The following is a 57,671-nucleotide window of genomic DNA, read 5'->3' on the forward strand; positions in this document are numbered from 1 at the left end:
TAAAAGAAATCGGAATAATTTCATCCATGTCGATATGGTTTTCCAGTAGAGACAGAAACGCAGGCTTGTCATTATCAAATTTATCTTGGCAATCTTGAAAAATATCTGCCAAAGAAAGCTGTTTGTATGGTATCATAGATATCAGAATAACTCCTTTCTGGGTAGTGGTTTATAGTTTCTAGGCAACTCTATTATACCATATCCAGTGAGGAGTTATTTGTTTTTAGTAACAGAAAAATGCCGTATTTATGAGGGTTGTGGCGTTTCGCAAACGCCTATCGTTATACATAATAGAGAGGATAACGATTCTGAATTACCAATGATGAGAAAGGAGGATTTTGTGTACAGTGATTTTCTATTAATCGGGAAAATGAAAAAGGGCGATGATGCGGCATTTGATATATTTGTCCGTAGGTATTATCGGGAAATATTAACCTATTGTTATTATCATTGTTTTGATATAACCTATGCAGAGGACTTAACACAGGAAACCTTTGTACGCTTTCTCGCAAAATTATCCGACTATCATTACAAGGGAAAAACATTGAATTATCTATACACAATAGCAGGAAATTTGTGTAAAGATTATCTGAAAAAAGTGAAAGAAATACCAATGGAAGAAATAAACTCTGTGGAAAAAGGAAAGCAGGAAGAATATCAGACTGAAAATGTGCTGAACAGAATTTTCATCGAAACGGCGCTCAAACAGTTACCAGGCGAATTAAACGAGATACTTACACTTTATTACTTTCAGGAGCTGAAGCTGACGGAGATCGCTGGTGTATTGCAGATAGGGCTTCCGCTTGTGAAGTATCGTCTGGGGCGGGCAAAAAAACAATTAAAAGAAGTGTTGAGAAAGGAGGAGAACGATGAACTGGGAAGAAAAAATAAAGATGTATAAGGAAGTGGCACAGGTCAAGCCGCATGAGGAAAAAATACAGGAAACAATCTTGAAAGCTAAGAATGCTTTTTGGGCGGCAGAACAGGAAAAGATACTGTCTTACCGTGAATTTTTATGGACACAGTTGAAAGTGATAAAAAAAAGATGGTGGATTCTTCAAGTTCTGATTTTATTCGCACTGTGGATTGCTTTGGTTTCTGTGGATGACGGAGCTTATATACAAAGAAGTATGGGCGTGGTGGCCACGCTGTTTGTAATTCTGGTGATTCCTGAACTGTGGAAAAACAGGTCCTGCAGTTGCCTGGAGATAGAAGCCGCTTCCTACTATTCGCTCAAGCAGGTATATGCAGCACGTATGCTGCTGTTTGGAACAACAGACCTTTTTTTCATCACTTTGTTTTTAGGAACAGCTTCCGCAGGATTGCATTTTGAGTTCCTGGAATTATTGATACAATTTCTTTTTCCACTTTGCGTAACAGCCTGTATCTGTTTTGGGATACTGTGCAGTAAGTATTTTTTCAGTGAAACGGTTGCGATTATCTTATGCATTCTGTGGAGTGTTGTGTGGCTGTTTATTGTTTTAAATGAAAGCATTTATCCAGTGATTGCTGCTCCAGTCTGGTTTGCTTTATTAGGTATTGCAATACTCTATTTAACTTTTACAGTATACCGTATTTTAAAGAGTTGCGATCATTATTTGGAGGTGTCGTTTGATGAAGTTAGAGCTAAATGATTTAACAAAGAAATTTGGAGGTTGTACTGCCGTAAACCATATGAATCTTACTATGACAAATGGCGTGTATGGTCTTTTAGGTGTAAATGGGGCAGGAAAAACAACTTTGATGCGAATGTTATGTACATTGTTGAAACCCACAAGTGGAACAATACGATGTAACGGAAAAGACATTTTTGAAATGGACAGCGAATACCGCGGATTGTTAGGCTATCTGCCGCAGGAGTTTGGATTTTATCCTGAATTTAACGTGCAGGATTATCTCCTTTATGTTGCGGCATTAAAAGGTATCCGCCCGGCTGTTGCAAAGAAAAGAGTCAAAGAACTGATTGCCAGGGTTGGTCTTTCCAAGGCGGAACATAAAAAGATGAAAAAATTGTCTGGTGGAATGAAGCGCAGGGTGGGGATTGCACAGGCGATGCTGAATAATCCTAAAATTCTGATACTGGACGAGCCAACCGCAGGGCTTGACCCAAATGAAAGAATCCGTTTCCGTAATCTGATCAGCGAATTATCAGCAGAAAGACTGGTACTGTTATCTACGCATATTGTGTCTGATATTGAGTATATCGCCAATGAGATCTGGCTGATGAAAGACGGACAACTGATGTACAAAGGAACTGCTGACGAACTGATAGACGCTATGCCTGAGGCAGTATGGGAATGTTTTGTTGAAAAGAATATGGTATCAGGCTTTATGAAAAAGTATAAAATTTCCAACATGAAAGCAGAGCCGAATGGAGTTTTGCTGCGAATCATTTCCCATGAAAAGCCATTTCTCAATGCAGAACGTGTAGAAGCGTCCTTGGAGGACGTATTCTTATACTATTTTGGAGAAAAGGCAGGTGACGAAGATGCTGCGATTTGAAATAAAAAAGGTGTTTTCTAAAACGAAAAACAGAATCACAATCATTGTTTTGTTTGTAATACTGATTGCGACCAGTATTCTGACGATTAACAGGGTAGAATATGTGGATGAAAACGGGAATCATTCTGTAGGGATTTCAGCGGCGAAGAACCTTAGAGAAGTCCGAAATGAATGGGCGGGTTATCTGACCGAAGATGTATTCAGAGAAGTCCTTGAGGAAAACAATATGATTAACAATTCGGAAGAAGCGTTATCAGACTATATAGAAGAACAGGACAAGGCTTATGCAAAAAAACAGGGAATTTCTGGAATTGTTGATGTGATAAACAGTGCATTCAGTTCATACAGGGATTACAATTCTTATGCGGCTGACAGCGTATCCGCCGACGAAGTAAAAAATCTTTACGAAAACAGGATTTCTACATTAAAGGAATGGATTGATTCAGGCGAAGAAACCTATACAGAAAAGGAGAAAGACTTTTTGATTAGGCAATATGAAAATCTTGAAACGCCTTTTTATTATGAATATGCAGACGGATGGTCGGCATTATTGCAGAATATATCTACTTTTCTTCTGATTTTAGCATTGGTGATAGGCTTTCTTGTATCTGGTATCTTTTCCGATGAATTTCAGACGAAAGCGGATTCTATTTTCTTCTCCACCAGATTAGGAAGAAACAAAGGAATTTTATCAAAAGTGGGTGCGGGATTTTGTATTACTTCTGGATTTTATGTGATATTTGTACTTTTGTACACCTTTATTGTACTCTTTGTGTTAGGTGCCGCGGATGGCGCAAATTGTCCAATCCAATTAGATTTATGGAGAAGTGTTTATAATATTACGTTTTTACAAGCGTATCTTTTTATTATCTTCGGCGGGTACATTGGGACAGTATTTGCGTCCACACTTGCAATGCTGGTATCGGCGCTTACACGTTCTACACCAACCGCAATCGTTATGCCGTTTATTGTGCTATGTGCATTTCCATTTTTAAGCAGAATCATTACATTACCAGAAATATGTTCCTTTTTTCCTGACCAGTTATTAGAGATATATTTAGATATTAAGGAATCTGGACTTGTGGAGATAGGTGGAAAAGTAATGACCACAGTGATGGTTATCATTCCGGTGTATGCAGCGGTATGCCTGATTCTTCAGCCTGTTTTGTACAAGGCCTATAAGAAAACGGAGATAAAATAAAAGAAGCGATGCATTATATAGCTGGCTGGCCCAAAATGCTCATAAGTATGGAAAGCCAGGCATGTACAGGAACGCGTCGAACGACTCATAGAGGGTATGAAGCAGGCACAGGGTACAGAAACAGCTAACAGCTGAATTGTGAATGAGAAAATGTTTAAATTATGAACACTATGTAAAAATTTGTTTTAGGGCTTGAATTTGATTATAATTTCTGTTAAAGTGAAAATAACGGTTTGAAACGCTCCCGTATACAAGGCTATCTTGTATACGGGAGTTTTTTATATTTCATAAGAAATTACTCCTGTGAAATATAAAGCCCTTCCGGCTGGATGCGCACTGCGGCGTAGGTTGTAGATGCCGCGATGCGGCCGCCGCAGGCGCGTATTTCGTAAGCGAAACTTTAGTTCATATGAGTAATATTTAAAAGGTGTTTTGATACTGCTATCCTTTCAGGTTTTGACGGCAGTTCAGGACGCCTTTTATTCGATTCAGGAGGAAGAAAATGAGTAACAAAAATATTTTCAGGGAATTTTTAAAATATGTGTCCTTAAATATACTGGGACAGATTGCGTATTCCTGCTACACATTGGCGGACACTTTTTTTATATCTGCCGACTTGGGAACAAATGGCCTGGCGGCACTTAATCTTGCATTTCCTGTTTTCTGTCTTATTAACGGTACAGGACTTATGATTGGCATGGGCGGCGGAACAAATTATTCTTTACTGAAAAGCAGGAAAGAACATGGTCAGGCAAATAATGTATTTACAAATGCAGTATATCTTGTGATAGGATTTTCGATACTTTTTGTTTTAACAGGGGCATTTCTATCGGGCAGGATTGTACGAATATTGGGGGCGGATGAAACTATATTCCCTATGACAAATACCTATCTGCGGGTTATGCTGCTTTTTTCTCCCGCATTTTTGATAAATAATCTTTTACAGTGCTTTGTAAGGAATGATGGAAAGCCCTCGCTTTCAATGGCAGCCATGATTGCAGGCAGCCTTTCAAATGTTGTTTTGGACTATATTTTTATTTTCCCGCTTAAAATGGGGATTTTCGGTGCAATTTTGGCAACAGGCATGGCACCGGTCGTCAGTATTATTGTTTTATCTCCGTATCTCATTCGGCGAAATAATCAGTTCCACTTGACAAAATGTACCCCTGCCGTTAAAAGAATGGCTATTGTTGCATCAAGCGGCATACCGTCGTTTGTTACGGAAGCGTCTTCGGGGGTTGTAATGCTTGTATTTAACTTTATTATTCTTCGGTTAGAAGGAAATGTAGGCGTGGCAGCATACGGCGTAGTGGCAGCGATCTCCCTTGTTGTTGTCGCTATGTATACGGGGCTGTCACAGGGTATTCAGCCAATTATCAGCCGAAATTATGGTCAAAAAAACGTATATAATGTAAAGGCCCTTCTGCGGTATGCCTTAATTACCATGCTTCTTTTGTCGGGCATTATTTATACCATTATTTTTTCCTGTGCTTCACCAATAGTCAATGTTTTCAATAATGAGCAGAATCTGAGTTTACAAAGTATGGCGATGAAAGGATTGAAATTATACTTTACCGCCTGTCCATTTTTGGGCTTCAACATTTTGATTTCTACTTATTTGATTTCAATTGAACGCCCACACCCTGCCCAGATTATTTCGCTGTTTCGGGGATTTTGCATTATAATACCAGTCGCTTTCTTATTCTCTGCAATTATGGGAATGACGGGTGTATGGTGTGCATTTCCTATTACAGAACTGATTGTTATGATTATAGGGGCTGTATACTATATAGTTACAAAAAAAAGAGAAATGCGATGAAAATTCAAACGACTGATATTACAAATATTATTTTGCATATGTTAAAAATTTATTTCAGATAATTTATAGGCTATGTCTATTAATACCGTAAGTAGGATAAGCCCGCCAAATAAAAAACTGATGTTCGGCGGGCTGTATTGCCGTGCGCTGACTGCCCTCTGACTTCGTTTTGAAGTTTGGAGGGATTTTTTTATTTTCTAATGGAATTTTACAGGTGGAAAACATACTGGATAAGGCGCTCAGATAAATAGATATTAGAAAAATATACAATAATGGTTGACAGACCATATTATATAGAATATAATATAGAAAAGTAAATAATATTGATGGGATAGTAATATTAACGGTTTCATAATATTAACAACTTCATAATATTATAAAAAGGAGTGATAATATGGTATTTAACACCGGAGCAGCACTGCTGGATGCGATTGTGCTTGCGGTTGTGTCACGGGAGAAGGAAGGTACTTATGGTTATAAGATAACCCAGGATGTACGGCGTGTTATTGAAGTATCAGAGTCCACATTGTACCCTGTACTCAGACGACTGCAGAAGGATGAATGCCTGGAAGTATATGACAGGCAATTTGACGGCAGAAACAGGCGATACTATAAAGTAACAGAAAAAGGAATGGCTCAGCTGAATTTATACCGGGTGGAGTGGAAGAATTATTCCAGCAAGATTAACGAGATATTTGAGGGAGGTGTTACGGCATGAATCGAAAAGAATTTATGGAAAAACTTGAGAGATTACTCACCGGCATTCCTGTAGATGAGCGGGAAGAAGCGCTGCAGTATTATACCGATTATTTTGAGGATGCCGGAGTGGAGCACGAAGCGGAAGTGATCAGTGAGCTGGGCAGCCCGGAAAAGGTTGCGGCTACGATCAAGGCCGATTTAAAAGGCGGAAGCAGCGACAATGGCGAGTTTACAGAGAATGGTTACAGTGATTCCAGATTTGAAAAGAGAGAGAATCCTGCAACAAGAGAGAGTACTTATAAAAAGGCAGAAGGCGGCTACAGCTATCGCAGTACTACGGAGAACGATTCTTATGGAAGTTCTTCCTACTCAGATTATGAGGACGGCAGTGAGAAGCCAAGGACCAGTAAGACACTCAAGATTATATTGGTGATTCTGATCGGCCTGGTAGTGATACCGTTTGCATTCCCTGTACTGATCGGGATCGTGGCTTTGATTATTGGAATTGTTTGTGCAGCATTTGGGCTGTTTGCAGGTCTTGTTGTGGGTTCCGTTGCACTCATGCTTGCAGGCGTTGCGATTTTTGTATTTGGCCTGTTCAAACTGCTGGTTGCATTGCCTACGGCACTTTTAACATGTGGTTCCGGTTTGATTATCTTTGTACTGGGACTCATTGCTACCGTAGCAACTGTAAGACTTTGCATGGTTATTTACCCGGCTATGTGCAGAATAATTGTAAATATCTGCCGCTGGCCATTTCACAGAAGGGTGGTGTCCTAAATTATGAGAAGAGGGTGGAAGATATTCTGGATCGTATGTGCGTCAATCGCCGGAATCGGACTGGTGCTGTGTGTTACCGGCGCCGGAATGGGAGCGACTCTTTCTGGAATCGGAGAGGTATATGCCGCAGACCACTGGTATCTCTGGGATGACTGGCATACTAGGAATGATTCCGGATATGAATATAATGATATTGAAGATCTGGATAAAATAGCGGCTGCAGAAGAGAATTATACCCAGGGAAGTGATGAGTATGTTTCTAATTTTAAAGAAATACAGTCAATCGATATAGAAGCAACCTACGTGGAGATTGACATCAGAACCTACAACGGGGATTCCGTAACAGTTGATACAAGCCAACTGAACAGCCGTTTGAGAGACGATCTTGAATTTGGTGTAGAGGACCATGAGCTCTGGATAGATACAGGAGATCACAGTATATGGAAACAGATTGGAAGACACGATTCCGGATCTATTGTGATTCAGATTCCGGAAAATACCGGTCTTACAGAGGCAGCATTTGATATCGGAGCAGGCCTGCTGAAGATAGAAAACATTAAGGCTGGAGAATTGGATATCAATGTAGGAGCAGGCCAGGCCGTGATAAAAGATTTTGAAGCGGGTGACCTGGATGTGGAATGCGGAGCCGGCCAGGCAACACTTCGCGGAAAAGTAAATGAGTCTGCGGATATTCACTGTGGAGTAGGTGAACTCAAAATGTCTCTGAGTGGAAATCAGGATAATTACGACTATGAACTGAAATGTGGAATCGGCGAACTCACAGTAGGAGACTACAGTTACGCTGGTCTTGGAAGTGAACGTAACCTGGATAATGGAACTGGAAGATTAATGAAGATCGACTGCGGAATCGGAAGAGTCGAGGTTAAATTCAACGGCGAATCTTAAAATCTGGTGAAACCCGCGGCCTGCATGCCGGAAACTGGTAATAGAATAAAGAAAAATTAGGAGGAATCATTATGGCACAGAAAAAATTATACCGTTCAAGAAGCAACCGTATGATCTGCGGAGTCTGCGGAGGAGTCGGAGAATACTTTAATATAGACGCAACTCTGGTACGCCTTCTTTTAGTACTTTTAGGCTGCACGGGCAGCGGGATTGTGGCATACTTCATAGCTGCAATCATAATTCCTGACGAGCAGTAGTGCGAGATATTTAAAGGGGGACGCTAAGAAACCAGGAAGCCTGCCCCCTGCCGGGAGCATATATGCTACCGGCAGGGGGCAGGCTTCCCGGTTTCTTAACTGGTGCATCCGGGCAGTAGGAAAATCCCATCTACGGGAGCGGCTGCGAACCGTGGCGGCGGATTAATTCGGTTGGTGGTACGTAAAAATTATAGTAATGGCTATGTTCTGCAAATATGAATTTTATTATGAACTGGGGACCTATTAAATAGTGAGAGTGTTTATTGCCTTTTAGAAAAAAACAAAGTATACTTATAACAAATAATAATATAATTTGCATTTGGAGAGGTGACATGAATAAAAATAACAACATATATACAATTGCCAAAGAGGCTGGGGTTTCACCTGCCACGGTTTCGCGTGTACTGAATAAAAGTGTTCCCGTAAGTGAGGAAAAAAGAAAAAGAGTAGAAGCTGTTATAAATAAATATGATTACAGGCCCAATGCTTTGGCACGGGGGTTGATAAAAACCAGAACTTACACAATCGGAATCATCGTATCTGATTTAACGAATCCATATTATTCTATGCTGACGACAAGCTGTGAAAAAGCGATTGATAATCTGGGATATGTCCCTATGACATGCTCTACGAATAACAGGCACGAGCTTGAAGTAAAGTATCTCCAAAAAATGTATGATATGCGCATGGATGCCATAATCCTTATGGGTGGTAAAAGTGATGAGATGGAGACCGATCCGGATTATGCCGTGCTGGTGGACAGAATTTCCAATACAATACCTATAGTAACAACGGGCAAGGTAGAAGGTGCAAGATGCTATTCGATAAGCATTGATGAGGGAAAAGCCACGGATTTACTCATGGAATACTTAGTGAATCTGGGCCATGAGAAGATTGCAATGGTTGGGGGATTTCAAAAGTATAAGTCAACATATGATAAGAGGATATGTTATAAAAGCGCCGTAAAAAGATATGGTTTAAAATATTGCGAAGATTATGTGATAGAGTGCGATTATACAATAGAAGCGGGTTACAGTGAAATAAAAAAGCTTATTAAGAAAAAGGAGGTAGACTTTCCGACAGCAATTATTGCTATTAATGACTTCGCCGCTGCCGGGATGATACAAGCTCTGAATGAGCTTTCAATCAATATACCCAAGGATGCATCCATTGTAAGTTATGATAATACGTATATAGCAGATATATTAATACCCAAGGTGACCGGAATATCTTACAGCTATACAGAATATGGCTGCGCTATAGTGTCATCTGCTGTCAATGTACTGGAAGGAGAATCCGTAGAAGGGAAAAAGCTTCTGCAGCCCAAGTTAGTAGAAAAATGCTCAGCAGGCCCGGTGTCTGTCAAATGAAAATAAAAATAGGTTTAGAATATATATATGTTTTTAGGTCTTGATTCTGCTTGGAATATGTAGAATCAAGACCTTTTTTATTGGCTGAGTATGTTTAGATAATGAAATGGTTTGGTGAAAATGCACAAAAAACAGCTTGAAAGTTTTATATTAGGATGTCGGCATATTAAAGAAATGATATTGACACGGCAGTAATAATCATTTATTATAACTTGTGAAAGGGATTTCATAAATGGAATGCATTTTGTTTTTGAAAGTTGATGAATGGTAAATAAACATAAAAAACAATATGAATAGTGGATGAAAAAAGAAAAAAAGGGAAGAAAAATTTAAAATACAATAAAAAATTACGAGAAAGTGCCCTGCACTATAGCAAAATGCTGAATTTTATGAAAGCGATTTCAAACAAATAACCAGTAGGAGGAATATGTATGAAAAAAAAGGTGATTAGTGCCGTACTGTGTTTAGTTATGGTTATGTCAATGACAGCTTGCGGCCAAGGAAAAACGAAGACGGATGAAGATGGAGCTAAAACAGCAGGTACGGGTTCAGGCAGTGAAAAGATTAGTTTCTGGTATATGGGGGACGGGAATACGGATATTGAGCCTCTAATCAATGAGTTTACAGAAGAAACTGGGATCGAGGTTGAAATTATCAGTGTGCCCTGGAGATCTTTAAGCGAGAAATTAGCGACTGCTATATCATCGCAGAGCGGGCCCGATGTGATGTAGACAGCAGTGTCAAGAACGGCTGAGTTAGTAAATGCAGATGCAATTATTGATATGACGGAGTATGTGAATTCAGTTGATAATTTCGCGGTCGACAATTTCTTTGAGGCATCATATGATTCTTTAAAAATAGAAGATAAATATTATGGAGTGCCATGGTTTGCAGATGTATATGTGCCATTTTACAGAACGGATTTATTTGAGGAGGCAGGCTATGAGGAATTTCCGAAAACCTGGGACGAGTTTTATGATGCCTGCTCAAAGATTACAGAAGAGACAGGAAAGTATAGTTTTGAAATATTAGGGGCAAGTGATTATAACTTCTTATTTACATTTGCATATCAGAGTGGATCGGAAATTATAACAGAAGATAGAAAAGCAGTCTTTAATGAACCGGAGTTTGTGGATGCGGTTACATATTTAAGTTCGTTTTATGATGCAGGTTTAGCCGATAGAGATAATGATGGGATCGATCGCTGGATTAAACTAGCCAATGGGGACGTTTCCGCAGTACTTGGGGCAACGTGGGTCATAACACCATTGGATGAGATTCCTGAGGCAGAGGGAAAATGGGGAATGTCAGTCTGGCCGGAAGGACCAGCGACTAATGATTCTGTTTATGCGGGATCCAACTTAGTGATACCTACATGGACAAAAAATGAAGATGCCGCGGTTAAACTGATAGAATTTTTGACAAGTGCAGAGAGTGAAGTGAAGTATTATGAACAGACAAAGGCACTGCCGGCAAGTATAGCTGCCTGGGAAGATGAAAAGATTAAGTCAAATGAGCAGTATACAGTATTTAATGAACAGCTTTCGAATGCCAAGCAATTTCCTATGGTTCCCGAAATCGAGGAAATCGGGATTTTAGCTGCGCAGGAGTTTGAAAGAATTTCTGTTGGTAAAGAAGATCCTCAAACCGTAATGGATGATCTCAATGAAAAGGCACAGGCAATATTGGATCGAAATAAATAGCAGATAAAGATACGGGGATTATGTAAGCACATAAAATGAAAGGAAGCATTATGAAAAGAAAGATAGTTCCATATTTATTTTTGGCTCCGGCACTTGTTGTTCTGACAGTTTGCTGTATAATACCTATTTTCATGGCTTTTGGTATCAGTTTAACCAATATGGATATGAAGGGATTGGCTGACTTGAATAGTGTGCAATTTATCGGACTAAGTAACTTTAGAGAACTGTCTAAAGATACAGTTTTTATTCAGTCGATTAAAAATACACTATACTATGTTGTAATTGGAGTTCCGCTTGTTGTCTTAGTTTCGCTTATGCTGGCGCTGTTAATAAATTCGGGTGGAGAACGGAAGGCGTTTTCTGTTTTAAGGGCGGTTTTCTATTCACCATCTATAACCACTATGGTAGCAATAGCAATTGTCTGGTTATATTTATATAATCCTTCCATAGGATTACTAAATCATATAATTGGCCTGTTTGGAATGGAACCTGTAAAGTGGCTTACAGATCCGGAAATGTCTAAAAACTCGCTTTTGATTCTTTCTATATGGAAGAATATGGGTATTAATATGTTGATTTTCCTGGCGGCATTACAATCTATACCAAAAGAGTTATATGAAGCGGCGGCGATCGATGGAGCAGATGGGAAAAATAAGCTTTTTAGAATTACACTTCCTAATTTGAAATTCTCATTTTTCTTTGTAATCGTGACAACGCTCATTGGGTGGTTCCAATACTTTGAGGAACCATATGTAATGACGGACGGAGGGCCCTTAAACAGTACAATTTCAATGGCACAGTTTGTATACCAGTCGGGCTTTTACAGCAGCAGGTTTGCATATGCAGCAGCGGCGTCCATCGTTTTGTTTGTACTTATCTTTGTCGTTACGTTATTTCAGCAAATGATTCAGGCAAGGAGGGACTAGGCAGGATATGCAAAAGAGTAGAAAAAAAAGAACTGTTTTTATCATAGCATTGCTATCAGTGATTGGAGTTATCTGGGTACTGCCATTTATATGGATGATTCTGTCTTCATTTAAAACAACCTTAGAAATTACAAGTACTGATTTTTCGATCTGGCCGAAGAATTTTACATTAGATAATTTTCATAAGTTGTTTTACGGCATGAAGTTTGGATTATATCTGAAAAACAATATAATAGTCACAGCGCTTACGATGTTAAGCGTTCTGTTCAATGCAATGGCCGGTTATGCCTTTGCAAAGTTTAAATTTAAATTTAAGGCGCCGTTATTCGCTTTGGTTTTGGCAACTATGATGATGCCGACCCAAGTTACAATGATTCCATTATACCTGCTTTTAAGTAAGGTGAATTTGACGAATACATTTTTAGGGATTGTGCTGCCCTCACTGGCGACTGGATTTGGAATCTTTCTTTTCCGGCAGTTTATCAATAATATTTCGAATGACTTTATTGAGGCGGCGCGCCTGGATGGAGCAAATGAATTATATTTATTTTTCAGGGTGATATTGCCGCTTTCGAAACCGATCTTGTCGGTTCAGGTAATACTGACATTTGTGACTGGCTGGAATACATTTTTGTGGTCTTTAATTATGTCAAACGGTGAGGACCATTATACATTATCGGTGGGCCTGACACTAATGCAGGATCAATTTCAGCTCGATTATGGCCTGATGATGGCAGGAGCAACGATAATGCTGATTCCGGTTATCATTGTTTATATAGTATTCCAGAAAAGAATCATTAAGGGCATTAGCATATCAAGTTATAAGTAGTTCTGGAGCGGTCCCGGAAATTGAATAAGAAGAATACTGAGCATTCGGTAAGCACAGAAATTGAGGCTCTATCCGATTTCCGGGATGGCTCTAATCACTTTAGGAGGAAATATGAGGCATAGTGAGTTTAAAGCAAAAAAGATTCCAGTATTTTCACTGGGAGCACAGCTGCATAATTCGTCAGGCTATTTAATTGGAGATCCTGAAAATAATAATAAGTATCTGGAAGATCAGGAGATCGCATTAAAAAGTATTAAAGCAATTGGCGCAAACACTGTGGCGATCCCAATAGGATGGGAGATATTTGAGCCGCAGGAAGGCGAGTTTCATGAAGCATATATAAAAAACTGTATCATGTTTGCAAGGAAAAACAACTTGCATGCTGTACTGTTATGGTTTGGTACGTGGAAAAATGGGCAGATGGAATATACACCCAATTGGGTGAAAAGCAATACAAAAAAATATCACAGGGTAATTTGTAAAGACGAAACTAAAACAACCGTTTTATCTCCGCATTGCCAGAATAATCTTGACGCAGATAAGAAGGCGTTCTGCAGGATGATTTCAATTGTGAAAGAGTTTGATGGAGAAGAAAACACAGTTATCGCTATTCAGGTTGAAAATGAGCCGGGATATTATGCTGCCACCAGAAGAGATTTCGGCAGGGCTGGTGAAGAAGACTTTAAAGCAGCGGTACCCTCGGAAATCCTGACCGAAGTGAAAAAGAATCCAAAAACATATCTGTATAAATGCTGGGAACAATCCGGAAAAAAAGAAGGCGCAGACTGGTGTGATACATTTGGCAATGCAGGGGCAGAAGCATGTACGGCGTGGGCGATTGCAAAATATATAAATCAAATAGCGGCTGCGGGTAAAAAGATATATGATATTTTCATGTATACAAATGCCTGGACCGATAAAAATGGAGAACGGGGGAGAAGTATAGGCGGTATTGACTATCCATGCGGGGGCCCGGTTTCTAAGGTTTTACCGATTTACTACAGCACTGCTTATGAACTCGATGCCATAGCTCCGGATATCTACGAAGAAGAACCCGATATGTTCAGGAAGACGCAGGATGTATATGCAGGGGATACTCTAAATTGGCCTCTTTTTGTATCGGAGTCGCATATGGGGAATCTGAATTCTGCGATGATATTTCGTGCAATTGGCAGGCACCACTGCATTGGATATCACGTATTTGGAGTTGAAAGCTGCCTTGACCAAAATGGGGAACTTATACCTCAGGCGGCGGCAATGAGGGATACCGCTGTTATTATCAATCACTCTCAGGATCTTATATTAGAAGGGTATAAACAGGGAAACCTGCATACTTTTTATCAAAGAATCGGTCAGGAATCGGATCTGTTAAATCTGGATCATTGGGATATTAAGATATCCTACTGTGGTGTAGACTCCTCCTATGTTGGATGGGTAGCCACTGATTACAGACATGAAAAAGAAGGCATTCAAAATAGGCCGATCAGCAGCCTGGAGGATATTCCGGGCCGTGGTCTTTTGCTTCAAAAAGCGGACAACGAGTTTTATCTTGCTGGAAGCGGGGTGCGCCTGTTTTTCCAGAGGCCGCTGCCCATTGACGGATCAATCCCCATTAATGAGGTTAATTTAATGCATCTTGCTCATAACACAGGATTTTTGACGGTAGAAGAAGGATATTTTGAAGATGGCCAATACAAAGTAAATAGAAAGCGCTCAGGAGACGAACTCAGACATGGCATATGGACAGAGGCTGATTGCGGCGTTATTCATATTGTATTATCCAATGAATAAAGAGAAAGGATACATGCTAATGTTATAGAGCGTGTTTTACTATGGGAAAATTTGAAATCAGAGAAGATTTTTATATAGACAATCAAAAAGTAAAAATAATATCAGGCGGAGTACACTATTTCCGCATTATGGCAGAATATTGGAAAGACTGCCTGTTAAAATTGAAGGCGTTTGGATGCAACACAGTAGAAACTTATATTCCATGGAATCTTCATGAGAAAGAAAAAGGTGAATTTTGTTTTGAAGGTAATTTAGATATTACAAAATTTGTTCATATTGCTAAAGACCTGGGACTTTATGTGATTCTGCGCCCGTCTCCTTATATATGTGCGGAGTGGGAATTTGGCGGACTGCCTTACTGGCTGTTGAAAGAAGATGGGATGCGTTTACGCTGCAGTTACAAGCCATTTTTAAAACATGTTGAAGAGTATTATCATAGATTGTTTGAGGTCATTGCACCGCTTCAGTATACAAAAGGCGGTCCGGTCATTATGATGCAGGTTGAAAATGAGTACGGTTATTATGGGAACGATACATTATATCTTAAAACTCTGCAGGATTTTATGGTATCATATGGCTGTGAGGTTCCATTAGTTACATCCGATGGACCATGGGGAGATGCATTTGATTGCGGGAAGCTTGAAGGAGTACTGCAGACCGGAAATTTTGGATCTAAAAGCAGGCAGCAATTGCAGATAATGCGCGATAAAATAGGAAATAAGCCTCTGATGTGCATGGAATTCTGGGTCGGCTGGTTCGACAGCTGGGGGCAGACAGAACATAAACAGGAAGATCCCAATAAAAATGCAGAGAACTTGGATGAAATTCTGGAATCAGGGCATGTAAATATATATATGTTCATGGGGGGAACTAACTTTGGCTTTATGAACGGCTCAAATTATTATGATGTTTTGACACCGGATGTAACGTCATACGATTATGATGCACTTCTGACAGAAGCTGGTGACCTGACACCTAAATATGAATTGCTGAAGAATGTGGTTTCTAAATATACGGAGATCCCTTCCGTTCCCATAGAAGACAGAAAAAGACCATTCTCTTATGGTACCTTAGATGTTAGGAAAAAAGCAGGACTCTTCATGAATCTGGATAATTTGTCAGAAAAAAAAGAGATGAGAAGTCCAAAATCTATGGAAAAGCTCGGTCAGGGGTATGGTTACATACTATACAAAACGAAGCTTAAACAACCCGTCAGCATAAAAAATATCAGGCTGTACGGAGCCAATGACCGGGCAAGTATTTTTGTCGATGGTGAACCATTAGCAATTCTGTATGACAGAGAATTGCTGGCGGAGAAAGCATTTGACAAAGAAGTGACAGCAAATCATGAAATATCAATTCTCGTTGAAAATATGGGGCGGGTGAACTATGGGCCTACCTTAGAAAACCAGCGGAAAGGAATTGATAAAAGTGTGGTTATAAATGGCCACAATCACTACTATTGGGAGGCATACTGTTTACCACTTTCTGATATTAATAATATTAACTTTACAAATACATGGAAAGAACATACACCAGGCTTTTATGAATTTTCGTTTCACGTAACAGAATTAAGAGATACCTATGTGGATTGTGAAGGCTGGGGTAAGGGCTGCATTTTTATCAACGGATTTAATCTTGGCAGGTTCTGGGAAGTCGGGCCGCAGAAGAGACTCTATTTACCAGCGCCGTTACTGCAAAAAGGAGAAAATAAAATTCTTGTATTTGAAACAGAGGGACGGGTTCATAAAAACATAACGCTTTGTGATGCACCTGATTTAGGATAGTCTTAGACAAATGTACTGAAAATAAGGAGAAAATGAATCGTATGAAGCTGAATTTTGGAGCAGTACCATTTAGTTATGCAGGATCTTATATGGCATTTTCGTATCCTCAGGATAAAGCCAGGGGGTATGAAAAAAATCTGACACTTAGAACTCTTTTTGGAATGTTTGATGACCAGCAAAACTTTCCTATCTATCTCCGGGATCCGGAGGGAAATATACTTGATGGAGACGTAACCGCCTGTGAAACAGAATTATCCCTGAGCCATGGAAAGTACTATTTGAAAATATGTTTTCAGAATGCGGATACCATTATATTCAGGGCGAATACTCAGGTAGTAATTACAAAACGCCGATTGTCTGGTTCGGAACGTGTTATGGTACATGACTATGGGATGTGCGAGATAGCAGGGGACGAAGAGTCTTTGGCACTGGAAATCAGCAAAGGCAGTTTTACAGATCATTCGGTTCTTAATGAAAAAGAAAATCCGATTTTAAAGGTTTTGCTGAAACCGGCGGGGGATCGGCTGGAAGGACAACTCACTTTGACAGGCCTGAACTATAAACGGCCTCCCCAATGCTCCTATGAAGAGGCGTTATGTGAAACCGTGAAAAGCTACAAGGCAGCTACAGAAACAATTTCAACAACTTGTAAGAAATATCAGGAGGCAATGGCAGAAGCCGCATATATTAACTGGCATGCCATTGTCAATCCCAATGGATATATAAAGTATCCGGTTATGCTGATGACAAAAAATGTGATGAATCAGGTATGGAGCTGGGATTATGCGATTAATGCGCTTGCTATGGCTGATAAGAACCCGGAATTAGCATACCAGCAATTCCTGGCAATGATCGAGTGTCAGGATCCGCATGGAACTTATCCTGATTGCTTTCAGGCCAGAACCATGATCAGGAGTTATGTAAAACCACCCATACAGGGGTTTATCTTACAGAAAATGTTTGAGATTAAGATGCCGGGAAATGATATTCTAAAAAGATTGTACCAAAGTGTAACACAATTAACCAACTGGTGGATTGATTTTCGCGGCAGGAAAGATGGAATTCCCGAATATAATCACGGGAATGATTCGGGGTGGGATAATAGTACGGTTTTTCGCTGCGGCTATCCGGTGAAGTCACCCGATTTATGCGCCTGGTTAGTAGAGCAGATGTACTTTCTTTCGCGGACAGCCAGGCTCCTGGGTCTTATAGAAGAGAGCGAAGACTGGGCCAAAAGAGGAGAAGCATTACTGGCCAAAATGCTTGAATATTTTGTAGTAGATCATACCTTCGCCGCATATAAAGAGCCTGAACACAAAGTAGTTGAAAATAATTCATTGCTTTTATATATTCCGCTGATATTAGGTGAGCGGCTGCCAGAGGACTTACGTAAAAATATGCTGGACAAACTACTTACAAGTGGAAAGTTTATTACAGATTACGGCATCGCATCAGAGCCGGTTGACAGTGAATATTTCATTGAAGATGGCTACTGGCGCGGAGCGATATGGCCCCCGACAGCTTTTATTATGACTGAGCTGCTAATGAAAAATGGCAAAACAGAAGAAGCCCTAAAAAATGCTGAAAGTTTCTGCGATTTGTGTGCTGAGCGTGGATTCTATGAAAATTACAGCGCAATAGATGGACGCGGGCTTAGAGATTCCGGGTTTACATGGACGGCCAGTGTGTTTATGATTTTACTCAGGGACTATTTAGAAAAGTAATACTTTTTGGGTTGATTGATTGGACTGTTTGATAGAATAATTTCATACTCTTGTGTGGACACCGCCATTTGCTTAGACAGTTAACACAATTTCTGCCAGTGATCTTTTCCGGATCACTGGCAGTTTTTATGTCCTTAGAATATGTATCAGTTAATATGGGATATCAACGGGCTTTTTGGCCTTGGCATTTTCTTATAAATTTTCTCCATAAACGATCTGTGAATTCTACATGTGAATTCCACAGAGCTATGTATATACTAGAATTAATATTTTTATCCTGAAAGATAAAAAATATCTGGCCTGATCTTTGTGCCGGAGGAAAAGTTGAGAGGAGAAAAGTTATGAAAAAGAAAAGTATACCCCCGATTTCTTTTGGCGTGGATTATTACCCCGAGCATTGGCCGAAGGAGCGCTGGGCCGAAGATATCAGACTGATGAAGGAGATGGGAATCCAGGCGGTGCGCATGGGAGAGTTTGCATGGAGCCGTTTTGAGCCGGAGCCAGGAGCATACCGGTTCGGATGGCTGGACGAAATCATAGAAATGCTGAAAAGTGCGGGAATCTATACTATATTGGGCACCCCCACTGCGGCGCCACCCGCATGGCTGATCAGGGAGGACCAGGAAATACTTCCCATGGACTCCCATGGGGAGCGCAAGGGATTTGGTGGACGCCACCATGACTGTATGAGCAACCATCACTACCGGAGCGCGATCAGGATACTCGTGGAAAAAATGGCGGGGCATTACGCCGGTGAGCCGTGGGTGATCGGCTGGCAGATCGATAATGAGCTTGGCAACAGCCATGAGGATCTGTGTATGTGCCCGAGCTGTGAGAGAAGTTTCCAGCGCTGGCTGAAAGAAAAATACCATACTGTTTCAAATCTGAATGCCGCATGGGGAACCGTATTCTGGAGCCAGGAATACAACGACTTTTCGCAGATTCCCGCGCCAAGAACGGTGCCGACTATGCACAGTCCTTCCCTGGAGCTGGACTGGAAACGATTTACATCCGACCTGGTGAACGATTTTCTGAACATGCAGGCAGATATTATCCGGGAAATTTCTCCTGATAAGCTGATTACACATAATCTGATGGGATTTTATGATAAAACCGACTATTTTAAAATGGCACAAAACCTGGATGTTGCGGGCAACGACCAGTATCCCACGGGATATTATTTCGAACAGCCGGGGCAGCCTGCCTGGGAAGTGGCGGCCTGCTATGATTTTATACGAAGCGTCAAAAAACAGCCCTTCTGGATGCTGGAAATGCAGGCCGGGGCTACGGGAGGCAAACTGATCGGCAGAACGCCCAGACCGGGGCAGCTGAATCTCTGGACCTCGCAGAGCGTGGCGCATGGGGCGGATGCAATTGTTTATTTCAGGTGGAGGAACTGTCTTTACGGAACCGAACAATACTGGCATGGGATTCTCCCGCACAGCGGAATCCCCGGAAGGACTTACCGGGAACTGCAGGAAACTATCCGCACCCTGAAACCGGTCATGGAAGAAATGAAGGGCAGCATGCCGGTGAAACAGGCGGCTGTGCTCTTTTCCTATGAACAGGACTGGGCGCTCCAGGTACAGCCCCATCACCCGGACTATTCATATCTATACCAGGTACAGCAGTTTTACAGGTGGTGTTATGAGGCCGGAATTGCAGTTGATTTCCTCCGGGACGGCGAGCCCATGGAAATGTATCCACTGGTATTTGCGCCATTGCAGTTCCTCTCCTCAAAGGAACAGGCGGGCAGGCTGGAGCGCTATGTGGAAGCAGGCGGGAATCTGGTCATGTCAGTGCGTTCGGGCGTGAAGGACCAAAATAATGCGTGCCTTCCGGATGTGCTGCCGGGACCATTCAAAAAGGTTCTGGGCATCACGATTCCAGAGTACGACTGTATGTGGGCAGAAGAGGCCGGGCTGGTAAAAGCAGACCAGGCGGATTATGAAAAGGAAGACGGGAAAGGAATGGAAAAGGCTCCGATTGGAAAAGGCACGATCTGGTGCGACTGTATCTGCCCGGATGGCGCAGAACCGGTTCTAATGTACGAAACAGGGATGTACAAAGGAAAGGCAGCAGCCACCGTTCATACATATGGCAGGGGAAAGGCCTGGTATATTGGCTGTGTGCCCGATGAGAAGGCCGGACAGTGGATGATGAAGCGGATCTGCCGGGAATGTGGTTTTACTCCCCAAAAGAACTGGGGCGGGCCGGTTGAATATGCGGTAAGGCAAAATGAGGAGGAAGCAGTTTTATTTGTCATGAATCATTCCGCCCAGGAACAGACCGCGGATATACCAGCGGAATGGGGGACACAGGGACAGTATCGTATGGCCCCCTATGAAGTAAAAATATGGAAAAGGAAGAGGGAAAATGAGTAAAAACAGGCTGGAGCAGGTATTGCATGGGGAAGAAGGAAACACAATTTATCCGTTTTTCTGGATGCATGGAGAGAAACACGAGATTTTAAAGGAAGAACTGGATAAAATCTATGACTGCCAGATACGGGGCATCTGTATCGAAGCCAGGCCTCATCCGGACTTCGGAGGCCCGTCCTGGTGGGAGGATATGGATTTTATCATGGAATATGCAAAAGGACATGACATGAAGGTATGGCTTCTGGATGACGACCATTTTCCCACGGGACATGCAAACGGTGCATTCGAAGACGGACAGAACGAACTGGCGAATCTGTTTCTTACCTGCTGGTCCACGGATGTTTTAGGCCCTGCCGGTCAGGCTTCGCTTCCCGTGGGAGCGGTGGTGAAAGAGAGGGAGGAGCTGATCGGGGCGGTGCTGGTGCCCCGAACGGACCCTGGAAGCACGGAACTGAATCTGGCCGGATGCCTTGACGTGACAGATAAGATTACGGACGGATGGCTTAGGATTGATGTTCCAAAAGGACTTTACCGGGTAATTTTATTCTATACAACCCACGAAGGGGACGGAAAACTGGATTATTTTAATATTTTGGACTCGACATCCGTAAGAGTCCTTATAGAGCAGGTATATGAGCCGCATTACCGGCATTATGGGCAGGAGTTTGGAAAGACTTTTGAAGGATTCTTTTCGGATGAACCGGAATTCGGCAATCTCCCGGGGTATGACTTCCAGGCAAGACTTGGAGAGAGGATGAAATTCATTCCGTGGAGCCGGGAGCTTTCGGAGAAGCTTCAGAAAATATGGGGCGGGGAGTTTGTCGAAAATCTTCCTGCTCTCTGGTATCTGTGCGGTGAGAGGACAGATATCATACGGTATGAGTATATGGATGCAGTTACAAAACAGTTAAAAACATCCTTTTCAGACCAGATTCATGCCTGGTGCAGTGAGAGGGGTGTCCTGCATGTGGGGCACATCATAGAGGATGATAATTCCCATGGGCGTCTGGGGTGCAGTACCGGACATTACTTCAGGACCATGTCTTCTTTTGATATGGCGGGAATTGATGTCGTGCTGCTGCAGGTGATGCCTGGGATGGATCAGGAAACCCATCAGTGGGTGGCCTCCGACCGGGACGGGGAGTTCTTCCATTACGGGCTTGGAAAGCTGGGAAGTTCTATGGCACATATTAATCCTCTTCATAAAGGCAGGGCAATGTGTGAGATCTTTGGCGCATACGGCTGGCAGGAGGGGGTATCCCTGATGAAATGGCTGGCTGATCATATGCTGGTCCGGGGGATTAACTATTTTGTACCTCATGCATTTTCACCGGAAAAATACCCGGATCCGGACTGCCCCCCGCATTTCTATGCGAGCGGAAAACATATGCAGTATCCGTATTTTCAGAAACTGATGGGATATATTAACCGTATGGGACATCTGCTAAGTGCAGGACATTATCCCGCGCGTGCGGCGGTTCTGTATCATGCAGACGCAGAATGGACCGGGCAGGAAGCGCAGCTGTTTCAGAAACCGCTGCGGAGTCTGATGGAGCATCAGATCGATGCGGACGTAATACCATGCGATGTATTTTCTGAGACAGGAGGATATGGGACGGAATATGGGAAAACACTAAAAGTCGGTTCCCAGGAATATGAATGCCTGGTGATCCCGGCCTTGAGTTTTCTGCCCGAAGAGACGTTAAAGGGACTGGAAAAATGGATGCATCTGGGCGGAAAAGTGCTGTGTATTGACCGGATGCCTGCAGCGGATGAAGCATTCACAAGCCAGGCGGAGAAAATTTCTCTGGCAGAGCTTCCCAAAAGAATTCTGGAATTGACCCATCCCCTTTTAAATGTACAGGGCGGAGACGGGAAGCTTAGAACGTATACTTATGAAAATGATTACGGGACAGCTGTATTCTGCTTTAATGAAGATGTGGTAAAAAGACAGGATTTTACAGTTTGCTGGAATAAAGATGAGCCGGTTTGTGTGGTACGGTATGATGGACTTGAAAATAAATGTTATGGGTACGGTCAGAATGCAGAGGATAAAATCTCCGTAAGCCTGGAGCCTGGAGAATCAACAGTCTGTCTTTTCCTGCAGGAAAACATTGCAGCAGATACTCCGGCGTTATGGGAAGAAGTGAAAAAAATAAATGGGTCATGGGAAATCTATGCAGCAGACAGCAGGGGGAGAGAACCGGTCCTGATAAAAAAAGGCGATACAAAGGTGCTTGCAGATCTGAATCCATGGCTGGCGGCTAACAAGTTTAACGGGCAGATCATCTATCGCACCGCTATCTCCTCAGAGATGGCCATGCACAGTAAAATAACGATACCTCAGCCGGCGGATGTATGTGAGATCCGGCTCAATGGACAAACGGTGGAAAAGCTGATCGGTCCCCCCTATGCGGCGGAAATCGACCTTGCAGAAGGGGAAAATGTCCTGGAACTCCATTTTCCGGTTACTCCGGTTTATGAAAGTGGGGATGCGTGGTCCGCTTTGACAATGCTGAAACCATTTGGACTGCAGGAAGAACCGGTTCTGTCTGTAAAAAGGCGAGAAAGGAAGGCGCTATGAGAAATAAAAATCAGACCTTATGGTATACGCATCCTGCAAAGGATTTTACCCAGGCATTACCGCTCGGCAACGGACATCTTGGGGCTATGGTATATGGAGGATTTCCGCGGGAGCGCATCTCATTGAATCTGGATACTCTTTGGTCCGGTCATCCCGGGCACTGGCACGGGAAGCAGAAGATACCGCAGGGGACGATGGAGAGGGTTCGAAGCCTTATAGATGCCGGTGCGTATTGGGAGGCACAGAAACAGATACAGAAACATATGCTGGGATGCAATAACGAATCTTACCTGTCGGCAGGGAGTCTGGAGCTTCAGTTTGATACAGAGGCAGATTATGAGGGATGTGAGAGACGTTTATCTCTGGAAGAAGCCATAACCCGGACGGACTGGGAATTAAAAGGCCAGAAGGTGAGAGAAGACGTTTTTGTCTCAGCAGTTCAAAACGGAATGTATATCAGGATTTTTACAGAAGGAGCTCCCGTTTCTGTTGCAATCTCCCTGCAAACCCAATTAAGGGTGCTTCAAAGTGCTGCGGAAGCAGACGGACTGCTGCTCGTGGCGCAGGCTCCTTCCCATGTGGAGCCGAACTATGTGCCGAGCAGGGAGCCGATTCAATATGATGAGGAAAAGCCGGGGATGATATATGGACTGTTTCTCGGGATAAATGAGTGTGATGGGGGAATAAAGAGGACAGAAGAAGGAATCTGTGTGGAAAACTTTACCTGCCTGACAATGTTTTTATCCGGAGAAACAGAGTACGAGGGTTATGGAAAACCTTTAAACGGACAGGCGGAGTCCATTATCCGGTATTTAAGAGAGAGGGGGCATCGGGCAAAGCTCAAATCCTGGGAAGAGAATTTTCGGGCGCATCTAAGAGAGCATCAGAGACTCTATCTGCGGACTGTTTTAGAACTGGAGGGAGGGGAAGAAGAGGAACAAAGGCCAACGGATGAGCGCCTGGAGATGGTGAGAAGCGGAAAGGAAGATCCGGGACTTTCTGCGCTGTTATTCCATTACGGAAGATATCTGATACTTGCTTCTTCCAGGCCGCTGGACGGTCTGGTGCAGCCCGCCACCCTGCAGGGGATCTGGTGCGAGGATGTGCGGTCTGTGTGGAGCAGCAACTGGACGGTGAATATCAACACCCAGATGAACTACTGGATCTGCGGACCTGGAAATCTGCCGGAGTGTGAGATCCCGCTGATCCGGATGGTAAAAGAACTTTCGGATGCAGGTCGGGAAGCGGCGGCAAATCTGAACTGCCGGGGCTTTGTGGTCCACCATAACGTGGATCTGTGGCGGCAGTGCATTCCGGCACTTGGAGAAGTGAAATGGGCTTACTGGCCGATGGGCGGTCTTTGGCTTACAACCCATCTGTACCGGCATTATCTTTATACCGGGGATAAAGAATATCTGGAGAAGATCTATCCTGTATTTCAGGAATGTACAGCATTTATTTTAGATTATTTATATCATGACGGAAGCGCTTATCAGACGTGTCCGTCCACTTCTCCGGAGAACACGTTCTATGATGAACAGGAAAGAGAATGTGCCGCCTGTGTTTCTCCCACGATGGATATTGCGCTGATTCGGGAAGTTCTTTGTAATCTGCTGGAAATCGATGAGATCATACGGGGAACACGGCCTGAAAGCGGGCAGTGCAGAGAAGCCAGGCGTGTGCTGAATGAACTTCCTGCGTTTCAGACCGGCAGCAGAGGGCAGTTATTGGAGTGGCGGGAAGAATACCGTGAAGCAGATCCGGGGCACCGGCATTTTGCACATTTGATTGGCTTTCATCCGTTCAGCCAGATAAACGGGGAAGAAACACCCGAACTTGTAGAAGCCGTAAAGAAGAGCCTGGGAATCAGACTGGAAGGAAGAAAACAGTATATAGGGTGGAATTGCGCCTGGCTGATTAATTTTTCGGCAAGGCTCGGAGATACAGAGCAGGCATGGGAATATGTGCAGCAGATGCTGAAGTTCTCGGTGTATGATAATTTATTTGATCTGCATCCGCCTCTGGGCGAAAATGAAGGGGAGCGCGAAATCTTCCAGATTGATGGAAACCTGGGAGCCGCAGCGGGAATGGCGGAATTCCTTCTCCAATATCTCAGGGGAAAGATTCATCTCTTGCCGGCCCTGCCTAAAGCATGGAAAAGCGGGCGGGCAGAAGGAATCGCTGCACCGGGGCAGATGGAATTGTCCATGAGCTGGAAAGACGGAGTCCTTACGGAAGGATGTCTGCGTGCCCGAAAAGACGGCCGGGCGGTTATTGTATGTTCCGTTCCTTTTTCACTCGGCGGTAAGGGCGGCGTTCCTCTTAAGCGTGCAGTGCGGACGCAATGGGGCTGGGAGGCCGGGATTGACATCAGGGCAGGCGCGGAATATGACATTATACGGGAGGATATTTGAAAAGTCCAAGTTGTTTCTGTGAAAAGTGCATGTGAAAGAGAAAACAATTCTATTATAATCAAATCATCAGTAAAGGAAAGGTTACAGGAAAAGAAAGGAGAAGTATATGAAAAAGAGAAGAGTAATGCCAATGCTGATGGCAGGGATTTTTACAGTATCAGCAATCCTTGGAGGATGCGCCCAGGGCGGAGACAATAAGGGGACAGATGCACAGAAGGGGAAGGAAAGCGGCCAGCAGGAGGCATCGGGCGGAGACATTTACGAGTATACCAAAGAGGATCTGGACGGCAGGACCATCTCACTGGTAACGTCACAGGACTGGTGGAAAGATGGGATGCAGGCTCTGGTAGACGAGTACAAAGAGGAATTCGGGGTAAAGGTACAGGTGGAGATCCTGCCAAGCGATACCGCGTCAGAGGTCATTAAATCTAAATTTACGACAAAGGAACTGCCGGATATCATCATGAACTCTGCATCTCCGGCCGAGCTGACTTATATGAATGCATCACAGAATCTGGAGGATCTGACGGACGAGCCCTGGGTAGAAAAACTGAACAGCATCGACGGTTTTGTTGATACAGACGGAAGGCTTTACGGCTGTCCGCTGGCGGCGCAGGATTACTGGGGCTTCTGTGTGAACAAAGAGGTGTTTGAGGAATGCGGGCTGGAAATCCCGGAATCCAAGGATGACCTTGTAGATGCTTTTAAGGTGCTGCAGGAAAAAGGCTATACTCCATTTTACTTCGGAGCAGGAGATTCCTGGATGTGCGGCAACATCACCAGCTCAGGAGTCTATGCAGACAGCCAGAAGGATTCAGATCTGATTCAGAAGTTTAACACAAATGAGATGAATTATGGTGACAGCGAAAGTTTCAACGCAATGCTGCAGGATTTATATGACTGGTCGAAAGACGGATATTTCGGGAAGAACCCAATGGCACAGTCCTGGGATGGACAGTTTGCGGCGGTTGCGGACAATGAATGCGGCGTTCTGATCGGGCTGACATCCTGGTTCAATGAGATTGATGCAAAATACGGGGAAGGCACAGCCGATAAGCTGACCATGATCCCCTATTATATAGGAACAAACGATACTATTTATCAGTCAACCAGCACACAGTTCTATATTCCGAAGGACGGGAAAAATGTAGATGTGAGCAAGCATTTTATCAACTGGTGTGCATCAGACGAGAATCTGCAGACGTTCTATGATTCCATCGGAGCCGTTTCTCCGTTTAAGGATATAGAGCCTAGCAAAATGACGGCGCCAACCAAAGATCTCCTGGATAAATTAAGCGATGGAACTTATGGCGTGCATGTATCACACAATTCCGTGATTCAGGGACAGGATTGGGACAGCTTCTGCCAGCTGCTTCAGGAAGTGGTAATGAACCGGTATACGCCGAAACAGTTCTGCGACGAATATGACGGCATCCGTGAGGGAATCTGCCAGTCCCTTGGTCTGGAAGGGTTTTAAGCATACGTGGGATTCGGGGGTAACAGTTCTGGCTTGCCTGAACCGTTACATTAGGGGCACAAAAACGGGATGGTTTTTGTGCCCCGTTACTTTAAGAAAGGAAGGCTCGTAAATGAATTATAAGAAAATGTATCCCAGATATCTCTGGATGATCCCATTGATTATTTACACTTTATTTTACATTTTACCGGGGATTCTGGGCATCTATTACTCTTTTGTGAACTATACGATTTATAACGATTCAAAGGAATTTGTGGGGTTTGCCAATTACATACAAATGTTCTCACAGAACCGTTTCCGGGTAGGCCTGGGCAATACAATGCTGTTTGCCGTGCTGACAACCGTATTTAAAAATCTGATCGGACTGGCCATGGCGGTTGCATTGAATACCAGCATCAGATCCCGAAATGTACTCCGCACCATTTTTTATCTGCCGGTTATTTTAAGCACCCTGATTGTCGGACAGGTGTTTCAGGCAATGCTGCAGCCGGACACGGGGCTGATTAATCACATTCTGTCCGTATTCAGCTCTTCGGCTTTAAGCTTTGACTGGCTTGGCAATCCCAATACGGCCATGTGGATGGTAATCCTTGTGGAGATCTGGAAAGGGGCCGGTTACTGCATGGTCATCTATCTGGCGGGTCTTCAGGTGATCTCAAAAGAATATTACGAGGCGGCCTCTATCGACGGTGCCACAGCATGGACAAGCTTTAAGAGCATTACACTGCCGCTGATTGTGCCGTCCATCAGTATCAACGTGCTTCTCAGCGTTGTGAACGGGCTGAAAGTGTTTGATATCATCATCGCACTGACAGGAGGCGGACCGGGAATGTCCACGCAGGTTCTGAGTACGACCATATATTCTTACCTGGGAAGCGGCGCACTTTCCACGGGCTGTGCTGCCAATGTCGTGCTGACAGTGTTTGTCATTGTTGTATTCTTTGCCCTGAATAAACTGTTTGCGAAACTGGAGGTGGACCACTAATGAGAGCACAGAAAATAAAACGAACCGTTTTGGCGGTATTCATGTGGCTTCTGAGTCTTATCGTTTTGATTCCGCTGCTGCTGATTATCATCAATGCATTTAAAAGCTCGGCAGAGGCCGATGTCATGACGCTGACGCTGCCGGAAGTCTGGCAGTTTGCAAACTTTGCAGTGGCGGTAGCGGAGTCCAATATCTTCCGTACCTTTCTGAACAGCGTCCTGATCACAGGGGTATCGGTCTTTGCATCTTCCATATTAGGAACCATGGCAGGATATTCCCTGAGCAGGAACCGGGATAAGATTAACCGGAAAGTGTACTCCTATTTCCTGTTGGGGCTGGTAGTTCCGGTGCAGGTCATTGCGTTAATACAGGTTCTGCAGAAGTTTCGGATGATGGATTCCTATGCGGGGATCATATTTGTCTATATCGCGATGTTCGTGCCGTTAAGTGTATTTCTGGCATACAGTTTTGTCAGTTCTGTCCCTAAGGAACTGGATGAAGCTGCGGTAATGGACGGGGCAAAGCCCCTGCAGCTTTTTTTCCATATTATACGGCCAATGCTGACGCCCGTAATTGTGACATCGTTTATCACACAGTTTGTATTTATCTGGAATGATTTCCAGTATCCGCTGTATCTGCTGTCCAGCAGTTCAAAGTGGACGATTGTGCTCGGCGTGTACAAATTCATCGGGCAGTTCGGCAGCGACTGGAATATTGTTTGTGCATATATTCTGCTCTCTTCCCTGCCGGTAATCCTGGTTTATCTGATGGGACAGAAATATATCATTTCGGGAATGGTGGCCGGAGCAGTGAAAGGTTGATAACGGAATTGCGGTGTGATATAGTGGGGAAAATGTTACGGAAAATTAAAAAGAAAGGGGAACAGGTATGAGGGTCAGAGTCAGACAGCTAAGTTATCAGAAAAAGGCAGTCCTGTTATTTTCTCTTTTAATCAGCCTGCTTATCCTTGTATTCCTCGCTATATACACGAACTCCCAGAGCAGGTCCATCAAAGAAAAGGAACAGGATACGATGGAACAGCTCTCCGTCAGGGCGGTTACTCAGTTCGGAGAAATGCTGGAGAATATGCACAGGATCTCGCTGGGTGCGGCATCCGATAAGGACGTGCTTCGGGTGCTGGAACAGGCGGGCAGTTATAATGGGGAGGAAAACTATTTCCAAAAATATCCCCAGGAGCGGAAGACCATACAGATGGTGCTGATGAACCTGATCGGAGAGGATTTTCGCAACCGCAGTTTCCATGTGATCTCAGAAAGAAATGACTGGCTCAATCTGGATATATATAATGAAGCTTATATGAATAAAGCAGGGATTGAAGCGCTGTCCTGGCAGGATGAGATGAAGGCAGAGCAGTATATCAAGTATATTACCCCCTTTACCGAGGATGGATATGGACGTACGGAGGAGCCGGTTTTTTCCTATGTCCGGCAGATCCGGGATGAATACAGGAAACTGGGATATATTGATATCCAGTATGAGAAAAAACTTCTGGATGATATCTTTACACTGCAGATGAATAACTATCCAGTACAGGTGGCCGTGTACCATGGGGGCGAACTTTTTTACAGCAAAGATCTGAAGAATAAGGAGAGTCTGAAATCGATACAGCGGAAAATAGAATTTACGGAAGAGGGAAGCATACAGGAAGTAAAAGCAGGTAGCCGCAAGTATCTGGTATACGGGGCGGATAATCCTGCTTTTGAGATGCAGTTCTGTCTCTATGTAGATGTGAACAGCTATATGGGCATTATCTATCAGAATCTGGGATGGATTATTGTTCTGGGAGTTATTTTGCTCTGCATTATGATCCTGCTGGTAACACTTGTTTCGGAGAACCTGTATCGGCCGATCCGTCAGCTTCGGGACAGCATCCGGCACATGAATTATGGGGAACTGGCCCTGAACCGTAAGATAGAGGATACGGATGATGAAATCCAGATGCTGACGACGGCCTTTTATGACATGCTCGATAAGATGAAGATATCCAGGAATGAACTTGTAGAAGCCAGGACAAGGGCGGTCCGGGCAAGGTACGAGGTGCTTCAGGCACAGATCAATCCTCATTTTATGCACAATATATTATCCGTGATCGGGCTTATGGGATATCAGAAAGATGCACCGGAAATCATGGATATCTGCTCGGACCTTACAAAAATGCTGCAGTATACAACGGATACCGGTAATTCAACGGTATCACTGAAGGAAGAAATAGAGCATACTGCAACTTATCTGAAGCTGATGGGATACCGTTATCTGGACCGTCTGCAGACAGAAATAGAAGTAGAACCGGCGATGGAGGAGATACTGGTGCCTAAGTTTATACTGCAGCCGATTGCCGAGAATTGTTTTCAGCACAGCTTTGCCAACAGCAGGCAGAAGCAATATGAAATACAGGTGCTGGGCAGTGGAACATGCAGGGAATGGCAGATTCAGATTCTGGACAACGGCACTGGTTTTTCAGACGAATCTCTGGCAAAGCTCAAGAGGCAGTTTGCAGAAATAGACAGGAATATCAGGGAAGGAAATTCCATACCGGATATGGGGATCGGTGGAATGGCACTGGCTAATACGTATGCGCGGCTGGCGATTTATTCAGAAGGCAGGATCACTCTGGAGGCAGGAAACCGGCCGGAGGGCGGTTCCTGGGTATGTCTGAGGCAGCAGGCGGATGAAGAAATTGCTGAGGAGGAGTATTCCGTGAGCGGTGCAGGAACGGGGTTGAAAAAAGGAGAAAACAATGTTGATGAAGATACTGGTTGCAGAGGATGAACCGGCAATCCGTCAGGGAATCATCTCCCTGCTTGGAAATCTGGGGCTTGCAGTCGAGATTACAGGTGCCGCAGAGGACGGTATGGAGGCATTGGAACTGATGGCGGCCACAAAGCCTGACGTTCTGATTACCGATATCAGGATGCCGGGGATGAGTGGAATTGAGCTGATTGGGAAGGCGAAAAAGCTGTATCCGGACACGGAATATGTGATTCTCAGCGGATATTCAGAATTTGAATATGCGAAGCAGGCAATAAAATACGGTGTGCAGGATTATATCCTGAAGCCTCCCAGAAAAGAGGAGGTCGGCAGTGCACTGGAAAAGATTTACACCAGGCTGGAGAATACAAAAAAAGCCGGCAAGAGGCAGCAGGTATACGATTATCTGGTAAATGGAGTACAGACGGATTCTGGGGTACTGGAAATGGAGGGCTGCTGCTATTATTTAATCCTGTTCTGCATTGGTCCGTTTACCAACCGGACAGAAAACCTGATCCAGGTGGGAATCAGCGGGTTTTCATCAAAAGAGCTGCAGGACCAGCTCTGCCAGGGATTAAGGGAAGGGGAAGACTGTCTGGTATTTGACATGAAGCAGCAGAATGAAAAACTGATTCTCCTTTCTGTAAAAAGGCAGGAAATTAACCCCATTCAGCGGGCGGTTCTGAAACTCTCGGCTTATGAAAAAAAGTGTTCCATGCCTGTCCATGCCATTTTGTCAGATCAAATGGATCATATCGGGTTGCTTCCGGGGACCTACGCAAAAATGCACAGAAGTCTTGCCAGGCAGGTACTGATCGGAAAAAGTGATGTCGTATTTCTGGAGAAGGAATCGAATCAGGAAAAGGAGCTGGGGATTGATGAAAGTGAAAAATGCCAGATAGATTCTCTGCTGGAACAGGGGGACGGCGAAGGCCTTTGCTCCCTTTTCGGGCGCCTGTGTTCAAAATGGAAGAAAAAAAGAATTCCTCAGGTGAGCTGCGAATTCAGTGTGAAATATATTCTTATGGAAATTTATCAGCGCAATCCGGTCCTGGAAACAGAAACGGCGATAGAAGAGTTGTTTTACCGGGCCGAGGAGGTTATTGGAAAAGCAATGACCTTTGATCAATTTGAAGATGGAATACGGGATCTGCTGCAGGAGATTTTCGGAAGAATCATGGAGGGGAAGGCAAATAAAAAAATCGAGGACGTGGTAGAACTTCTGAAACAGCATATCTGTCAGCATTACAACAGCAATTTATCACTTGAGGAATTTGCCGGTCAGTTTGGGTACAATCCTACTTATCTTTCAAACCAGTTTACCAGCCAGCAGCATATTTCACCGAGCAGGCTGCTGACCAATATACGGCTGAAAAAGGGAAAGGAATTACTGTTAAGCACGGACTATCTGCTGAAAGATATTGCGGAAATGACAGGATTCCACGATGTGTCGTATTTCAGCCGTTTTTTTAAAGACAATGTAGGCATGAGCCCCAAACAGTACCGTGAAGCAGCGGGGAGAGCGAGGAAAGCATGATGAATTATAAAGAGGCAGAGCCGCAGTTGAAACGTGTAGAAGTAAAAGACAACTTCTGGTCTTTTTATCAGGAATTAATCCGGGATGTAGTTCTTCCGTATCAGGAACAGATACTGAAAGACGAGATCCCGGGGGCGGAAAAAAGCGGCGCGATACAGAATCTGCGTATTGCAGCAGGTATGGAAGAAGGCGTATTTTATGGACAGGTGTTCCAGGACAGTGATATATGGAAATGGCTGGAGGCAGTCAGTTACATATCTAATATGGAAGAAACTGGAAATCTCCAGGAGGGCGCACAGCAGATAATCGGCCTTTTAGAGCGTGCACAGGAAGAGGACGGCTATCTGAATACCTATTTTCAGCTTAAGGAACCGGATCATAAATGGCAGAATCTTCTGGAGTGCCATGAGCTCTATTGTGCAGGGCATCTGATCGAAGCTGCCGTGGCGGATTATGAAATGACAGGGAAGTGCAGGCTTTTAAACCCGGCGATCCGCCTGGCGGATCTGATTGACTCCCGTTTTGGGCCGGGTAAAGTGCGGGGAATCCCGGGGCATGAAGAGATTGAACTGGCGCTTCTGCGGCTGGCAAGGGCGACAGGGGAGCAGAGATACTTTGATCTGGCCGGATATTTTCTGGCGGAACGGGGTACGGAACCTAATTATTTTGCAGAAGAACAGAAAAAGAGAGACTGGGTATACTGGCAGATGGATCCGGAGGAGCGTACTTATACCCAGAATCACCGTCCGGTCAGAGATCAGGATTCGGCCGAAGGACATGCCGTGCGTGCAATGTATCTTTATACGGCAATGGCCGACATGGCTGCCGCTGCGGACGATGAGTCCTTAAAGGCTGCGTGCAGGAAGATCTGGAGAAATGTGACGGAAAAACGGATGTATATAACGGGCGGCGTTGGTTCCGGCGCAAAAGGAGAGACTTTTACTGTGGATTACGACCTTCCCAATGACAGGGCCTACGCGGAAACCTGTGCGGCCGTAGGACTTGTGTTCTGGGCAAGGAAAATGCTGAACATTGCTCTGGACGGGAATTATGCCGATGTGATGGAACGTGCGCTGTATAACGGTGTTTTAGGAGGAATGGGGCGGGACGGCCGGCATTTCTTCTATGTGAATCCGTTAGAGGTGGTACCAGGAATATCCGGGCAAGTGCCAGGATATGAACATGTACGGCCGGTAAGGCCCAGGTGGTATGCCTGCGCATGCTGTCCGCCCAATATAGCACGGCTGCTTGCATCACTTGGAAAATATGCATGGGGAGAGGCACCGGGCTTTGTATACTCACATCTCTATCTGGGAGGCATTTTTCATGCGGCACAAAACAGAATCAGCTGGAAGACGGTCACGGATTATCCATGGGAGGGCCGGATTCTTTATGAAGTTTATAACAGCGAAAATGAAGAACAGACCGCCCTGGTTATCAGGATACCAGGATGGTGTCCGTCTTACAGCCTGTCTGTAAATGGGAAGGAATGCACAAACGGGCATGAGAATAGACAGGGCTATATAACAATAAAGAGAGCGTGGAAAAAGGGCGATACGGTCTGCCTGCAGTTGTCCATGGAAATCAAACGGATTTATGCGAATCTTATGGTGCGGGAAGATACGGGCTGCATAGCACTGATGCGGGGCCCCCTGGTCTACTGTATAGAGGAGGCCGATAATGGAACAGGACAGAACGCGCTCCTGCTTCCGGCTGGCTCTGAAGTAAGAGAATACCGGAAATATGACGGTGCTCTGGGGGATTATGTGGGACTGGAAGCCGACGGGCTGAGGCTGGAAGACAATCGTGATGCCTTATACAGTGAAACTCCGCCACGGGAAGTGAATACAAGAATCTGTGCGGTTCCCTATTTCCTGTGGGGCAACCGGCAGGCAGGGGAAATGCGTGTATGGATCCGGGAAAAGTAAAAAATATCTTATCACATCTGTGCTGCCCGAATATGGATGCGCAACAGTTCAGGCCTGTCTGAACTGTTACAAATTCTCCCTTATATTGAATGCAGTACGTATTTTAGGCAATACTCCTACCAAAAAGAAAGGTAGGTATCAATATGTCTGAAAAAAAATTAAAACCAATCGACTTGAAAAATCTGGAGCCTGAAGAGAAGGTGAAGTATGAAATTGCAGAGGAACTGGGCCTTTTAGATAAAGTTATGGCAGAGGGCTGGCGCTCTTTATCTTCGAAAGAGACTGGAAGGATTGGAGGGCTGATTACGAAAAGAAAACGAAAGAGTTGAAAAATCTTCGGATTTTTGATACAATTGTACGACTGGGGAGAAGAAGCACAGGTGATGTAGATGAAAGAAAAGATTAATATCTTTGATGTGGAGATTGACGGCTTCACAGCAAAAGCTGCCATGCAGGCGGCTGTGCAGTATATGCAGAGTGAATCCATCAATACGATTGAGATTGTCACGCTGGATATGCTCATGCAGGGAAAGGACAACCCCGCATGGAAGGAAAATACGAAAGCAATGGATATGGTGCTTCCTGGAGAAAAGGAGATACTTGAGGCAGCAGAAGTACAGGATAGATATTTACTGAAGGACGTAGCAAATAAAATGTTTCTTAAAATGTTTTTGCGTTACCTTCAAAAGAATCGGAAAAAGATATTTCTGATGGTGCAGTCTGAGCAGGAAATGTCAGGCCTCAAACAGGCTGTGGAAAAGTACAACAGAGGTATTACTGTGGCAGGGCATGGCGCTCTGGACGTGGAAGGAAAGTCCGAGGAGGATGTGATTAACAATATCAACGGTGCAGAGATTGATTGTATACTTTCTGTACTCCCCTCACCGCAGCAGGAGGATTTTATAGTAAGAAATGCCGCACTTTTAAACGCCAGGGTATGGTTGGGATGCGGCAGGGCTCTGGAGCAGAGCTTCAGTGAGAAAAGCGGAGACGGCGTACGCCGCTTCTTTTTGAAAAAGATATTCCGTTACAGGGTAGGAAAACAAAAGAAGGAGAACTGAGCATGCATGGATATCGGGAAAAACCCGTGTATATGAAGTATGCATACATTGCTGTGGGGACAGGTATCGTATCTTTTGCTATCAAATGTATTTATGAACCCAACAGCCTGGTAGTCGGAGGATTTTCCGGCCTGGCTATCATTATTAAGAGTCTTACAGAAGGGCTTCTTCCGGGTGGTATTCCGCTGTGGTTTACGAATATCGCCCTCAATGTGCCGGTTTTTCTGGTAGCATTGAAAGTAAAAGGCAAGTCATTTATCGGCAGGACCTTGTTTGCAACGGCCATGGTTTCGGTCTGGCTGGGGATTCTGCCTGAGTTTTCCTTTATTGAAGGGAATATCCTGCTGGCCGCTGTGTTTGGCGGGGCACTGCAGGGCATCGGTATGGGACTGGTATTTTCCAACGCGGCAACAACCGGCGGCACAGATATGGTTGGGGCAATCATCCAGAATTATCTCCGTCAGTTCTCTGTGGCAAAGATTATGATGGTGATAGATGCTGTTATCGTAATTGCGGGCGGCTATATGTTTGGAATCGAGCGTGCTCTTTATGCAATTATTACCATTGTGGTAGTCAACCGAATCGCGGATGCGATGATCGAAGGTGTTAAGTTCGCAAAGGCCGCGTATATTATTACGGATCAGTATGAAGAAGTATCAAAGGCGATTATGCACGGAGTGGACCGCGGACTCACCGGCATTTATGCGAAAGGTATGTATACCGGAAAAGACCGATGTCTGCTCTTCTGTGTGGTTACCAAGAAAGAACTGGTGCATTTGAAGGAACTGGTGGGCAGAATTGACGAAAATGCGTTCATAATTGTGAGTGATGCCCGCGAGGTTATGGGCGAAGGATTTTTCCCCGTAGATAAAGATTTGTGAACTATGTATAATGTCTAAAATATGAATTTTTTGTAAAATATATGAGGAAATGCATAAAAATAGTGGATTTCCTCTTTATTTTTTTGACGTTATGCATTAATATATAATTTATATATGTGCGTTCTACACATTTTTCGAAGTCAGACTTTGTGAAAAATGCACATGAAAAGAGTCAACGAGCGGAGGAGAGAAAGTATGATTTCAAATCAGATACTTCAAAACACAATTGAGGGCCTTAAAGGGATTTCAAGAATTGATTTCTGTGTATTAGATACGGAGGGTAAAGCGCTTGCTGCCACATTTGAAGATACAAAGGATTATGAAAGTGCAGTCCTGTCATTTGTGGAATCTCCGGCTGACAGCCAGGTCATTCAGGGATATCAGTTTTTTAAGATATTCGATGAACAGCAGTTGGAATATGTCCTGCTTGCCGGCGGGGAGAACGAAGAAGTTTACATGGTCGGCAAGATTGCAGCGTTCCAGGTTCAGAGTCTGCTGGTAGCGTATAAAGAGAGATTTGATAAAGATAATTTTATCAAAAATCTTCTGCTGGATAACCTGCTTTTAGTGGATATTTACAACAGGGCCAAGAAATTACATATTGACACAGAAGTAAAACGTGTTATCTTTATTATTGAAACATCTCACGAAAAGGACAGTGTTGCGCTGGACAATGTAAGGAACCTTCTCGGAGGAAAGTCCAAGGACTTTATTACAGCTGTGGATGAGAAGAATATTATTGTTGTCAAAGAACTTTCTGAGAAAGACGGCGGCAAAGAGCTGGAGAAGATGGCTAAGGATATGCTGGAGATCCTGCGCAATGAATGCGGAGAGGAACATATCCATATCGCATACGGAACCATCGTGAATGATATCAAGGAAGTTTCAAAATCCTACAAGGAAGCAAAGCTCGCACTGGATGTGGGCAAGATTTTCTTTGACGAAAAGGATATTGTGGCATACAGCACGCTGGGTATCGGGCGCCTGATCTATCAGCTGCCGATCCCGTTATGTAAGATGTTTATCAAGGAGATCTTTGAGGGGAAATCTCCGGACGATTTTGATGAGGAGACATTGACGACTATCAACAAGTTCTTTGAGAATAGTCTGAATGTATCAGAAACGTCCAGACAGCTGTACATTCACAGAAATACTCTGGTATACCGGCTGGATAAGCTGCAGAAGAGCACAGGGCTTGACCTGCGCGTCTTTGAGGATGCGATTACGTTCAAGATTGCTCTGATGGTGGTAAAATACATGAAGTATATGGAGTCATTGGAATACTAAAGAGTATGAATAATTAGGAGGAGCATATGATTGAATTAAGAAATGTAACGAAGGAGTACTCTAAGGGCAATGCCGCCCTGAACGGTGTTTCCGTGAAGATTGAACAGGGGGAGTTCGTGTTCATCGTAGGAGACAGCGGTTCAGGTAAGTCTACTTTGATTCGTCTCATTATGAAGGAGCTGGATCCGACAGAAGGAACGATTATTGTGAACGGACAGAACCTGAACAGGATGAGACATCGTCACATTGCGAAGTACAGAAAAGGCCTGGGAGTTGTTTTTCAGGATTTCCGGCTTTTGAAGGACAGAAATATCTATGAGAATATTGCTTTTGCACTGCGTGTGACAGAGACACCGACACGAGTTATCAAGAGGAAGGTGCCGGCGGCGCTTTCGCTGGTGGGACTGGCTCAGAAGTACAAGTCATTTCCAAAAGAGCTGTCAGGGGGAGAGCAGCAGCGTGTTGCGATTGCGAGGGCGATTGTAAATGAACCTGCTATTTTGTTGGCCGACGAGCCGACTGGTAACCTGGATCCAACAAACTCATGGGAGATCATGAGTCTGCTGAAAGAGGCGAATGAGAGAGGGACAACAGTATTGGTTGTTACTCACAACCAGGAGATCGTAAACGAGATGAACGAGCGCGTCATAACGATGAAACAGGGCGTTATCGTCAGTGATGAACAAAAAGGTGGGTATTTCGATGAGAATTAGTACATTAGGATACGTAGGAAAACAAGGGGTTAAGAATATCGGGAGAAACAAGATGTTTTCGCTCGCATCAGTTGCGACAATGTCAGCTTGTATTTTCCTGTTTGGGTTGTTTTTTGCGATTCTGCTTAACTTTCAGTATATTATAAAGTCAGCAGAGGAAGGGGTGGCGATCACCGTATTTTTTGATGATGATGCCACGCAGCAGCAGATCGATGACATCGGTGAAGCTTTAAGCAGCAGGGACGATGTTTCAGAAGTAAAGTTTGTGTCATCAGATGACGCATGGGATAAGTTTAAAAACGACTATTTCGGAGATAATGCAGACCTGGCGGACGGATTTAAGAACGACAACCCGCTGGCCGGCTCCGATAACTATGAAGTATATATGAAAACAGTAGAAAAAAATGATGCCAGCCTGTCAGTCAGGAGCAAGTCGCTGGCTTCCACCCAGCAGGATCTTGTAAAGTTTGCCAAGAGCCTGGATGGGGTGCGGAAGGTAAATAAGTCTGATGTTGTGGCGAATACACTTTCCAGTGTCAACGTTCTGGTAGGATATGTTTCCATAGCGATCATCATTATACTGTTTGGCGTATCTATCTTCCTGATCAGCAATACGGTCACAATGGGTATTACGGTGCGTAAGGAAGAGATTGCCATTATGAAATACATTGGCGCCAAGGACTTTGTCGTCCGGTCACCGTTCGTAATAGAAGGCCTGCTCATGGGACTCGTGGGAGCGATTATCCCTCTGGTTCTGCTGTACGGACTCTATGGCAAGGCGGTTGAATATGTACTGACCAAGTTCCAGATATTGAATAATATTATCAGTTTCCTGCCGGTAACAACGGTGTACCGCCTGCTGCTCCCAATCGGGCTGCTGTTAGGTGTGGGAATTGGTTTTGTCGGAAGTTACTTTACAGTACGTAAACATTTGAAAGTATAGGTGGCGCCTATGAAAAGACGAAAGAGGAGTATAATAAGTGCGGTACTGGTTATTGTTTTATGTATGGGCATGGTGCTTAATGTAAATGCAACGACTGTGGATGAAGCACAGAAAAAGGCGGACGAACTGGAGAACCAGAAAAAATCTGCAGAGAAAGAGAAGGATTCCCTATCATCACAGCTAAACTCAATTGTCTCAGATATGAAAGTCACAAAAGAAAAGCTGGGAAAGAAACAGGAAGAGATCCAGATAGCAGAAGATGAACTCGTCCAGGCAAAAGTGGATGAAAACGACCAGTATGAAAGCATGAAGAAGCGGATTAAGTTCATGTACGAGAACGGTAATTCGCAGCTTCTGGAAATATTGATTTCCAGCGACAGTATAGGGGATTTATTAAACAAGGCAGAGTATGTTTCGCAGATTTCTGCATATGATAGAGATATGCTTATCGAGTTCCAGGATGTAGTGAAAGATGTGGAGGAGAAGGAAGCGTCTCTGCAGGGAGAGTATGATGAACTTTCCGGTCTGCAGGATGAACTGGTTGCGAAGCAGAATGAAGTACAGGCATTACTGGACAATAAACAGATACAGCTTGCCGATCTGGAGAAGCAGATTGGGGATAATGCAGCAACCCTGCAGAAGCTGATTGAGGAAGCCGAAGCGGAGCGTATCAAGCAGGAACAGCAGCTGGCGGCTCAGTTGGCAGCACAGCAGCAACAGCAGCAACAGCAGTCATCCGGTGGCGGAGGCAGTTATACACCGCCGAGTTCATCACCGGTTGTCAGCGGAAACGGTCAGTTTACCAATCCTTGTCCGGGAGCATACATATCCAGTACATTTGGTTACCGTGATTTTGACGGTGCCTTCCATAAGGGGCTGGATCTTGCAGCTGGCGAGGGAACACCTACATATGCAGCGGCTGACGGTACGGTAGTTATAGCGGGATGGAGTGACAGCGCCGGTAACTGGGTCGTCATCAATCATGGCAATGGGCTGACTACAAAGTATATGCACCATTCGAATATCTGCGTGTCTCCGGGTCAAACGGTTGTGAAGGGCCAGCAGATCGGATATGTTGGGAATACCGGAAATTCATTCGGTGCGCACCTGCATTTCCAGGTAGAGGTTGGTGGGGTGGCAGTAGATCCGCAGGGATATCTGTAAGTCTACTGTATATGAGTGGGATAAAGTAAAGTCGCAGGACTTTAGAGCGAATAATCTCGAAGGTTGGATATGGAATATGGATCATAAAAAGAGTTTTATCAAGGGGGCGCTTTCAGGCGCCCTCGTTATGCTATTAATTACAATATTAGGCTCAGGAGTATGGAAAGCAATTTCAGTCAAGACGGCAGGGGGCCAGGCGGAAGCGGCGCAGGTATCGGCTGAGAGCGAAACAGATAAAAAGCTGAAGATGTTAAGTGGTGTGATAGATGATTATTATCTGTACGCGGATGACATTGATGAACAGGCTATGCAGGACGGTATTTACAACGGATATGCCAGTGGTCTGGGGGATCCTTATACTGTGTACTACAATGAAGAACAGACGAAGGATCTGCTGGAGTCAACAACCGGGGAGTACAGCGGGATCGGTGCGGGTATACTGAAGAATTATCAGACTCAGCAAGTGACGATCGGTAATATCTACAAAGATTCACCTGCTGAGGAAGCCGGCCTTAAAACCGGAGATATTCTCTATCAGGTGGATGACCATGTAATTGAGTCTGAGGATCTGACGGAGATTGTATCCTGGATCAAGGGTGAAGAAGGGACAGAGGTAACTCTGCATGTCTACAGAGGCGAGAATGCGGAGGAAGTTGCCTGTACGGCCACCAGGCGCATGATTGAGGCACAGACCGTGGAACACGAGATGAAGGAAGGCCAGATTGGCTATCTGCGTATTATGGAATTTGATACGGTAACGTTGAAACAGTTTGAGGAGGCCCTTAATGATCTGGAAAGTCAGGGTATGAAGGGGCTGATTATTGATCTGCGCTCGAATCCGGGTGGAAATCTGGATACCGTGGTAGATATGCTGAAGCTGATTCTCCCGGAGGGAACGATTGTATCTACAAAAGATAAAGAAGGCAATGTTATTGAGGAAAAGAACGAGGAGGATCATGAATTTACGAAGCCTCTGGCGGTTCTTGTAAATCAGGGCAGCGCCAGCGCTTCCGAGATATTTGCCGGAGCGGTCCAGGATTACGGTGTAGGAGAGATTGTGGGCATGACCACATATGGCAAGGGTGTCGTTCAGCAGCTGATGGATCTGGGTGACGGAACCTGCCTGAAAGTGACCATAGCAGAATACTTTACAGCGGCAGGGAGAAGCATTAATAAAAAGGGGATAACGCCTGATGTAGAAGTCAAGTATGAGGCGGATCCTAATGATGAAAATGCGGATAACCAGCTGGAGAAGGCTATTGAAGTCGTGAATGGGGAGTAGGGGGACGCCTGCCGTCGAACGGGACGGGAATGTTTCATGGAGCGTTCTTCTCCCCATCCATTCATTCATGAGCTAAAGCTCCTTCACTTGAAATCACTTTAAATCATTAAAAAAATACCTTGCAATCGAAAAAGAGCTGTGCTATGATTGGTAACAAGTTTTAACAGAGTAAACTGTGAAACAGAAAAAGGCTGTGAACAAGACTCTGATTTTCAGAAACTGACAGGAAGTTGGCGTCACCGACTGAGAGCGCCGGACAGCGGAGAGAATCAAGGGAACACTTGGGAGCTGATCAGCTGAATTTTTCAGTAGGCTGGTACGTAAGGCATACGTTACATGCACAAAAGTGGGGCAGGCAGAGTTTCGTGATGTCTGTTCAATGCGGGTGGTACCGCGGATTAATTTACGAATCCGTCCCGGGATGCAGATGCATCCCGGGACTTTTTGTCGTACAGGACCTCCTGTATATTCCATTTGTTTCAAAACCCGGGATGCAGTCATAAAGGAGCAGAAAGGAGAAAAAACATGGAATTTGTAACAGGAGTAAAACAGAAGGACACAATGGAATTAAGCGAACTACTGAGAGAGGGAATGACTGGAAATCGTGTCAGAGTAAATGGTGCAGTCCATGCTATCCGGGATATGGGGACGGTGGCATTCGTGATTTTAAGAAAGCGGGAAGGACTGATCCAGTGTGTGTTTGAGGAGGGAGTTTCAAAGTTTAGCTTGAAGGAATTGAAAGAAGCTGATACAGTCGAAGTAACAGGAATTCCTGCAGAGTCGGAAAAAGCGCCTCATGGCATTGAGATCAGAATTGAAGAGATAAAAGTTTTGAGCGAACCGGCGGAACCGCTACCGCTGCCTGTATCGAAGTGGAGGCTCAATACTTCACTGGAAGCCAAAATGAACTATCGGCCGATTTCACTGCGCAATATCAGGGAGAGGGCGAAGTTCAGGATACAGGAAGGGATTGTCAGGGGGTTCCGTGATTTTCTGTATGAGGAAGGATTTACAGAAATTCACACACCTAAGCTTGGTGCAAAAAGCGCGGAGGGCGGGGCGAACCTTTTCCGGCTTGAGTATTTCCACAGGCCGGCCATCCTGCAGCAGAGCCCTCAGTTCTATAAGCAGATGATGGTAGGGGTGTTTGACAGGGTGTTTGAGACGGCCCCGGTATTCCGGGCTGAAAAGCATAATACAAAACGCCACCTGAATGAGTACACGAGCCTGGATTTTGAGATGGGTTACATTGACGGGTTCGAGGATATCATGGCGATGGAGGCAGGATTTCTTCAGTACACAATGAAGCTGCTAGAGAGAGAGTATGCGGGAGAGTTAAGAATTCTTGGGATCGAACTTCCAAAGGCGGAAAAGATACCGGCAGTCAGATTCGATGATATAAAAAGAAAAGTATCTGAAAAGTACGGTCGGGGGATAAAGAATCCATATGACCTGGAGCCAGAGGAAGAACAGTTGATCAGCCAATATGCAAAAGAGGAATGGGGTGCAGATTTTGTTTTTGTCACTCACTATCCATCCAGAAAGCGGCCGTTTTATGCAATGGATGATCCGGAAGATCCAACCTTTACATTGAGTTTCGACTTACTGTTTCGGGGGATGGAGATAACAACCGGAGGCCAGAGAATACATGATTATCATGAGCTGAAGAAAAAGATGGAGATAAGAGGCATGACAGAGGAAGGAATGGAGCAATATCTGAGTGCATTCAAACACGGTATGCCGCCCCACGGAGGCCTGGGAATCGGGCTGGAGCGGCTGACCATGAAAATACTGGGAGAGGATAACGTGCGCGAGGCTGCACTATTCCCACGAGACTTAAGCAGGCTGGAACCATAAACGTATATAGCATCCGGAAAGAAACGGAAAAGTGTCGCCTGGAAGGGGGATACCTGCAAAGGGGTCAGACCCCTTTGCAGAGATTGTGAAGATTTCTACAATCCCGGGTGCGGAAGTGAGAGGGGCCTATGTTAGGAAAAAGATGTTATCTGTGTGGAGGAAAATTATCGGAAGGATACTGTCAGGACTGTGGTCTGGATAATGCAAGGCGTGAAAGAAAAACTTACCGTCTGAATTACAGTGCGACCGAAAATCGGATCAAAAGCCGGGTAGAAGAAATTGACACATGGGATCGCAGAAATCATGATGAGGATACTATAAAACAGGCGTCTTCGATGGCAAAACGAAAAAAGTCAGAGAAAACGGGGAATTATCATGAGGTTACGGCAAGGCAGGAAGCCCGGAAGAGCGAACACCGAAATGATTATATGCATGGTTATATAAAACCAGCAATGAAAAAAAGAGCAGTGAACACGGTTCCCTTTTCCAAAAACCAGGGAAAAACAATTGGGGTTATTATAGTTGCAGTGATCGTTTTTATTGGTTTTATCGCTGACTTTTCAAAAGATGAATTCAACACTGTTAACACGGGAAGCGTGGAAGTTACCGAGCCATCAGATCCATATGAGTTTGTAACCAGGGAATTGTCTGATACTGGTGAACACTTTGAAAACATCCTGGAACCGGGTTTGTATAAAGCGGGTGTTAACCTGCCGGAAGGCAGATATGAAATATATCTGGAGGAGGGACAAGGAGACGCTTACATAGATGATTATGAGAATTCTATTTATATGTGGCAGTACTTCGGTGATGATGAGACAGCCGGAGAGACGAAAGAATGGAACGACGTAAGACTCTATGAGGGGGCGGTTCTGGAAGTATCGGGCAATACGAGACTACTCGCCGTCACTGAAAACGGACAGACGGATACTATGGCAGCGGTTCAAAATCCACTGAAGGAAGAAGTGGCACTTACTCAGGGCAGAGAATTGATTGCAGGAAAGGACTTCCCCGCGGGTGTGTATGATTTCCATGCTATTTCGGAATGGACCAGTATCAGCTACAGCATCCCGCTGAATACTGACTATGAGGATGAAGAGTTAAACTTCATGAATAAAACCAAGTGGTTAACAGCCAATGCGATAGAGTCTGTTTTTCAGAATGTAGTACTACCGGAGGGCGCAACCGTGTGCGCGGATGACGCTGATGCCAGAATGGTTCCAAGCCAGATGATTGAATCAGAGGACTACGAAACTTATTACGATGAGTACAGATATTAAAGGGGTCAGACCCCTACGGCAAAGGGGACTGACCCCTTTGCAGAAATGGAGGTTGTGATGTGTAAAAAAGTTTCGGAAGAAACGATTGAGTATGTTGGCATTCTCGCCAAGCTGGAGCTGTCGGAGGCAGAGAAGGAGACGGCCAGGGAGGATATGGAGAAGATGCTGGATTATATTGATACATTGAATGAACTTGATACAAGTGGGATTGAACCAATGTCCCATGTGTTCCCTGTAAATAATGTATTCCGTGAGGACGTGGTTACGAACGGTGACAGCAAAGAGGAGATTCTTGCAAATGCTCCCAAACGGAAGAATGACAGCTTTGAGGTTCCTAAGACAATCGTATAGGAGGACGCAGAATATGGATATATTAAGCCTTACAGCTCTTGAGCTGGGGAAAATGATAAAAGAAAGAGAACTTACTGCAGAAGAGGCTGCCAGAGCAGCGCTTGAACGTGCAAAAGCTGCAGAGCTGGAGATTCACAGTTATGTAACATTGGATGAAGAGGGAGCGATGAGACAGGCGGCAGAGGTACAGAAACAGATTGAGACCGGTAATCTTACAGGGCCGCTGGCAGGAGTGCCGGTTGCGGTGAAAGATAATCTATGTATCGAAGGGCAGCTTACGACTTGCAGCTCCAGAATTCTGTCTGATTTTAAACCGGTTTACACGGCGGAAGCGGTGATGAATCTGCAGAAAGCAGGTGCGGTGATCATCGGGAAAACGAATATGGATGAGTTTGCGATGGGCAGCACGACGGAGACCTCCTTTTATGGTCCTACTAAAAATCCCCACAACCCGGCCCATGTACCGGGCGGATCATCAGGCGGTTCCTGTGCCGCTGTTGCGGCGCAGGAGTGCTGGTATGCATTGGGGTCAGATACCGGTGGTTCCATTCGACAGCCCAGCTCATTCTGCGGTGTGGTAGGGTTGAAACCGACCTACGGAACTGTTTCACGTTATGGCCTGATTGCCTATGGCTCCTCGCTTGATCAGATCGGACCTGTGGCAAAGGATGTATCCGACTGTGCCGCGGTAATGGAGGCAATCGCTTCACACGATCCTAAGGACAGTACATCCGTGAAACGGAAGGATTATGATTTTTGCAGCGCTCTTGTGGATGATGTGAAAGGACTGAAAATCGGCATCCCGGCGGACTATATGGGGGAAGGATTGGATAAAGAAGTAAAAGATGCGGTATTGAAGGCGGCTGATGTGCTGAAAGAAAGAGGAGCTGTTGTAGAAACCTTTGATCTCAGCCTTGTGCAATACGCCATCCCGGCATATTATGTCATAGCTTCTGCGGAGGCCAGCTCCAACCTGGAGCGCTTCGACGGTGTAAAATACGGGTACCGTACACAAGACTATGACGGGCTTCACAATATGTATAAAAAGACGAGATCAGAAGGTTTCGGGGCAGAAGTAAAACGCAGAATCATGCTTGGCTCCTTCGTGTTGAGCTCAGGATATTACGATGCATATTATCTGAAAGCACTGCGCACAAAAGCATTGATAAAACAGGCATTTGACCGCGCATTTGAAAATTACGATGTGATTCTGGGACCGGCGGCTCCAACGACGGCACCGGAACTTGGAAAATCACTGAGTGATCCGCTTAAGATGTATCTGGGCGATATTTATACGGTAGCAGTCAACCTTGCCGGCCTGCCCGGTATGTCTGTTCCAGTAGGAAAAGACAGCAGGGGACTGCCCATAGGCATGCAGCTTATCGCAAGCTGCTTCCAGGAGAAAACGTTGCTGCGCACCGCATATGCATATGAATGTGCAACAGAGAAAATATATGAGACAGCGGCTGTGATTGGAAAGGCGGTGTAGAGGATGGCAAAGCAGTATGAGACAGTGATCGGACTGGAAGTCCACGTGGAGCTGGCGACAAAAACAAAAATCTTCTGTGGATGCAGCACGGAATTCGGCGGAGCCCCCAATACGCATACCTGCCCTGTATGTACTGGTATACCGGGCTCTCTGCCTGTGCTGAATAAGCAGGTCGTAGAGTACGCTATGGCAATCGGGCTGGCTGCGAACTGTGAAATAACAAGAATATGCAAGTTTGACCGGAAAAACTATTTTTACCCTGATAACCCGCAGAATTATCAGATATCACAGCTTTATCTTCCAATTGCCAGAAATGGATATATAGAAATAGAAAGCAGCACCGGCAGAAAGAAGGTACGCATCCATGAAATGCATATGGAGGAAGATGCCGGAAAACTGGTTCACGATGAGTGGGATGATACTTCATTGGTAGATTACAACAGAAGCGGTGTCCCCCTTGTGGAAATTGTATCTGAGCCGGATATGCGCTCTGCAGAAGACGTGATCAATTACCTTGAAAAACTGCGTATGATGATTCAGTATCTGGGCGCATCCGACTGCAAGCTACAGGAAGGCTCCATGAGGGCAGATGTCAATCTGTCTGTTCGGGAAGCCGGCAGTGAGGAACTGGGGACCAGAACAGAGATGAAGAACCTGAACTCTTTCAAAGCCATTGCAAGAGCGATCGAAGCGGAACGTGAGCGCCAGATAGAGCTGCTGGAAGCAGGTAAGCCGGTGATTCAGGAGACGAGGCGCTGGGATGACAACAAGGAGCATTCCTACGCCATGCGTTCCAAAGAGGATGCAAAGGACTACAGATATTTTCCTGAGCCGGATCTGGTACCGATCGTCATCAGTGATGTATGGATCGCGGACATCAAAGCCAGACAGCCCGAACTTCGTTCCGAAAAACTGGAGCGCTACAAAAAAGAATTTGACATACCGCAGTACGATGCAGAAATCATCACAGAGTCCAAGAAAATGGCGGATATCTTTGAGGCTGCAGCCTCTGTCTGTGGAAAACCCAAGAAAGTTTCCAACTGGCTGATGGTAGAAACGCTCCGTCTGCTCAAAGAGAACAGTATGGAACCAGAGGATATCAGATTCTCCCCCGAAAATCTTGCAAAGTTGGTAAATCTCACCGAGGCCGGGACAATCAACAGTTCCGTAGCCAAAGAAGTCTTCGAAAAAATATTCGCTGAAAATATTGATCCCGAGACATACGTGGAGAAAAACGGCTTGAAAACAGTCAATGACGAAGGAGCCCTGAAAACAGTCATAGACAAAGTGGTCAAAGACAATCCAAAGTCTGTCGAAGATTATAAAGGCGGGAAAGAAAAGGCAATAGGATACCTGGTCGGACAGAGCATGAAAGCAATGAAAGGGAAAGCTGATCCGGGCTTGGTGAATAAGATGTTGAGGGAGATTTTGGCTTAGGGGGTGGGGACGCCTGCCCGGGATGGTGTGCGCGGCGGCAGAGAGGATGTCTGCAGGTGCTTTATGATACCGGGCGTTTAGCCTAGTTTCCGTAGGGATAAAATAGAAAAATCTGATGGAACCGGCGACATGCAGCCTCAAATCTGATGATTTGAGGCCTTAGTCGCCTCAAACTTTGCCTGGTAAGGCAAAGTTTGTCCATCAGATTTTTCTATTTTATCCCAACGGAAACACGGCACACTTTAGGCATCATAAAGCACCTGCAGACATCCCCTCTGCCGCCGCGCACACCATCCCGGGCAGGCTGCGCTCATCCGGCAGGTAGGAAAAATCTGTTGGGGCAACAGGCGGGGGAGGCGGATGGGGGGTGGATATGCAGATCTAGAAATGGCATGCACATCCCCTGCGGAAGCCACACTCCCCTTCTCCTTAGCGTCCCCTTTCAGACCGTATACTCCATAATATAATCATCCATTACAAACCCATTTCCGATATCTGCCACCTGTGTATCTATTGTCTTGAATCCGAGATGGCTGTATACAGCCAGCGAATCATCATTATGTTTATTACAGGTCAGCCAGATGGCCGAGAGTCCCCTCTTACTGCACAGGTCTTTTAGAAAGTGAAAGGCTTTTGTTGCCAGATGACGTCCGCGGCATTCTTTTCTGATATAGAGTTTGCTCAGAAAAAGTCTGCCTTTATCGGGATGGATGCCGCAATATCCGCAGAATTCCCCTCTGTCAAACAGCTGATAGTATTCGTAGCCGTCTGCAAGCTGCTTTTTCAGCGCAGGAACAGACTGGAATTTGTCTACCATATATTCTACCTGGACGGTTCCGATGATTGGGGTAAAATGTTCGTGCCAGATAATCTCGGCCAGTTCAGCGACTTCTTTAATCTGATGGTCATTGTCTACTTTGAGCGTTTCAAATGTGTCAGTCATAATCATACTCCTTTTCCCTGAGATTTCCCTGTATCCTAAAACGTTATTCTACAGTATAAGTGCAGACCCGCCCGCCGGGCATGAGTTACGGTGTGCCCTCTGGGTACATTTTATTCTGCAGTTCACTGCGTACCCATACGCCAGGGCGTGTGTTACGCTATGACCGATGGGTACGGAATTAAGTATACCACTATTATGGGAATTGGAAAATAGTAGAATGATATTGAATATGTAAGAGAATGATGTGGTTTTTAATATAAATGAAATCGGCAAGATTTTATAAAGATTTAATTTTTTTAATAATTTTATTAGCACTCAACTTTAAAGAGTGCTAATTTCTTATTGACTTTTGAAAACCAGTGTATTAGAATATCTTCTAGATGATAATTATGGATCACAAAACAGCTATTAAATTGAAAAGGAGTGTTATACATGGAAACAAAAAGAGGTAACTTATCCATTGACAGCGAGAATATATTTCCAATCATAAAGAAATGGGTATATTCTGACCATGATATTTTTATGCGGGAACTTGTATCTAATGGCTGTGATGCCATCACAAAGCTGAAAAAGCTGGACATGATGGGGGAATATGAACTGCCGGATGACTATAAGGCAAAGATTCAGGTCATTGTGAATCCGGAGGAGAAGACATTAAAATTTATCGATAATGGTTTGGGAATGACCGCCGGTGAAGTGGAAGAATATATCACACAGATCGCATTTTCCGGAGCAACCCAGTTCCTGGAGAAGTATAAGGACAAGACAACAGAAGATGAGATGATCGGCCATTTCGGACTGGGATTCTATTCTTCATTTATGGTGGCGGATGAGGTGCATATTGACACACTGTCCTACCAGGACGGCGCGGTACCGGTACATTGGGTAAGTGACGGCGGTACAGAATATGAGATGCAGGACGGAAGCAAGACAGAAGTGGGAACTGAGATAACCCTGTATCTGAATGAGGACAGCCTTCAGTTTGCAAATGAATACAGAGCAAGAGAAGTACTGGAAAAATACTGCTCCTTCATGCCGGTAGAGATTTTCCTTTCCAAGGCAAATGCAGAACCTGAATATGAGACAATAGATGAAGATGATGTGCTGGATACAGACGAAGTAGTAGAACATATCACAGAAGAACCAAAAGAAGGCGATGAAGGGGAACCAAAGAAAAAGGCCAAGATTGTGAAGCGCCCGGTTTCCATCAGCGATATTCATCCGCTCTGGGCAAAGAATCCGAGCGAGTGCACAAAAGAAGAGTATATTGATTTCTACCGCAAAGTATTTATGGATTATAAGGAACCATTATTCTGGATTCACCTGAACATGGATTATCCGTTCAACCTGAAAGGAATTCTCTATTTCCCGAAAATCAATACAGAATACGATTCTATCGAAGGAACTATCAAACTGTACAACAATCAGGTATTCATCGCAGATAACATCAAAGAGGTTATTCCGGAATTCCTGATGGTATTAAAAGGCGTGATCGATTGCCCGGACCTTCCACTGAATGTTTCCAGAAGTGCTCTGCAGAATGATGGATTTGTGAATAAAGTAGCTGATTATATTTCCAAGAAGGTTGCAGACAAACTCAACGGAATGTTTAAGACTGACAAAGAAAATTATGAAAAATACTGGGATGATATCTGCCCGTTTATCAAGTTCGGCTGCCTGAAAGATGAAAAATTCGGTGAGAAGATCAAAGATTCTATTCTCTTTAAAAATCTGGATCACAAGTATATGACACTGGAAGAATGCATTGAGGCAAACGGCGGTTCAGTCGTTACTACGAATGACAAGGAAGAAGAATCTGAAGACAGTGCAGACGAGAATGCAGCAGAGAATACGGATGAAAATGAAGTAGAAGAGATTAAGACCGACATTTATTATGTAACAAATGAACAGCAGCAGAGCCAGTATATCAATATGTTCAAAGAGCATGACCAGGATGCAATTCTGCTGACACACAATATTGATTCTGCTTTTATTACCTATCTGGAGCAGCGCAATCCGAAGGTGAGATTCCAGAGAATCGACGCAGAAGTACATGACTCTCTGAAGGATGAGGTTTCTGAGGAAGAGAAAGAAGAATTTAAGAAAACAACAGATAACCTGATTGAGATCTTCCGCAAAGAGCTGAACAATGACAAGCTGGATGTAAAGGTTGAAAAACTCAAAGATGACAACGTGGCTTCCATGGCAGTGCTTCCGGAACAGTCCAGACGTATGGAAGAGATGATGAAGATGTACAATATGGGCGGAATGGATGCAGGGATGTTCGGAAGCCAGGCAACGCTGATTCTGAATGCCAGCCATCCTCTTGTACAGTTCGTTCTGGAGCATAAGCGCAGTAAGAGCGTGCCGATTATTTGCAGACAGCTTTACGATCTTGCAATGCTGGCACATAAACCATTGAGTCCGGCGGAAATGACGGCATTCGTACAGCGTAGTAATGAGATCATGATGCTGCTTACTAAGTAAGGGCGATTGGAGAAGAAGGTACGCCATTCCCGTCCGGCAGAGGGGCTTTTGCGGGACGGGATTTGGAGCTTGATTTACTAAATGAAAAAAGAACCATGACTGGGGCAACCTGGACACGCAATGTGAAATTCTGATGAATTTCACACTGCGGGTCCAGGCAAAACTGTGATTCGGAATCACAGTTTTGACCCCAGTCATGGTTCTTTTTTCATTAAGTAAATCTACGCTCTGAATCCAATTGTCCCGCAAAAGCCCCTCTGCCGGACGGGAATGGCTGCTTGCATCAAATGGGGCGGCTCTTACTTGTGGGGGAGGCTGTGGAAGAACGAGATGGGGCGGGGAGGGGTGGACAGATTTGTACCCCATGTAAGAGACAAGTCAGCAAAGGTTATTCAAGGTCGTAGGCGATTTGTTTTTGGGTGAAGAATTTTTGGACCATGGTGTCCCAGGAGTGTTCTAGGGATTTGTCCATGGTGAAGGTTTTTAGAGAGGTGCCTGTTATGCATTGGAGGGTGGTGCCGTCGTAGCGGATGTTCAGGTAGAGGCCCTGGATCTGGTCGGGGTGGAAATCCAGGTGGTTTTGGGTTATGAGGCGGGCTGTGTTTTCGGGGGACAGGCTGAAGATGAATTTGAAGCTTAAGGGCGTTTTTTTGCCTTTGATCAGGGTGAAGCAGTACTCTCTCAGGGACTTCCAGAGGGAGTATTGGGGGAGCTCTTCTTCTTCGGGGTAAAAGGATTTCTGGATGTAACCGTCTATTGTGAATGTGTTGAAGGTTACTATTTCTCCTTCGATGAACTGGAAGTTGTCGAATGTCTCGGATAATAGCAGGTGTGACATACAGTCTTTGATGCTGGTCAGACGCAGTGCGATCATATGTTTTTTCCTCCGCAATGATAATCAAATGAAGCCTGTTTATTCTCTGAGGCAGTGAGCCGGAGTCAGACTTATCTGACCCCGTAGGCTGCCGCGGGGGTTGAATACTCCGCGTCGCTCAGGGGTCTTTGACTATTGTACCATAAAATATGGGCGGCGGGTAGCAGAAAAATAAGGCGAATGGGGCTGAATGATTGACTTTTAGGGGCAAAAAAAGTATTATAAAAGATACGTAAAGAGGATAAAGTGAAAGGTCTTAGAGACATATGATGAAAATGAAAAGACGAAAGTCTGTTATATATTGCTGCGCAGTGATCGGGGTGCTTCTTATTGTGATTCTGGCAGCGGAGGGCTTGAGCAGCCTGAGCAGGAATAAAGTAGATACCTCTGACGGTCTGAAGATTATACAGCAGGCGTCATCCACGGATGTGACCAGTATTGAGAATAAGATGGATAAGCTGGAGGAGAAGGACAGAGAGAACCAGGAAGTGCAGGAGGAGATTAAAAACAGAAATTATAAGGCTGTATTTGCAAATGCCGTAATTATGGGGGATTCTATTTCAGAGGCATTTACGGAATACGATCTTCTGAATGCGTCCAGTGTTGTGGCCAAGATCGGTGTAGAACTGGATCAGTTGGATGAGCAGATTGCCAGTGTGGAAAAGATTAATCCCCAGGTTATTTTTCTCGCCTATGGAATGAACGATATTATTGCGACCAGAGGAGATACGGATGAGTTTGTAAAACAGTACGATGGACTGTTTAAGAAGCTTCAGGAGAAGCTGCCGGATGCGAAGATCTTTGTGAATTCCATCTTCCCGGTGCAGAAACAGGAAATTGAAAGGGAACCGGTCTTTGAGAATCTGGACCAGTATAACGAGGCACTGCATACTTTGTGTGATAAAAGGCAGATCGCCTTCATCGATAATACAGATCTTGTATCAGACAGTTATTATGAGGAGGATGGTGTGCATTTTAAGGCATCTTTCTATCCCTTCTGGCTGAACAGGATGGCGGAGGTGGCTTCATTATGATGGATAGAGAGCTGAACGGCACGGGGAGCAGGAGCGCCGCAGGACGCATGAACCGCCCGGGGATTGCAGAGGTTGCCAAGTACGTGGTGATGGCCGTAATTATTGTTTATATTGTACTGCTTATGATTTATGCGAGCGGAAGTACCAGATCTTTTAATGAGATAGAAAAGGCAGTGGAGTCAGTCCTGGATACGGACAATCTGAAAAAAGCGGAGGGACAGGGACTGAAGCGCTACTATGGACTCAACAGTGCCGACTATGAGGGCGTGATGCTGTATACTTCGGAGAGCAGCATGTCCGCGGAAGAAGTACTTTTGATAAAGGTAAAGAATGAAGGACAGATGAAAAGGGTAAAGGAAGCGGTAGAGAAGAGGCTTGCGAACAGAAAGAACGATTTCGAGGGCTATGCGCCAAAGGAGGTCCAGCTGCTGGAACAGTCGCAGCTGACGGTAAGGGGAAAGTTCCTTTTTCTGGCCATAGCACCCAGGGCGGCGGAGTATAAAGATACCTTTGCAAAAAGTCTGTAAAATACGGGGAGAGGAAGCAAAAAAATGTTATTCAGCAGTATTACATTTTTGTTTATATTTCTGCCGGTAACGCTGGTACTGTACTTTGTGGTGCCTCATAAGTTCCGGAATATTATCATGCTGATTGCCAGCCTGATCTTTTATGCGTGGGGGGAGCCTGTTTATATTATACTGATGCTTCTTTCCATATTTTTGAATTATGTCTGCGGGCTGGATATATGCCAAAAGGAGGATGATCCGCAGAAAGCGCACAGAAGCCTGATTTTTGCGATTGTGGCCAATTTGCTGCTGCTGGGATTCTTCAAGTACTATGGTTTTCTCCTGGACAGCCTGAATGCAGTGCTGCCGGTGGATATTCCCTACCGCGAGCTGCCGCTGCCGATCGGTATATCATTTTATACATTTCAGGCGCTGTCTTATATCATGGATGTCTATCGAAAAGAGGTCAGGCCGCAGAAAAATATCCTGTATTTTGCGATGTACATCTGCATGTTCCCTCAGCTGATTGCCGGGCCTATCGTACGATATATTGATATAGAAGAACAGCTCAAGAACCGCACGGTTACCATGCGTAAGTTTGGGCAGGGGGCAGAATACTTTATTATCGGCCTGGCAAAAAAGGTGATTCTGGCGAATTCCGTGGGACAGGTCTTTGACCAGATCGCGGGACTTCAGCTGGGAAGTTTTTCGGTCCTGACGGCATGGATCGGATGTATTTCCTATGCCTTCCAGATATATTTTGATTTCAGCGGTTATTCGGATATGGCGGTGGGGCTGGGCAAGATGTTCGGCTTTGAATTCCGCAGAAACTTTGACTATCCCTACACATCTTCCAGTATCACGGAATTCTGGAGACGGTGGCATATATCCTTAAGCACCTGGTTCAGAGAATATGTTTATATCCCGCTGGGCGGGAACCGCTGCACACAGTCCAGGCATATTATGAACCTGCTGGTTGTGTGGATGCTGACCGGGCTCTGGCACGGGGCGGCATGGAACTTCCTGCTCTGGGGACTGTATTATGGAATCCTGCTTGTACTTGAGAAGTATGTCTGGGGTCAAGCGCTGGAGAGGCTGCCGTCTGTTGTAAGGCATATTTATTCTATGGTGCTTGTATTGATTGGCTGGGTCTTTTTCTTCAGCCCGAGCCTGGGCTATGCGATGAAATATCTGGGTGCCATGTTTGGTGCAGGGGCAAGTGCATTTGCAGATAAGCAGGCGCTGTACTACATACTGACCCACTGGCTGTTGTATCTGCTTGCTGTGATTGGATCCTCTGCGGTCGGCTATTCACTGATCCGCCGGATCGTCGGAAGCTTTGATAACAACAGGGCAAAGAGGGCTGCAGCAGGAGTGGTTTATATTGGAATGTTTTTGATTTCCATCGCATATCTGGTGACGGAGTCATTTAATCCATTTTTATATTTTAGATTCTAGGTGGGAATATGAAGAATAACAGAAGGAAAAAGAAGAGATGGGTTGATGCCTTTATTGGAAAAGCGTTCATCATCTGTCTGCTGATATTAATTATTGGAAACCTGCTTGTTCCGAATAAAAAGAAGTCGGACGAGGAGAACCGCATGCTCTCAGAAAAGCCAAAGCTGACAGTGGGTGCGCTGACTTCGGGCAGTTATATGGAACAGTATGAAAACTATCAGTCCGACCAGTTTATCGGGCGTAATCTGTGGAGAAAGCTGAAGGTTACGCTGAACCGCTTCGGCGGAAGCAAAGAGGAGAACGGTGTATTTATCGGAAAGAATAATCAGCTTCTGGAAGACATTGCAGTGCCGGATAACGATACATTAAACAGCAATGTGGCGGCGATCAAGGCTTTTTCAGAACACTACAGCGATATACCGGTCAGCATGCTGCTTGTGCCGGATGCGGCCAATGTACTCAGCAGCAGCCTTCCATCCCTTGCAACGGTTGCGGATCAGAGCACCAGCATCGGTCTTGTGAAAAAGGAACTGGGGGATTCTGTCCAGTGGGTGGATGCGGTTAAGGCGCTGAATAAACATAAAGATGAAAAGATATACTATAAGACAGACCATCACTGGACGACACTGGGAGCATTTTATGCGTTCCAGGAAGCAGCGGGGCCGCTCGGCATCACATCAGATGTATCCAGTGTGTATGCAACATATCCCGTGGCCACAGATTTTAATGGAACTCTGGCGGCAAAAAGCGGGTGTCGTATGAACGTAAAAGAAGAGATAGACATCTATGTGCCCAAAGATGCAGATAACGATGTGACAGTGAATTATGTGGATGAGCAGAAAAAAACGACCTCACTGTATGAGGAGGAGCAGCTGAAGACCAGAGACAAGTATGCTGTTTTTCTGGGCGGCAATACATCGGTGATCGATATCAGAACCATGGCGCAAAACAGGGACAGGCTACTGATAATCAAGGATTCTTATGCTAACTGTTTTGTTCCGTTTCTGACACCGTATTTCCGGGAAATTGTCATGATAGATCCAAGGTATTACACCGGAAATATCCAGGACGTTATGGAAACATATCAGATTACGGATGTACTGTTTCTCTACAGTGGGAATACATTTTTTCAGGATAATAATATAAGCGGAGTATTGAGCAGTGAGTAATAGAATAAAACAGGAATTTGTACGGAAGAAGGAACCGGTCAGACTCAATAAATATCTGAGTGAGGCCGGAGTCTGTTCCAGACGGGAAGCCGACCGCCTGATTGAGAGCGGCAAGGTAAAGGTTGACGGAAAAGCCGCTGGCATGGGTATGAAGGTATCGCCCGGCCAGGAGGTGCGAATCGGCCGGAAGATCGTTTCCCGCAGTGAGGAGATGATTGTGCTGGCGGTGAACAAGCCGGCGGGGATCGTCTGCACGGAGGAGACGAGAGAACGAAAAAGTATTGTACGTTTTTTAAATTACCCCGTGAGGGTTACCTATGTGGGGCGTCTGGATAAAGATTCCAGGGGCCTGCTTCTTATGACAAACAACGGCGATATTATTAATAAAATGATGCGTGCTGGAAACCGCCATGAAAAGGAATACAAAGTGACAGTGGACAAAGCCCTGACGCCGGAGTTTCTGGAAAAGATGTCATCGGGTGTGGCAATCCTGGGTACGGTCACGAGGCCCTGCAGGGTGCAGAAGATCGGAAAGTATACATTTACCATCATTCTTACTCAGGGGCTGAACAGGCAGATACGCAGGATGTGCGAGGTTCTTGGATATGAAGTAAAAGATCTGGTGAGAACCAGAATTATGAATATAGAACTGGGAAAGCTAAAAGAAGGGGAATACCGAAAACTGACGGACAAAGAGCTGGACTGTCTCTATGAGCAGATTAAAGATTCTTCTAATGATACAGTGACTGGTCAAAAGAAATGATAATATTTCATAAGTAACGATTTTGAAAGAAAAAGTGATCAGTCAGAAGACGCTGCCCGCATGCGGGAGAGCGCATAATATTGTAAGGACAGGCAGGAGAGTATGTATGGCAGACAAGAAGAATAGAATGCAGGAGCTGGTGGAGCTTCTGAACCGTGCGCGCCGCTCTTATGAGCAGGAAGACACGGAGATCATGAGTAATTACGAATACGATAAATTGTACGATGAACTTCTGGGACTGGAACAGGAATTGGGAACAACTCTTGCATCCAGTCCTACCATTAATGTAGGGTATGAGGTGCTCAGCGAGCTTCCCAAGGAAA

The 57,671-nt window shown here is 44.8% G+C and carries 46 protein-coding genes and 2 pseudogenes (1 of these 48 cut by a window edge); 45 read left to right on the forward strand and 3 right to left on the reverse strand.

The features are described 5' to 3' along the window. Positions 1–136: pseudogene (locus HMPREF0240_RS24900) on the reverse strand (ISNCY family transposase); the annotation flags it as partial. 204 nt (positions 137–340) lie between these two features. Between HMPREF0240_RS24900 and HMPREF0240_RS04130 the strand changes: the two are divergent. The 38 genes and pseudogenes from HMPREF0240_RS04130 (at position 341) to gatB (ending at position 48,114) form a co-directional block, all read left to right on the forward strand. Further along, complete coding sequence (locus HMPREF0240_RS04130) at positions 341–901, forward strand: RNA polymerase sigma factor (protein WP_035312355.1); 561 nt, start codon at positions 341–343, stop codon at positions 899–901. Then, positions 870–1,634 carry a hypothetical protein gene (locus HMPREF0240_RS04135; RefSeq protein ID WP_009002191.1) on the forward strand — a complete coding sequence of 255 codons (765 nt, stop codon included), beginning with the start codon at positions 870–872 and terminating at the stop codon, positions 1,632–1,634. Before HMPREF0240_RS04130 ends, HMPREF0240_RS04135 begins: the two co-directional genes overlap by 32 nt. Then, a complete protein-coding gene (locus HMPREF0240_RS04140) occupies positions 1,615–2,502 on the forward strand; it encodes an ABC transporter ATP-binding protein (RefSeq protein WP_009002192.1) in 888 nt (295 codons plus the stop codon). Before HMPREF0240_RS04135 ends, HMPREF0240_RS04140 begins: the two co-directional genes overlap by 20 nt. Beyond that, positions 2,489–3,703, forward strand: a complete 1,215-nt coding sequence (locus tag HMPREF0240_RS04145; RefSeq protein ID WP_035312356.1) for an ABC transporter permease — start codon at positions 2,489–2,491, stop codon at positions 3,701–3,703. Before HMPREF0240_RS04140 ends, HMPREF0240_RS04145 begins: the two co-directional genes overlap by 14 nt. A gap of 502 nt (positions 3,704–4,205) precedes the next feature. Continuing rightward, positions 4,206–5,522, forward strand: coding sequence for an MATE family efflux transporter (locus tag HMPREF0240_RS04150; RefSeq protein ID WP_009002194.1), 1,317 nt, complete (start codon positions 4,206–4,208; stop codon positions 5,520–5,522). A gap of 394 nt (positions 5,523–5,916) precedes the next feature. Next, positions 5,917–6,240, forward strand: coding sequence for a PadR family transcriptional regulator (locus HMPREF0240_RS04155; RefSeq protein ID WP_009002195.1), 324 nt, complete (start codon positions 5,917–5,919; stop codon positions 6,238–6,240). Then, complete coding sequence (locus tag HMPREF0240_RS04160) at positions 6,237–7,001, forward strand: DUF1700 domain-containing protein (RefSeq protein ID WP_009002196.1); 765 nt, start codon at positions 6,237–6,239, stop codon at positions 6,999–7,001. Before HMPREF0240_RS04155 ends, HMPREF0240_RS04160 begins: the two co-directional genes overlap by 4 nt. A 3-nt stretch (positions 7,002–7,004) precedes the next feature. Continuing rightward, on the forward strand, positions 7,005–7,907 hold the full coding sequence (locus HMPREF0240_RS04165; protein ID WP_009002197.1) for a DUF4097 family beta strand repeat-containing protein: 903 nt from the start codon (positions 7,005–7,007) through the stop codon (positions 7,905–7,907). A 71-nt stretch (positions 7,908–7,978) separates the two neighbouring features. Beyond that, a complete protein-coding gene (locus tag HMPREF0240_RS04170; RefSeq protein WP_009002198.1) occupies positions 7,979–8,164 on the forward strand; it encodes a PspC domain-containing protein in 186 nt (61 codons plus the stop codon). A 332-nt stretch (positions 8,165–8,496) separates the two neighbouring features. Next, on the forward strand, positions 8,497–9,534 hold the full coding sequence (locus HMPREF0240_RS04175) for a LacI family DNA-binding transcriptional regulator (protein ID WP_009002199.1): 1,038 nt from the start codon (positions 8,497–8,499) through the stop codon (positions 9,532–9,534). A 578-nt stretch (positions 9,535–10,112) separates the two neighbouring features. After that, positions 10,113–11,237 (forward strand): annotated as a pseudogene (locus HMPREF0240_RS04185) (extracellular solute-binding protein). Positions 11,238–11,287: 50 nt separating this feature from the next. After that, on the forward strand, positions 11,288–12,163 hold the full coding sequence (locus HMPREF0240_RS04190) for a sugar ABC transporter permease (RefSeq protein ID WP_035312360.1): 876 nt from the start codon (positions 11,288–11,290) through the stop codon (positions 12,161–12,163). 7 nt (positions 12,164–12,170) lie between these two features. After that, positions 12,171–12,992, forward strand: coding sequence for a carbohydrate ABC transporter permease (locus HMPREF0240_RS04195; protein WP_009002201.1), 822 nt, complete (start codon positions 12,171–12,173; stop codon positions 12,990–12,992). 111 nt (positions 12,993–13,103) lie between these two features. Then, entirely contained in the window at positions 13,104–14,783 is a 1,680-nt protein-coding gene (locus HMPREF0240_RS04200) for a DUF5597 domain-containing protein (RefSeq protein WP_009002202.1), read from the forward strand. Between the two features lie 41 nt (positions 14,784–14,824). Continuing rightward, positions 14,825–16,570, forward strand: a complete 1,746-nt coding sequence (locus tag HMPREF0240_RS04205) for a beta-galactosidase family protein (protein WP_009002203.1) — start codon at positions 14,825–14,827, stop codon at positions 16,568–16,570. A 32-nt stretch (positions 16,571–16,602) separates the two neighbouring features. Beyond that, the gene (locus tag HMPREF0240_RS23290; RefSeq protein ID WP_009002204.1) at positions 16,603–18,294 is read left to right on the forward strand and encodes a hypothetical protein; all 1,692 of its coding nucleotides are present in this window, start codon (positions 16,603–16,605) and stop codon (positions 18,292–18,294) included. 341 nt (positions 18,295–18,635) lie between these two features. After that, complete coding sequence (locus tag HMPREF0240_RS04215) at positions 18,636–20,678, forward strand: beta-galactosidase (RefSeq protein ID WP_009002205.1); 2,043 nt, start codon at positions 18,636–18,638, stop codon at positions 20,676–20,678. After that, the gene (locus HMPREF0240_RS04220) at positions 20,671–23,259 is read left to right on the forward strand and encodes a hypothetical protein (RefSeq protein WP_009002206.1); all 2,589 of its coding nucleotides are present in this window, start codon (positions 20,671–20,673) and stop codon (positions 23,257–23,259) included. Before HMPREF0240_RS04215 ends, HMPREF0240_RS04220 begins: the two co-directional genes overlap by 8 nt. Further along, positions 23,256–25,673: a glycoside hydrolase family 95 protein gene (locus HMPREF0240_RS04225; protein ID WP_009002207.1), complete on the forward strand. Its 2,418-nt coding sequence runs from the start codon at positions 23,256–23,258 to the stop codon at positions 25,671–25,673. The genes HMPREF0240_RS04220 and HMPREF0240_RS04225 overlap by 4 nt, the downstream gene beginning before the upstream one ends. Before the next feature lie 106 nt (positions 25,674–25,779). After that, positions 25,780–27,150: an ABC transporter substrate-binding protein gene (locus tag HMPREF0240_RS04230; protein ID WP_035312361.1), complete on the forward strand. Its 1,371-nt coding sequence runs from the start codon at positions 25,780–25,782 to the stop codon at positions 27,148–27,150. Between the two features lie 112 nt (positions 27,151–27,262). Continuing rightward, positions 27,263–28,135: a sugar ABC transporter permease gene (locus HMPREF0240_RS04235; RefSeq protein WP_009002209.1), complete on the forward strand. Its 873-nt coding sequence runs from the start codon at positions 27,263–27,265 to the stop codon at positions 28,133–28,135. After that, entirely contained in the window at positions 28,135–28,956 is an 822-nt protein-coding gene (locus HMPREF0240_RS04240; protein WP_009002210.1) for a carbohydrate ABC transporter permease, read from the forward strand. Before HMPREF0240_RS04235 ends, HMPREF0240_RS04240 begins: the two co-directional genes overlap by 1 nt. Positions 28,957–29,023: 67 nt before the next feature. Then, a complete protein-coding gene (locus HMPREF0240_RS04245; RefSeq protein WP_009002211.1) occupies positions 29,024–30,925 on the forward strand; it encodes a histidine kinase in 1,902 nt (633 codons plus the stop codon). Beyond that, positions 30,894–32,441 carry a response regulator gene (locus HMPREF0240_RS04250; RefSeq protein WP_009002212.1) on the forward strand — a complete coding sequence of 516 codons (1,548 nt, stop codon included), beginning with the start codon at positions 30,894–30,896 and terminating at the stop codon, positions 32,439–32,441. Before HMPREF0240_RS04245 ends, HMPREF0240_RS04250 begins: the two co-directional genes overlap by 32 nt. Then, the gene (locus HMPREF0240_RS04255; RefSeq protein WP_009002213.1) at positions 32,438–34,369 is read left to right on the forward strand and encodes a beta-L-arabinofuranosidase domain-containing protein; all 1,932 of its coding nucleotides are present in this window, start codon (positions 32,438–32,440) and stop codon (positions 34,367–34,369) included. The genes HMPREF0240_RS04250 and HMPREF0240_RS04255 overlap by 4 nt, the downstream gene beginning before the upstream one ends. A 143-nt stretch (positions 34,370–34,512) precedes the next feature. After that, the gene (locus tag HMPREF0240_RS04260) at positions 34,513–34,698 is read left to right on the forward strand and encodes a small, acid-soluble spore protein, alpha/beta type (protein WP_009002214.1); all 186 of its coding nucleotides are present in this window, start codon (positions 34,513–34,515) and stop codon (positions 34,696–34,698) included. 60 nt (positions 34,699–34,758) lie between these two features. Continuing rightward, entirely contained in the window at positions 34,759–35,430 is a 672-nt protein-coding gene (locus tag HMPREF0240_RS04265) for a WecB/TagA/CpsF family glycosyltransferase (RefSeq protein WP_009002215.1), read from the forward strand. Positions 35,431–35,432: 2 nt separating this feature from the next. Continuing rightward, positions 35,433–36,311 (forward strand): YitT family protein, encoded by an 879-nt coding sequence (locus tag HMPREF0240_RS04270; RefSeq protein WP_009002216.1) that lies wholly within the window; start codon positions 35,433–35,435, stop codon positions 36,309–36,311. Positions 36,312–36,506: 195 nt separating this feature from the next. After that, the gene (locus tag HMPREF0240_RS04275; protein WP_035312364.1) at positions 36,507–37,598 is read left to right on the forward strand and encodes a helix-turn-helix domain-containing protein; all 1,092 of its coding nucleotides are present in this window, start codon (positions 36,507–36,509) and stop codon (positions 37,596–37,598) included. Positions 37,599–37,624: 26 nt separating this feature from the next. Beyond that, complete coding sequence (gene ftsE / locus HMPREF0240_RS04280; protein ID WP_009002218.1) at positions 37,625–38,311, forward strand: cell division ATP-binding protein FtsE; 687 nt, start codon at positions 37,625–37,627, stop codon at positions 38,309–38,311. Then, positions 38,301–39,254 carry a permease-like cell division protein FtsX gene (ftsX, locus tag HMPREF0240_RS04285; protein WP_035312365.1) on the forward strand — a complete coding sequence of 318 codons (954 nt, stop codon included), beginning with the start codon at positions 38,301–38,303 and terminating at the stop codon, positions 39,252–39,254. The genes ftsE and ftsX overlap by 11 nt, the downstream gene beginning before the upstream one ends. Positions 39,255–39,263: 9 nt before the next feature. After that, on the forward strand, positions 39,264–40,418 hold the full coding sequence (locus HMPREF0240_RS04290; protein WP_035312366.1) for a M23 family metallopeptidase: 1,155 nt from the start codon (positions 39,264–39,266) through the stop codon (positions 40,416–40,418). Positions 40,419–40,494: 76 nt separating this feature from the next. Next, positions 40,495–41,700 carry a S41 family peptidase gene (locus HMPREF0240_RS04295; RefSeq protein WP_009002221.1) on the forward strand — a complete coding sequence of 402 codons (1,206 nt, stop codon included), beginning with the start codon at positions 40,495–40,497 and terminating at the stop codon, positions 41,698–41,700. Positions 41,701–42,225: 525 nt separating this feature from the next. Then, positions 42,226–43,557 (forward strand): aspartate--tRNA(Asn) ligase, encoded by a 1,332-nt coding sequence (gene aspS / locus HMPREF0240_RS04300; RefSeq protein WP_009002222.1) that lies wholly within the window; start codon positions 42,226–42,228, stop codon positions 43,555–43,557. Positions 43,558–43,685: 128 nt separating this feature from the next. After that, positions 43,686–44,837: a hypothetical protein gene (locus HMPREF0240_RS04305; RefSeq protein ID WP_009002223.1), complete on the forward strand. Its 1,152-nt coding sequence runs from the start codon at positions 43,686–43,688 to the stop codon at positions 44,835–44,837. 57 nt (positions 44,838–44,894) lie between these two features. Continuing rightward, the gene (gene gatC, locus HMPREF0240_RS04310; protein WP_009002224.1) at positions 44,895–45,188 is read left to right on the forward strand and encodes an Asp-tRNA(Asn)/Glu-tRNA(Gln) amidotransferase subunit GatC; all 294 of its coding nucleotides are present in this window, start codon (positions 44,895–44,897) and stop codon (positions 45,186–45,188) included. Between the two features lie 13 nt (positions 45,189–45,201). Continuing rightward, complete coding sequence (gene gatA / locus HMPREF0240_RS04315; protein ID WP_009002225.1) at positions 45,202–46,677, forward strand: Asp-tRNA(Asn)/Glu-tRNA(Gln) amidotransferase subunit GatA; 1,476 nt, start codon at positions 45,202–45,204, stop codon at positions 46,675–46,677. 3 nt (positions 46,678–46,680) lie between these two features. After that, entirely contained in the window at positions 46,681–48,114 is a 1,434-nt protein-coding gene (gene gatB / locus HMPREF0240_RS04320; RefSeq protein WP_009002226.1) for an Asp-tRNA(Asn)/Glu-tRNA(Gln) amidotransferase subunit GatB, read from the forward strand. 442 nt (positions 48,115–48,556) lie between these two features. On the opposite strand, the gene HMPREF0240_RS04325 is transcribed toward gatB, so the two are convergent. Beyond that, on the reverse strand, positions 48,557–49,057 hold the full coding sequence (locus HMPREF0240_RS04325) for a GNAT family N-acetyltransferase (protein WP_050794476.1): 501 nt from the start codon (positions 49,055–49,057) through the stop codon (positions 48,557–48,559). 432 nt (positions 49,058–49,489) lie between these two features. On the opposite strand from HMPREF0240_RS04325, the gene htpG reads away from it, so the two are divergent. Next, positions 49,490–51,544, forward strand: a complete 2,055-nt coding sequence (gene htpG / locus HMPREF0240_RS04330; protein WP_035312368.1) for a molecular chaperone HtpG — start codon at positions 49,490–49,492, stop codon at positions 51,542–51,544. Positions 51,545–51,932: 388 nt separating this feature from the next. Here the strand turns inward: htpG and HMPREF0240_RS04335 are convergent, their stop codons facing one another. After that, on the reverse strand, positions 51,933–52,418 hold the full coding sequence (locus HMPREF0240_RS04335; protein WP_035312369.1) for a DUF5721 family protein: 486 nt from the start codon (positions 52,416–52,418) through the stop codon (positions 51,933–51,935). Positions 52,419–52,687: 269 nt separating this feature from the next. Here HMPREF0240_RS04335 and HMPREF0240_RS04340 point away from each other — a divergent pair, with 269 nt between their 5' ends. The 6 genes from HMPREF0240_RS04340 to ligA all read left to right on the forward strand — a co-directional run. After that, a complete protein-coding gene (locus HMPREF0240_RS04340; RefSeq protein ID WP_148486303.1) occupies positions 52,688–53,452 on the forward strand; it encodes a GDSL-type esterase/lipase family protein in 765 nt (254 codons plus the stop codon). Next, a complete protein-coding gene (locus tag HMPREF0240_RS04345; protein WP_242833290.1) occupies positions 53,449–53,979 on the forward strand; it encodes a DUF4358 domain-containing protein in 531 nt (176 codons plus the stop codon). Before HMPREF0240_RS04340 ends, HMPREF0240_RS04345 begins: the two co-directional genes overlap by 4 nt. A 24-nt stretch (positions 53,980–54,003) precedes the next feature. Beyond that, the gene (locus HMPREF0240_RS04350; RefSeq protein ID WP_009002232.1) at positions 54,004–55,416 is read left to right on the forward strand and encodes an MBOAT family O-acyltransferase; all 1,413 of its coding nucleotides are present in this window, start codon (positions 54,004–54,006) and stop codon (positions 55,414–55,416) included. 8 nt (positions 55,417–55,424) lie between these two features. Next, on the forward strand, positions 55,425–56,585 hold the full coding sequence (locus HMPREF0240_RS04355) for a DHHW family protein (protein ID WP_009002233.1): 1,161 nt from the start codon (positions 55,425–55,427) through the stop codon (positions 56,583–56,585). After that, positions 56,578–57,348: a pseudouridine synthase gene (locus HMPREF0240_RS04360; RefSeq protein WP_009002234.1), complete on the forward strand. Its 771-nt coding sequence runs from the start codon at positions 56,578–56,580 to the stop codon at positions 57,346–57,348. Before HMPREF0240_RS04355 ends, HMPREF0240_RS04360 begins: the two co-directional genes overlap by 8 nt. A 106-nt stretch (positions 57,349–57,454) precedes the next feature. Further along, positions 57,455–57,671, forward strand: partial view of an NAD-dependent DNA ligase LigA gene (gene ligA, locus HMPREF0240_RS04365; RefSeq protein WP_009002235.1) — the 5' portion only. The gene runs 1,739 nt beyond the window's last position; the window shows 217 of its 1,956 coding nt (coding positions 1–217); the start codon lies at positions 57,455–57,457; the stop codon falls past the right edge of the window.

The organism is Clostridium sp. D5, assembly GCF_000190355.1.
Classification (GTDB): domain Bacteria; phylum Bacillota; class Clostridia; order Lachnospirales; family Lachnospiraceae; genus Faecalicatena; species Faecalicatena fissicatena_A.

What these genes read in the sequence shown, in the direction of transcription:
- HMPREF0240_RS04325 (WP_050794476.1), bottom strand. Translation starts at nt 49,057, where the DNA reads ATGACTGACACATTTGAAACGCTCAAAGTAGACAATGACCATCAGATT.
- HMPREF0240_RS04345 (WP_242833290.1), top strand. Translation starts at nt 53,449, where the DNA reads ATGATGGATAGAGAGCTGAACGGCACGGGGAGCAGGAGCGCCGCAGGA.
- HMPREF0240_RS04190 (WP_035312360.1), top strand. Translation starts at nt 11,288, where the DNA reads ATGAAAAGAAAGATAGTTCCATATTTATTTTTGGCTCCGGCACTTGTT.
- ftsE (WP_009002218.1), top strand. Translation starts at nt 37,625, where the DNA reads ATGATTGAATTAAGAAATGTAACGAAGGAGTACTCTAAGGGCAATGCC.
- HMPREF0240_RS04175 (WP_009002199.1), top strand. Translation starts at nt 8,497, where the DNA reads ATGAATAAAAATAACAACATATATACAATTGCCAAAGAGGCTGGGGTT.
- HMPREF0240_RS04170 (WP_009002198.1), top strand. Translation starts at nt 7,979, where the DNA reads ATGGCACAGAAAAAATTATACCGTTCAAGAAGCAACCGTATGATCTGC.
- HMPREF0240_RS04235 (WP_009002209.1), top strand. Translation starts at nt 27,263, where the DNA reads ATGAATTATAAGAAAATGTATCCCAGATATCTCTGGATGATCCCATTG.
- HMPREF0240_RS04290 (WP_035312366.1), top strand. Translation starts at nt 39,264, where the DNA reads ATGAAAAGACGAAAGAGGAGTATAATAAGTGCGGTACTGGTTATTGTT.
- HMPREF0240_RS04145 (WP_035312356.1), top strand. Translation starts at nt 2,489, where the DNA reads ATGCTGCGATTTGAAATAAAAAAGGTGTTTTCTAAAACGAAAAACAGA.
- gatB (WP_009002226.1), top strand. Translation starts at nt 46,681, where the DNA reads ATGGCAAAGCAGTATGAGACAGTGATCGGACTGGAAGTCCACGTGGAG.
- HMPREF0240_RS04200 (WP_009002202.1), top strand. Translation starts at nt 13,104, where the DNA reads ATGAGGCATAGTGAGTTTAAAGCAAAAAAGATTCCAGTATTTTCACTG.
- HMPREF0240_RS04335 (WP_035312369.1), bottom strand. Translation starts at nt 52,418, where the DNA reads ATGATCGCACTGCGTCTGACCAGCATCAAAGACTGTATGTCACACCTG.
- HMPREF0240_RS04220 (WP_009002206.1), top strand. Translation starts at nt 20,671, where the DNA reads ATGAGTAAAAACAGGCTGGAGCAGGTATTGCATGGGGAAGAAGGAAAC.
- HMPREF0240_RS04245 (WP_009002211.1), top strand. Translation starts at nt 29,024, where the DNA reads ATGAGGGTCAGAGTCAGACAGCTAAGTTATCAGAAAAAGGCAGTCCTG.
- HMPREF0240_RS23290 (WP_009002204.1), top strand. Translation starts at nt 16,603, where the DNA reads ATGAATCGTATGAAGCTGAATTTTGGAGCAGTACCATTTAGTTATGCA.
- gatC (WP_009002224.1), top strand. Translation starts at nt 44,895, where the DNA reads ATGTGTAAAAAAGTTTCGGAAGAAACGATTGAGTATGTTGGCATTCTC.
- HMPREF0240_RS04275 (WP_035312364.1), top strand. Translation starts at nt 36,507, where the DNA reads ATGATTTCAAATCAGATACTTCAAAACACAATTGAGGGCCTTAAAGGG.
- HMPREF0240_RS04255 (WP_009002213.1), top strand. Translation starts at nt 32,438, where the DNA reads ATGATGAATTATAAAGAGGCAGAGCCGCAGTTGAAACGTGTAGAAGTA.
- HMPREF0240_RS04140 (WP_009002192.1), top strand. Translation starts at nt 1,615, where the DNA reads ATGAAGTTAGAGCTAAATGATTTAACAAAGAAATTTGGAGGTTGTACT.
- gatA (WP_009002225.1), top strand. Translation starts at nt 45,202, where the DNA reads ATGGATATATTAAGCCTTACAGCTCTTGAGCTGGGGAAAATGATAAAA.
- HMPREF0240_RS04195 (WP_009002201.1), top strand. Translation starts at nt 12,171, where the DNA reads ATGCAAAAGAGTAGAAAAAAAAGAACTGTTTTTATCATAGCATTGCTA.
- HMPREF0240_RS04205 (WP_009002203.1), top strand. Translation starts at nt 14,825, where the DNA reads ATGGGAAAATTTGAAATCAGAGAAGATTTTTATATAGACAATCAAAAA.
- HMPREF0240_RS04355 (WP_009002233.1), top strand. Translation starts at nt 55,425, where the DNA reads ATGAAGAATAACAGAAGGAAAAAGAAGAGATGGGTTGATGCCTTTATT.
- HMPREF0240_RS04165 (WP_009002197.1), top strand. Translation starts at nt 7,005, where the DNA reads ATGAGAAGAGGGTGGAAGATATTCTGGATCGTATGTGCGTCAATCGCC.
- HMPREF0240_RS04305 (WP_009002223.1), top strand. Translation starts at nt 43,686, where the DNA reads ATGTTAGGAAAAAGATGTTATCTGTGTGGAGGAAAATTATCGGAAGGA.
- HMPREF0240_RS04295 (WP_009002221.1), top strand. Translation starts at nt 40,495, where the DNA reads ATGGATCATAAAAAGAGTTTTATCAAGGGGGCGCTTTCAGGCGCCCTC.
- aspS (WP_009002222.1), top strand. Translation starts at nt 42,226, where the DNA reads ATGGAATTTGTAACAGGAGTAAAACAGAAGGACACAATGGAATTAAGC.
- HMPREF0240_RS04135 (WP_009002191.1), top strand. Translation starts at nt 870, where the DNA reads ATGAACTGGGAAGAAAAAATAAAGATGTATAAGGAAGTGGCACAGGTC.
- HMPREF0240_RS04350 (WP_009002232.1), top strand. Translation starts at nt 54,004, where the DNA reads ATGTTATTCAGCAGTATTACATTTTTGTTTATATTTCTGCCGGTAACG.
- htpG (WP_035312368.1), top strand. Translation starts at nt 49,490, where the DNA reads ATGGAAACAAAAAGAGGTAACTTATCCATTGACAGCGAGAATATATTT.
- HMPREF0240_RS04260 (WP_009002214.1), top strand. Translation starts at nt 34,513, where the DNA reads ATGTCTGAAAAAAAATTAAAACCAATCGACTTGAAAAATCTGGAGCCT.
- HMPREF0240_RS04215 (WP_009002205.1), top strand. Translation starts at nt 18,636, where the DNA reads ATGAAAAAGAAAAGTATACCCCCGATTTCTTTTGGCGTGGATTATTAC.
- HMPREF0240_RS04270 (WP_009002216.1), top strand. Translation starts at nt 35,433, where the DNA reads ATGCATGGATATCGGGAAAAACCCGTGTATATGAAGTATGCATACATT.
- HMPREF0240_RS04265 (WP_009002215.1), top strand. Translation starts at nt 34,759, where the DNA reads ATGAAAGAAAAGATTAATATCTTTGATGTGGAGATTGACGGCTTCACA.
- HMPREF0240_RS04225 (WP_009002207.1), top strand. Translation starts at nt 23,256, where the DNA reads ATGAGAAATAAAAATCAGACCTTATGGTATACGCATCCTGCAAAGGAT.
- ftsX (WP_035312365.1), top strand. Translation starts at nt 38,301, where the DNA reads ATGAGAATTAGTACATTAGGATACGTAGGAAAACAAGGGGTTAAGAAT.
- HMPREF0240_RS04230 (WP_035312361.1), top strand. Translation starts at nt 25,780, where the DNA reads ATGAAAAAGAGAAGAGTAATGCCAATGCTGATGGCAGGGATTTTTACA.
- HMPREF0240_RS04150 (WP_009002194.1), top strand. Translation starts at nt 4,206, where the DNA reads ATGAGTAACAAAAATATTTTCAGGGAATTTTTAAAATATGTGTCCTTA.
- HMPREF0240_RS04160 (WP_009002196.1), top strand. Translation starts at nt 6,237, where the DNA reads ATGAATCGAAAAGAATTTATGGAAAAACTTGAGAGATTACTCACCGGC.
- HMPREF0240_RS04340 (WP_148486303.1), top strand. Translation starts at nt 52,688, where the DNA reads ATGAAAATGAAAAGACGAAAGTCTGTTATATATTGCTGCGCAGTGATC.
- HMPREF0240_RS04155 (WP_009002195.1), top strand. Translation starts at nt 5,917, where the DNA reads ATGGTATTTAACACCGGAGCAGCACTGCTGGATGCGATTGTGCTTGCG.
- HMPREF0240_RS04250 (WP_009002212.1), top strand. Translation starts at nt 30,894, where the DNA reads ATGTTGATGAAGATACTGGTTGCAGAGGATGAACCGGCAATCCGTCAG.
- HMPREF0240_RS04240 (WP_009002210.1), top strand. Translation starts at nt 28,135, where the DNA reads ATGAGAGCACAGAAAATAAAACGAACCGTTTTGGCGGTATTCATGTGG.